General features: G+C 72.4%; 50 protein-coding genes, 1 rRNA gene and 3 pseudogenes (1 of these 54 only partly in view). 39 read left to right on the forward strand and 15 right to left on the reverse strand.

Annotation, left to right across the window (positions count from 1 at the left end; translation table 11 throughout):
- Window positions 1–56 precede the first annotated feature (56 nt).
- The 3 genes and pseudogenes from rrf (at window position 57) to ACFC09_RS35325 (ending at window position 2,531) form a co-directional block, all read left to right on the forward strand.
- Window positions 57–173, forward strand: a 5S ribosomal RNA gene (gene rrf, locus ACFC09_RS35315).
- A 126-nt stretch (window positions 174–299) separates the two neighbouring features.
- Window positions 300–1,616: pseudogene (locus tag ACFC09_RS35320) on the forward strand (hypothetical protein); the annotation flags it as partial.
- A 15-nt stretch (window positions 1,617–1,631) separates the two neighbouring features.
- On the forward strand, window positions 1,632–2,531 hold the full coding sequence (locus ACFC09_RS35325; RefSeq protein WP_376535312.1) for a hypothetical protein: 900 nt from the start codon (window positions 1,632–1,634) through the stop codon (window positions 2,529–2,531).
- 54 nt (window positions 2,532–2,585) lie between these two features.
- On the opposite strand, the gene ACFC09_RS35330 is transcribed toward ACFC09_RS35325, so the two are convergent.
- Window positions 2,586–3,869 (reverse strand): DUF1015 domain-containing protein, encoded by a 1,284-nt coding sequence (locus ACFC09_RS35330; protein ID WP_376535219.1) that lies wholly within the window; start codon window positions 3,867–3,869, stop codon window positions 2,586–2,588.
- A 71-nt stretch (window positions 3,870–3,940) separates the two neighbouring features.
- On the opposite strand from ACFC09_RS35330, the gene ACFC09_RS35335 reads away from it, so the two are divergent.
- From ACFC09_RS35335 to ACFC09_RS35350, 4 genes are read left to right on the forward strand one after another with little or no spacing between them, the layout of a single operon-like run.
- Window positions 3,941–4,969, forward strand: a complete 1,029-nt coding sequence (locus tag ACFC09_RS35335) for an HAD hydrolase-like protein (protein WP_376535220.1) — start codon at window positions 3,941–3,943, stop codon at window positions 4,967–4,969.
- 59 nt (window positions 4,970–5,028) lie between these two features.
- Entirely contained in the window at window positions 5,029–6,075 is a 1,047-nt protein-coding gene (locus ACFC09_RS35340; RefSeq protein WP_376535222.1) for a FecCD family ABC transporter permease, read from the forward strand.
- 11 nt (window positions 6,076–6,086) lie between these two features.
- Window positions 6,087–7,205: a FecCD family ABC transporter permease gene (locus ACFC09_RS35345; protein WP_376535224.1), complete on the forward strand. Its 1,119-nt coding sequence runs from the start codon at window positions 6,087–6,089 to the stop codon at window positions 7,203–7,205.
- Entirely contained in the window at window positions 7,202–8,074 is an 873-nt protein-coding gene (locus tag ACFC09_RS35350) for an ABC transporter ATP-binding protein (RefSeq protein ID WP_376535226.1), read from the forward strand. Before ACFC09_RS35345 ends, ACFC09_RS35350 begins: the two co-directional genes overlap by 4 nt.
- Window positions 8,075–8,147: 73 nt before the next feature.
- On the opposite strand, the gene ACFC09_RS35355 is transcribed toward ACFC09_RS35350, so the two are convergent.
- A complete protein-coding gene (locus ACFC09_RS35355) occupies window positions 8,148–8,495 on the reverse strand; it encodes a sterol-binding protein (protein WP_376535228.1) in 348 nt (115 codons plus the stop codon).
- A gap of 42 nt (window positions 8,496–8,537) precedes the next feature.
- Here ACFC09_RS35355 and ACFC09_RS35360 point away from each other — a divergent pair, with 42 nt between their 5' ends.
- The 5 genes from ACFC09_RS35360 (at window position 8,538) to ACFC09_RS35380 (ending at window position 13,559) form a co-directional block, all read left to right on the forward strand.
- Window positions 8,538–9,008 (forward strand): hypothetical protein, encoded by a 471-nt coding sequence (locus ACFC09_RS35360; RefSeq protein WP_376535230.1) that lies wholly within the window; start codon window positions 8,538–8,540, stop codon window positions 9,006–9,008.
- A 7-nt stretch (window positions 9,009–9,015) separates the two neighbouring features.
- Window positions 9,016–9,831: a TlyA family RNA methyltransferase gene (locus ACFC09_RS35365; protein WP_376535232.1), complete on the forward strand. Its 816-nt coding sequence runs from the start codon at window positions 9,016–9,018 to the stop codon at window positions 9,829–9,831.
- Window positions 9,828–10,733: an NAD kinase gene (locus ACFC09_RS35370; protein WP_376535234.1), complete on the forward strand. Its 906-nt coding sequence runs from the start codon at window positions 9,828–9,830 to the stop codon at window positions 10,731–10,733. Before ACFC09_RS35365 ends, ACFC09_RS35370 begins: the two co-directional genes overlap by 4 nt.
- 253 nt (window positions 10,734–10,986) lie before the next feature.
- On the forward strand, window positions 10,987–12,738 hold the full coding sequence (gene recN / locus ACFC09_RS35375; protein ID WP_376535236.1) for a DNA repair protein RecN: 1,752 nt from the start codon (window positions 10,987–10,989) through the stop codon (window positions 12,736–12,738).
- A gap of 41 nt (window positions 12,739–12,779) precedes the next feature.
- Entirely contained in the window at window positions 12,780–13,559 is a 780-nt protein-coding gene (locus ACFC09_RS35380; RefSeq protein ID WP_376535314.1) for a hypothetical protein, read from the forward strand.
- A gap of 104 nt (window positions 13,560–13,663) precedes the next feature.
- Here ACFC09_RS35380 and ACFC09_RS35385 read toward each other — a convergent pair whose 3' ends face one another.
- Window positions 13,664–14,029, reverse strand: a complete 366-nt coding sequence (locus tag ACFC09_RS35385) for a DoxX family protein (protein WP_376535238.1) — start codon at window positions 14,027–14,029, stop codon at window positions 13,664–13,666.
- Window positions 14,030–14,071: 42 nt separating this feature from the next.
- On the opposite strand from ACFC09_RS35385, the gene ACFC09_RS35390 reads away from it, so the two are divergent.
- Together ACFC09_RS35390 and ACFC09_RS35395 are read left to right on the forward strand one after the other, a co-directional pair.
- The gene (locus tag ACFC09_RS35390) at window positions 14,072–14,197 is read left to right on the forward strand and encodes a hypothetical protein (protein ID WP_376535240.1); all 126 of its coding nucleotides are present in this window, start codon (window positions 14,072–14,074) and stop codon (window positions 14,195–14,197) included.
- Between the two features lie 308 nt (window positions 14,198–14,505).
- Window positions 14,506–15,642, forward strand: coding sequence for a glycosyltransferase family 4 protein (locus ACFC09_RS35395; RefSeq protein WP_376535242.1), 1,137 nt, complete (start codon window positions 14,506–14,508; stop codon window positions 15,640–15,642).
- 6 nt (window positions 15,643–15,648) lie between these two features.
- Here ACFC09_RS35395 and ACFC09_RS35400 read toward each other — a convergent pair whose 3' ends face one another.
- The 3 genes from ACFC09_RS35400 to ACFC09_RS35410 form a co-directional block, all read right to left on the reverse strand.
- A complete protein-coding gene (locus ACFC09_RS35400; protein ID WP_376535244.1) occupies window positions 15,649–17,340 on the reverse strand; it encodes a PucR family transcriptional regulator in 1,692 nt (563 codons plus the stop codon).
- 114 nt (window positions 17,341–17,454) lie between these two features.
- Window positions 17,455–17,643 (reverse strand): hypothetical protein, encoded by a 189-nt coding sequence (locus ACFC09_RS35405; RefSeq protein WP_376535246.1) that lies wholly within the window; start codon window positions 17,641–17,643, stop codon window positions 17,455–17,457.
- 89 nt (window positions 17,644–17,732) lie between these two features.
- Window positions 17,733–19,559 (reverse strand): glycoside hydrolase family 15 protein, encoded by a 1,827-nt coding sequence (locus ACFC09_RS35410; RefSeq protein ID WP_376535248.1) that lies wholly within the window; start codon window positions 19,557–19,559, stop codon window positions 17,733–17,735.
- A 561-nt stretch (window positions 19,560–20,120) separates the two neighbouring features.
- On the opposite strand from ACFC09_RS35410, the gene ACFC09_RS35415 reads away from it, so the two are divergent.
- The 12 genes and pseudogenes from ACFC09_RS35415 to ACFC09_RS35470 form a co-directional block, all read left to right on the forward strand.
- The gene (locus tag ACFC09_RS35415; protein ID WP_376535250.1) at window positions 20,121–21,803 is read left to right on the forward strand and encodes a CTP synthase; all 1,683 of its coding nucleotides are present in this window, start codon (window positions 20,121–20,123) and stop codon (window positions 21,801–21,803) included.
- Between the two features lie 82 nt (window positions 21,804–21,885).
- Window positions 21,886–22,512 (forward strand): NUDIX domain-containing protein, encoded by a 627-nt coding sequence (locus ACFC09_RS35420; protein ID WP_376535252.1) that lies wholly within the window; start codon window positions 21,886–21,888, stop codon window positions 22,510–22,512.
- 181 nt (window positions 22,513–22,693) lie between these two features.
- Window positions 22,694–24,769, forward strand: a complete 2,076-nt coding sequence (locus ACFC09_RS35425) for a tetratricopeptide repeat protein (protein WP_376535254.1) — start codon at window positions 22,694–22,696, stop codon at window positions 24,767–24,769.
- A gap of 144 nt (window positions 24,770–24,913) precedes the next feature.
- Window positions 24,914–26,029: an alanine dehydrogenase gene (gene ald, locus ACFC09_RS35430; RefSeq protein ID WP_376535316.1), complete on the forward strand. Its 1,116-nt coding sequence runs from the start codon at window positions 24,914–24,916 to the stop codon at window positions 26,027–26,029.
- Between the two features lie 386 nt (window positions 26,030–26,415).
- Window positions 26,416–27,552, forward strand: coding sequence for a ParA family protein (locus ACFC09_RS35435; RefSeq protein WP_376535256.1), 1,137 nt, complete (start codon window positions 26,416–26,418; stop codon window positions 27,550–27,552).
- Window positions 27,537–28,139, forward strand: coding sequence for a hypothetical protein (locus ACFC09_RS35440; protein WP_376535257.1), 603 nt, complete (start codon window positions 27,537–27,539; stop codon window positions 28,137–28,139). The genes ACFC09_RS35435 and ACFC09_RS35440 overlap by 16 nt, the downstream gene beginning before the upstream one ends.
- A gap of 150 nt (window positions 28,140–28,289) precedes the next feature.
- Entirely contained in the window at window positions 28,290–29,510 is a 1,221-nt protein-coding gene (locus ACFC09_RS35445; RefSeq protein WP_376535258.1) for a segregation and condensation protein A, read from the forward strand.
- Window positions 29,507–30,157 (forward strand): SMC-Scp complex subunit ScpB, encoded by a 651-nt coding sequence (gene scpB / locus ACFC09_RS35450; protein ID WP_376535259.1) that lies wholly within the window; start codon window positions 29,507–29,509, stop codon window positions 30,155–30,157. Before ACFC09_RS35445 ends, scpB begins: the two co-directional genes overlap by 4 nt.
- 12 nt (window positions 30,158–30,169) lie before the next feature.
- A complete protein-coding gene (locus ACFC09_RS35455) occupies window positions 30,170–31,237 on the forward strand; it encodes a pseudouridine synthase (RefSeq protein WP_376535260.1) in 1,068 nt (355 codons plus the stop codon).
- 113 nt (window positions 31,238–31,350) lie between these two features.
- A complete protein-coding gene (locus tag ACFC09_RS35460; RefSeq protein WP_376535261.1) occupies window positions 31,351–32,070 on the forward strand; it encodes an NUDIX domain-containing protein in 720 nt (239 codons plus the stop codon).
- Window positions 32,067–33,086, forward strand: a complete 1,020-nt coding sequence (locus ACFC09_RS35465; RefSeq protein ID WP_376535262.1) for an ADP-ribosylglycohydrolase family protein — start codon at window positions 32,067–32,069, stop codon at window positions 33,084–33,086. The genes ACFC09_RS35460 and ACFC09_RS35465 overlap by 4 nt, the downstream gene beginning before the upstream one ends.
- Before the next feature lie 4 nt (window positions 33,087–33,090).
- Window positions 33,091–33,843: pseudogene (locus ACFC09_RS35470) on the forward strand (DNA polymerase beta superfamily protein); the annotation flags it as partial.
- Window positions 33,844–33,984: 141 nt separating this feature from the next.
- Here the strand turns inward: ACFC09_RS35470 and ACFC09_RS35475 are convergent.
- A pseudogene (locus ACFC09_RS35475) lies at window positions 33,985–34,665 on the reverse strand (DNA polymerase beta superfamily protein); the annotation flags it as partial.
- 22 nt (window positions 34,666–34,687) lie between these two features.
- Window positions 34,688–35,200: a Rieske (2Fe-2S) protein gene (locus tag ACFC09_RS35480; protein WP_376535264.1), complete on the reverse strand. Its 513-nt coding sequence runs from the start codon at window positions 35,198–35,200 to the stop codon at window positions 34,688–34,690.
- Window positions 35,201–35,502: 302 nt separating this feature from the next.
- Between ACFC09_RS35480 and ACFC09_RS35485 the strand changes: the two genes are divergently transcribed.
- From ACFC09_RS35485 to der, 6 genes are all read left to right on the forward strand, one after another.
- Complete coding sequence (locus ACFC09_RS35485) at window positions 35,503–35,790, forward strand: hypothetical protein (protein ID WP_376535266.1); 288 nt, start codon at window positions 35,503–35,505, stop codon at window positions 35,788–35,790.
- A 57-nt stretch (window positions 35,791–35,847) separates the two neighbouring features.
- A complete protein-coding gene (aroH, locus tag ACFC09_RS35490) occupies window positions 35,848–36,210 on the forward strand; it encodes a chorismate mutase (protein WP_376535268.1) in 363 nt (120 codons plus the stop codon).
- Complete coding sequence (locus tag ACFC09_RS35495; RefSeq protein ID WP_376535270.1) at window positions 36,207–37,301, forward strand: prephenate dehydrogenase; 1,095 nt, start codon at window positions 36,207–36,209, stop codon at window positions 37,299–37,301. The genes aroH and ACFC09_RS35495 overlap by 4 nt, the downstream gene beginning before the upstream one ends.
- A gap of 89 nt (window positions 37,302–37,390) precedes the next feature.
- Window positions 37,391–38,071: a (d)CMP kinase gene (cmk, locus tag ACFC09_RS35500; protein WP_376535318.1), complete on the forward strand. Its 681-nt coding sequence runs from the start codon at window positions 37,391–37,393 to the stop codon at window positions 38,069–38,071.
- Complete coding sequence (locus ACFC09_RS35505; RefSeq protein WP_376535272.1) at window positions 38,029–38,766, forward strand: lysophospholipid acyltransferase family protein; 738 nt, start codon at window positions 38,029–38,031, stop codon at window positions 38,764–38,766. Before cmk ends, ACFC09_RS35505 begins: the two co-directional genes overlap by 43 nt.
- Window positions 38,767–38,823: 57 nt before the next feature.
- Window positions 38,824–40,308, forward strand: a complete 1,485-nt coding sequence (der, locus tag ACFC09_RS35510) for a ribosome biogenesis GTPase Der (protein WP_376535274.1) — start codon at window positions 38,824–38,826, stop codon at window positions 40,306–40,308.
- A gap of 114 nt (window positions 40,309–40,422) precedes the next feature.
- On the opposite strand, the gene ACFC09_RS35515 is transcribed toward der, so the two are convergent.
- The 3 genes from ACFC09_RS35515 to ctaD all read right to left on the reverse strand — a co-directional run bounded on the left by ACFC09_RS35515 (window position 40,423) and on the right by ctaD (window position 43,924).
- On the reverse strand, window positions 40,423–40,899 hold the full coding sequence (locus ACFC09_RS35515) for a hypothetical protein (RefSeq protein ID WP_376535276.1): 477 nt from the start codon (window positions 40,897–40,899) through the stop codon (window positions 40,423–40,425).
- A gap of 158 nt (window positions 40,900–41,057) precedes the next feature.
- Entirely contained in the window at window positions 41,058–41,855 is a 798-nt protein-coding gene (locus ACFC09_RS35520) for a hypothetical protein (RefSeq protein ID WP_376535278.1), read from the reverse strand.
- A 389-nt stretch (window positions 41,856–42,244) separates the two neighbouring features.
- On the reverse strand, window positions 42,245–43,924 hold the full coding sequence (gene ctaD, locus ACFC09_RS35525) for a cytochrome c oxidase subunit I (RefSeq protein WP_376535280.1): 1,680 nt from the start codon (window positions 43,922–43,924) through the stop codon (window positions 42,245–42,247).
- A 409-nt stretch (window positions 43,925–44,333) separates the two neighbouring features.
- On the opposite strand from ctaD, the gene ACFC09_RS35530 reads away from it, so the two are divergent.
- On the forward strand, window positions 44,334–44,549 hold the full coding sequence (locus ACFC09_RS35530) for an I78 family peptidase inhibitor (protein ID WP_376535282.1): 216 nt from the start codon (window positions 44,334–44,336) through the stop codon (window positions 44,547–44,549).
- A 51-nt stretch (window positions 44,550–44,600) separates the two neighbouring features.
- On the opposite strand, the gene ACFC09_RS35535 is transcribed toward ACFC09_RS35530, so the two are convergent.
- Both ACFC09_RS35535 and ACFC09_RS35540 read right to left on the reverse strand, forming a co-directional pair.
- Window positions 44,601–45,614, reverse strand: a complete 1,014-nt coding sequence (locus ACFC09_RS35535) for a phosphatase PAP2 family protein (protein WP_376535284.1) — start codon at window positions 45,612–45,614, stop codon at window positions 44,601–44,603.
- 238 nt (window positions 45,615–45,852) lie between these two features.
- A complete protein-coding gene (locus tag ACFC09_RS35540) occupies window positions 45,853–47,130 on the reverse strand; it encodes a mannosyltransferase family protein (RefSeq protein WP_376535286.1) in 1,278 nt (425 codons plus the stop codon).
- A gap of 266 nt (window positions 47,131–47,396) precedes the next feature.
- Between ACFC09_RS35540 and ACFC09_RS35545 the strand changes: the two genes are divergently transcribed.
- Window positions 47,397–48,995 carry an MFS transporter gene (locus ACFC09_RS35545; protein WP_376535288.1) on the forward strand — a complete coding sequence of 533 codons (1,599 nt, stop codon included), beginning with the start codon at window positions 47,397–47,399 and terminating at the stop codon, window positions 48,993–48,995.
- 239 nt (window positions 48,996–49,234) lie between these two features.
- Window positions 49,235–50,425, forward strand: coding sequence for an acyl-CoA dehydrogenase family protein (locus ACFC09_RS35550; protein ID WP_376535290.1), 1,191 nt, complete (start codon window positions 49,235–49,237; stop codon window positions 50,423–50,425).
- 42 nt (window positions 50,426–50,467) lie between these two features.
- On the opposite strand, the gene ACFC09_RS35555 is transcribed toward ACFC09_RS35550, so the two are convergent.
- A complete protein-coding gene (locus ACFC09_RS35555) occupies window positions 50,468–50,905 on the reverse strand; it encodes a cell division protein SepF (protein ID WP_376535292.1) in 438 nt (145 codons plus the stop codon).
- 335 nt (window positions 50,906–51,240) lie between these two features.
- Here ACFC09_RS35555 and ACFC09_RS35560 point away from each other — a divergent pair, with 335 nt between their 5' ends.
- Window positions 51,241–52,509 carry a DUF5685 family protein gene (locus ACFC09_RS35560; protein ID WP_376535294.1) on the forward strand — a complete coding sequence of 423 codons (1,269 nt, stop codon included), beginning with the start codon at window positions 51,241–51,243 and terminating at the stop codon, window positions 52,507–52,509.
- Window positions 52,510–52,639: 130 nt separating this feature from the next.
- Here ACFC09_RS35560 and ACFC09_RS35565 read toward each other — a convergent pair whose 3' ends face one another.
- Entirely contained in the window at window positions 52,640–53,596 is a 957-nt protein-coding gene (locus ACFC09_RS35565) for an ABC transporter substrate-binding protein (protein WP_376535296.1), read from the reverse strand.
- A 518-nt stretch (window positions 53,597–54,114) separates the two neighbouring features.
- Between ACFC09_RS35565 and ACFC09_RS35570 the strand changes: the two genes are divergently transcribed.
- From ACFC09_RS35570 to ACFC09_RS35580, 3 genes are all read left to right on the forward strand, one after another.
- Window positions 54,115–54,972, forward strand: a complete 858-nt coding sequence (locus ACFC09_RS35570; protein ID WP_376535298.1) for an amino acid ABC transporter permease — start codon at window positions 54,115–54,117, stop codon at window positions 54,970–54,972.
- On the forward strand, window positions 54,969–56,762 hold the full coding sequence (locus ACFC09_RS35575) for an FAD/NAD(P)-binding protein (protein WP_376535300.1): 1,794 nt from the start codon (window positions 54,969–54,971) through the stop codon (window positions 56,760–56,762). Before ACFC09_RS35570 ends, ACFC09_RS35575 begins: the two co-directional genes overlap by 4 nt.
- A gap of 86 nt (window positions 56,763–56,848) precedes the next feature.
- Window positions 56,849–57,321: the 5' portion of an amino acid ABC transporter ATP-binding protein gene (locus tag ACFC09_RS35580; RefSeq protein WP_376535302.1), read on the forward strand. Its footprint extends 289 nt past the window's final position; 473 of the gene's 762 nt are visible here — the first part of the coding sequence; the start codon lies at window positions 56,849–56,851; the stop codon falls past the right edge of the window.

Consider the following 57,321-nt stretch of genomic DNA (forward strand, 5'->3'; position numbering starts at 1 on the left):
CTGAGAGCTGAACACACAATTGAAGAGTGTGCTTGTTCGCTCGAAACCATTAGGGTTTCGGTGGTTATAGCGTGAGGGAAACGCCCGGTTACATTTCGAACCCGGAAGCTAAGCCTTACAGCGCCGATGGTACTGCAGGGGGGACCCTGTGGGAGAGTAGGACGCCGCCGAACAATCTTTGGAGGACCCCTGGTCACCAGCGTTCAGCTGGGACCAGGGGTCCTTTTGTTTTTCCCAAGTGCGCCGGATACCCCCGACTGCGCGACAATGACTTGCGGTACCGAAGACAGGAGTCACCGATGTCCACCAACTCTCCCGACGATCGACCGGAGCGCGACCAGCGGCGACGGGACAGTGGTGACCGTGGCGAGCGTGGCGGCTTCCGAAGCGGCCAGCGGCACGGTAACGACCGCGGTGACCGTGGCAGTTATGCGCGTCGGGACGACGACCGCGGCGGTGAGCGGGACCGCGGCTTCCGGCGGGAGGGGAGCCGGCCGCCGTATCGCCGTGATGACCGTGACCAGCGGAGCGAACGGCGTGACGACGACCGCCGTGGCTCCCGCCGTGACGACGACCGTGGGGAGCGCGGAGGGTATCCACGCCGCGACGACCGCGGTGGCTATCGCAGCCGGGACGACAGCGGCCGGGGCTTCCGCCGCGACGATCGTGGTGAGCGGAGCGGTTTCCGGCGCGATGACCGCGGTGAAGGTGGTGGCTTCCGCCGCGAGGACCGTGGCGAGGGTAGTGGTTTCCGCCGCGATGACCGGCGTGACGACCGCGGCGACCGCGGTGGCTTCCGGCGTGACGACAGCCGGGGCGGCTATCGGGGCGATCAGCGCGGTGAGCGCGGTGACCGAGGCGGGTTCCGTGGACGGGACGAGCGTCCCGGTGATCGGCGGGGCGGCGAGCGTTCGGACTTCCGAGCCGGCGACCGCCGGGATGACCGAGGTGAGCGCGGTGGGTTCCGGCGTGACGACCGGCGTGATGACCGTGGTGATCGTGGTGGGTTCCGCCGGGACGACCGTCGCGACGGCGGCCGTAGTGAGGGTGGCGGTTTCCGCCGTGACGACCGCGGCGACCGTGGTGGGTTCCGCCGGGACGACCGGCGTGACGGCGGCCGTGGTGAAGGTGGCGGTTTCCGCCGTGACGACCGCGGCGACCGTGGTGGCTTCCGGCGTGACGATCGCCGGGATGACCGCGGTGAGCGTGGCGACCGCGGTGGTTTCCGCCGGGATGACCGCCGGGATGACCGAGGTGAGCGCGGCGGTTTCCGGCATGACGACCGGCGTGACGACCGGCGTGATGACCGTGGTGATCGTGGTGGGTTCCGCCGGGACGACCGGCGTGACGACCACGGGGACCGTGGTGGCTTCCGCCGGGACGACCGTCGCGACGGCGGCCGTGGTGAGGGTAGTGGATTCCGGCGTGACGACCGGCGTGACGACCGCGGGGACCGTGGTGGGTTCCGCCGGGACGACCGGCGTGACGACCGGGGGCGTGGCCCGCGGCGGGATGATCGTGGTGGGCGTCCCGGTGGTGGTTTCCGTGGGCGGCCGGACGACCGGCGTGGCGGCGGTGGGCGCTTCCGTGAGGAGCGGGAGCGTGAGCGGGACCGGGAGCCGATCAAGCGGCTGCCGATCCCGGAGGACGTCACGGGCGACGAGATCGACAAGGACGTACGGCAGGAGTTGCTGAGCCTGCCCAAGACGCTCGCGGAGGACGTCGCCAAGAACCTGGTGATGGTGGCCCGGCTCCTCGACGAGGACCCGGAGGGCGCGTACGGCTACTCCAAGGTGGCTCTGCGCCTGGCCTCGCGTGTCGCCGCCGTTCGGGAGGCGGCGGGGTTCGCGGCGTACGCCACTCAGAACTACGGTGAGGCACTCGCCGAGTTCCGGGCCGCGCGGCGGATGACGGGGAACACCGATCTGTGGCCCGTGATGGCCGACTGCGAGCGCGGCCTGGGCCGACCGGAGAAGGCGCTCGACATGGCCGGTGCGCCCGAGGTGCACAAGCTCGACAAGGCCGGGCAGGTCGAGATGCGGCTGGTCGCCGCCGGGGCCCGGCGCGACATGGGGCAGTTGGACGCGGCGATCGTGACGTTGCAGAGCCCGGAACTGGCGTCCAACTCCGTACAGCCGTGGACCGCGCGGCTGCGCTACGCCTACGCCGACGCGCTGCTCGCCGTCGGACGCGAGAGCGAGGCCCGCGAGTGGTTCGCCAAGGCCGTCGAGGCCGACCGGGACGGCAGCACGGACGCCTCCGACCGGCTGGCCGAACTGGACGGCGTCGAGTTCGTCGATGCGCTGGGCGACGACGAGGACGAGCAGCGGGAGCAGGACGAGCAGCGGGACGAAGACGAGGAGCGGGACGAAGACGAGGAGCAGGACGAAGACGAGGAGCAGGACGAAGACGAGGAACTGGACGCGGAACAGCAGCGACGGGACGAGGACGACCAGCGGGACGAGGATGCCGGCCAAGCGTCCGAGCAGGTGTCCGGTCAGGCGTCCGAGCAGAGGTCCGAGCAGGGCTGACGTCGCGTGTCGAAGGGGCGGGTCCGGTCCTGGGCCTGCCCCTTCGGGCTCCGGTCAGGTGGCCAGCACCCGCAGCACCAGCCCCGACGCCGGTTTCGGGCCGAACGATGTCGACTTGCGGGGCATGGTCACGCCCTGGCGGGCCAGATCGCGTACCACGTCCTCGTGGACCGGGTGCATCAGGACCGCCGTACCGCCGTCGCGCTCCGCCTTGGCGACGGTGGCCGCCGTGTCGTGGATGTAGGCGATGTGCGCGGGGGAGTCCTCGGGGATGTGCCAGACATGGTCGAGGAGCGTGGAGTGCAGCACCGTCGCGTCCAGGGTGCGCCAGGCGGCGGGGCGGTCGGCGGGGACCGTGCGAGCCAGCAGGCCGGGGTCCGGGCGGTCGACGAGGTGGAAGGCACCGTCGCCGGCCAGCAGAAAGGCGTTGCCGGTGTCCGCCGCCTCGGCCAGCGCCGCGAGGGCGTCCGAAAGCGGCGTCGACAGGTGCCGTACCCGGAAGAGGCCGTCCAGGGCCGTCAGCGCGTCCGCGACCGGCAGGCGGTGCAGCAGCCGGTGGATGGCGCGGACGCGCAGCGGATAGCGGGCCGTGTCCACCAGGAGGACCAGACCGTGGTCCCAGGGGCTGGGGGAAGGGTGCTCCGCGCGTAGACACAGATAGGTCGCCCAGCGGTGGTGGCCGTCGGCGATCAGGGCCTGGTGGTGGGCGAGATCGGTTTGGACGCGCGCCACGTCGTCCGGGTCGGTGACCGCCCAGAGCAGGTGACGGAAGCCGTCCTCGGTGGTCGCGGCGAGCAGCGGGGCTTCCTCGGCCGTGCGTTCGATGACGTCGGCCGCCGCGCCGTTGCCGTGGTAGGTCAGCAGCAGCGGTTCGAGGTTGGCGGAGGTGGCGCGCATCAGGGCGGCGCGGTCCGCGACGATGGGCGGCATGACCTCCTCGTGCGGCAGCACGATCCCCTCGGAGGGGTCCGAGACCCGCAGGGCGCCGATGATGCCGCGCTGGAGCATGCCGTCGCCGTCGCGCTGTTCGTAGACGTACAGGCATGGTTCGGGGTCCTCGGCCAGCACGCCCTCGGCCAGCCAGCGGTGCAGGGTCTCGGCCGCCTGTTTGTTGCTTTCGGTGGGCGTGTCGGCCTGCGGAAGAATCAGCCGAACGATGTTGTACGGATCGGCCGACTGGAGGTGTCGCACACCATCCGGACGGACCACTACGTCGTACGGCGGGGACGTCACGGCGGACAGACTTCCGACCCGTTCGGGGGCGTAGCGCAGGCCGCGGAACGGGGTGAGTTCCAGGCCGCGGCGCGTCTTTGCTCCCGGGTGACCTGCAGTGTTCATTTCGGCATCGTACGTGTGTCAGTGGCATGCGGGATGATCGGAGGAAACGGCGTGACAAGGAGCGATGCGGAATGAGCCAGGGCGTCAGGACCAGGCCCGAGGGCAGTGGACGGCTCCTGAGCGAGGCGTACGACACGGCGCTGCTCGACCTGGACGGGGTGGTGTACGCGGGTGGGAACGCCATCGTGCACGCGGTCGAGTCGCTGGCGGCGGCCCGCACCGACGGCATGCGGCTGGCGTACGTCACCAACAACGCGCTGCGGACACCGGACTCCGTCGCCGCGCACCTGACCGAGCTGGGGATCCCGACGCGGGCCGCGGAGGTCATCACCTCCGCGCAGGCGGTCGCGCGGCTGATCGGCGAGCAGGTGCCGCCGGGTGCGCGGGTGCTGGTGGTCGGCGGTGAGGGGCTGCGGGTGGCGCTGCGCGAGCGCGGGCTGCGGCCGGTGGAGTCGGCGGACGACGATCCGGCCGCGGTCGCGCAGGGGTACGGCGGCCCGGATCTGGCCTGGGGCCGTTTCGCGGAGGCGTGCTACGCCATCGCGCGCGGGGTGCCGTGGTTCGCCTCCAACACCGATCTGACGATTCCGAGCGGCCGGGGGATCGCCCCGGGCAACGGCGCGGCGGTGGAGGTGGTGCGGATCGCGACGGGGGCCGAGCCGCAGGTGGCGGGAAAGCCGCTGCCGCCCATGCACCGGGAGACGATCCTGCGGACCGCCGCCGTGCGTCCGCTGGTCGTCGGCGACCGCCTGGACACGGACATCGAGGGCGCCTTCAACGGCGGCGTCGACTCGTTGCTCGTACTGACGGGCGTCACCGACGCGGCCGGGCTGCTCGCCGCGCCGCCCCGGCACCGGCCCACCTATGTGGACGCCGACCTGCGGGGCCTGCTCACCGGACAGCCGGAGGTCGGCAGGGACGGTGCGGGCTTCCGCTGCGCGGGCTGGACGGCGACGGCTGCCGACGGCCGGCTGGAGCTGGCGGGCGACGGCGAGGCCCTGGACGGGCTGCGTGCGCTGTGCGCGGCGGCCTGGACGGCGGCCGGGGAGGGTTCCTGCGAGCTGGACGGGGGAAAGGCGCTGGCGCGGCTCGGACTCTGAGCGACGAAGCACGGACGCGGCATCGATCGATGATGGCAGGGTAGGCTAACCTAACCTCCGTGTTGGTCGACAGTCCTCCCGAACAGCGCGTGGAGCACGCCTGTGCCGCGCCCTCAACCCGCCGTGCGGTGCGGAGTCTTGGACTCCTCGTCGCCCTCGCGATCCTGCTGCTGGTCGTCCTGGTGAGCATCGCGGTCGGGGCGAAAGAGCTGTCCCTGGCGCAGGTCTGGCACGGGTTGTTCCACGACTCGGGCACGTACGGCGACGTCGTCGTCGACGAGCGGCTGTCGCGCACCGTCCTCGGGCTGCTCGTCGGCGCCGCGCTCGGTCTCTCCGGAGCCGTGCTGCAAGCGCTCACCCGCAACCCGCTGGCCGACCCCGGCCTGCTCGGCATCAACGCGGGCGCCTCGGCCGCGGTCGTCACGGCGATCTCCTTCTTCGGCGTCGGCAGCCTGAGCGGCTATGTGTGGTTCGCGTTCGCCGGTGCCGCCGCCGTCGGCGCGCTGGTCTGGTTCCTCGGCGGCAGCCGGGGCGCCACACCGGTGCGGCTCGCGCTCGCCGGTACGGCGATCAGCGCCGCGCTGTACGGCTATCTCCAGGCCGTGATGATCACGGATGGCGCGGCGCTGGACAAGATGCGCTTCTGGACGGTGGGTTCGCTGGCCTCGGCCACCTCCTCGACCATCGTGCAGGTGCTGCCGTTCCTCGCGGTCGGCATGGTGCTCGCGCTGCTGCTCGCCCGGCCGCTGAACGCCATGACGATGGGCGACGACACCGCTCGGGCCCTCGGCGCCGACCTCAACCGCACCCGCGCGCTGGCCATGCTCGCGGCGACCGTACTGTGCGGCGCCGCGACCGCGGCCTGCGGGCCCATCGTGTTCGTCGGCCTGATGGTGCCGCACGTCGTACGCTCCTTCACCGGCCCCGACCTGCGCTGGATCCTGCCGTACGCGGCCGTCCTGTCGCCCGTGCTGCTGCTCGGCTCCGACATCCTCGGGCGGGTCGTCGCGCGCCCCTCGGAACTCCAGGTCGGCATCGTCACCGCGATCATCGGCGGCCCGGTCTTCATCTATCTCGTACGACGGCGGAGGACTGCGCAGCTGTGAACACCCGTCCCATGAGCCGCACGAGCCGCCCCAGCCGCACGAGCCGCCCCAACCGCACGAGCCGCTCCGGCCTCGTCGTGCGCACCCCCGGCGGGCTCTCGGTGCGGCTGGACCCGCGGGCCCTGACCGTCGTCGTCGTGCTGCTCGTCGCCGCCGGCGTGGCGAGCGTGCTGCTGATCGGCACCGGCGACGCCGAGATCCCGCCCGCCGACGTGCTGAAGACCCTGGCCGGGAACGGCACCGCGTTCCAGGAGTTCATCGTCGACGAGCTGCGGCTGCCGCGCGTTCTGGTCGGGCTGCTCGTCGGCGCCTCGCTCGGCCTCGGCGGCGCCCTGTTCCAGTCCGTGTCGCGCAACCCGCTGGGCAGCCCGGACGTGCTGGGCCTCAGCCAGGGCTCCACGGCGGGCGCGCTCGTCGTGATCGTGCTGATGTCCGGGTCCGCCACCGCGGTCACCCTCGGGGCGCTCGTCGGTGGCCTGCTGACCGGAGTCGCCATCTATCTGCTCGCCTGGAAACGGGGCGTGCACGGATACCGGCTGGTCCTGGTCGGAATCGGCGTCTCCGCGATCGTCACCGCCGTCAACGGCTATCTGCTCACCAAGGCCGACCTGGTCGACGCCACCCGAGCGGTGGTGTGGATGACGGGGTCCCTCAACGGCCGTGACTGGACCCAGGTCTGGCCGCTGCTCGGGATGTGCGCCGTCCTCGTACCGCTCGTCCTCGCCGGCTCGCGGGGCCTGAGGATGATGGAGATGGGCGACGACGTCGCGTACGCCCTCGGGGTGCGCGTCGAACGGCTACGGATGCTGCTGCTGGTCGCGGCCGTGCTGCTGACCGCGGGCGCGACCGCCGCCGCGGGACCCGTCAGCTTCGTGGCGCTCACCGCGCCCCAACTCGCCCGGCGCCTGACCCTCCCCCGCCGCCTCAAGGGCGCGGGAAGCCGCCCCATGCCGGGCCCCAACCTGGTGCCCTCGCTGTGCATGGGCGCCACCCTGCTGGTCGCCGCCGACTGGGTCTCGCAGCGTCTGTTCGGGGCCGACCAACTGCCCGTCGGGGTGGTCACCGGCGTCCTCGGCGGTGTGTATCTGCTGTGGCTGCTGGTCGCCGAGCGCAGGGCGGGCCGGATATGAGCGGCGTTCGGCGCACCAGCGGCGCACCGCACAAGTACACCCGAAGGAGCACCGTGAACCGCCTCTCCGCCGAGAACGTCACCCTCGCCTACGACCAGCGCGTCATCGCCGAACACCTGTCGGTGGAGATCCCCGACAACTCGTTCACGGTGATCGTCGGCCCGAACGCGTGCGGCAAGTCGACCCTGCTGCGGGCGCTGTCGCGGATGCTGCGGCCGACCGCCGGCCGGGTGCTCCTGGACGGGCAGGTCATCCAGTCGATGCCCGCCAAGCAGGTCGCGCGGACGCTGGGCCTGCTGCCCCAGTCGTCCATCGCGCCCGACGGGATCACCGTGGGCGACCTGGTGGGCCGCGGCCGGTATCCGCACCAGGGGATCCTGCGGCAGTGGTCGGCCGAGGACGAGCGGGTGGTGCAGGAGTCCATGGCCCAGACCGGCGTCGCCGAACTCGCCGACCGCTATGTCGACGAACTGTCCGGCGGCCAGCGCCAGCGCGTGTGGATCGCCATGGCCCTCGCGCAGCAGACCCCCCTGCTGCTGCTCGACGAACCCACCACCTACCTCGACATCCAGCACCAGATCGACGTCCTCGACCTGTGCGCCGAACTGCACGAGCAGCAGGGCCGCACCCTGGTCGCGGTCCTGCACGACCTCAACCACGCCGCCCGGTACGCCACCCATCTCATCGCCCTGCGCTCCGGCCGGGTCGTCGCCGAGGGCCCGCCGAACGACGTGGTCACCGCCGAACTGGTCGAGGAGGTCTTCGGGCTGCGCTGCCAGGTGATCGACGACCCGGAGACGGGCACCCCGCTGGTGGTGCCGGCGGCCCGCAGGGCACGCGAGCGCGTCCCGGCCGGAGATGCGTCCTAGACGTCCCAGGTGTGCTGTCCGGCGAGGTGTCCGGGCGGCGGAAGGCCGACGGGGCGGCGTCCTGGCCAGGCCCCTAGAGGAGTTTCCGCAGCCGGAACAGGTCGAGCAGGGCGGCCTCCAGTTTCACCCGGCCCGAACCCCATGCCTTGGCGAAGTTCAGTCCGCCGTCGACCAGGGCCACCAGGTCGTCACCGGTCATGGCGAGCCCGATCTGCGCCTTCGTGGCCGGCGGCCCCTGGTGGGTGTCGTCGATCTCGATCCGGCCGCCGGTCATCCGCCCGGCGAAGGTGACGTCCAGGTCGGTGATGTGACAGCTCACCGAGCGGTCCAGGGCGGCGGCGGCGCGGACGTCGCCCTCGGCCGCCTGCATATTGTCCGAAAGCTTTTCGAGTGCGACGCGGCACTCCTCGATCGTGGCCATCGCGACCGACGGTACCGCAGGGCTTCGGGGTAGCGTCTGGGCATGAACGACTCTGCGCCCGAGACCGGGGCCCGGCCGGACGAGACGGTTCCGCAGCGGCAGCCGCAGTCGCAGTCCGTGGCCGAAACGCCGTACGCGCGCCCCGATGAGCACCGGGAGGGCGAGGACGGCGGTGGCGGCGGTGGCGGCGGTGGCGGCGCGGCCGGGACCGACGCCGGCCCATGCCTCGACCGGGACCCCGAGCCGGGCGCGCCGGCCGCGCTGGGCGTGCCGCGCACCCCCACCGGCAACGCCGAGGTCGACGGCCGGCTGGAGCGGCTGGCCGACGCCGACCACCTCACCACGGACGGACACGTCGAGGTGTACGAGGATGTACACGGCGGGCTGCGTGACGCGCTCACCGCGCTCGACGCCCGCCCGGGTCCGCAGGCTCCCGCCGACCACCCGAACGCCTCGGCGCAACGAGGCCCCGCGGGCCGTCCGTTCCGTCCGCCGTACGAAGTCAGGAGCTGAACCGAACGTGGCAGGAGTCGCACGCCGCCGTCTCGACGCGGAGCTGGTCCGCCGGAAGCTCGCGCGCTCGCGTGAGCACGCGGGCCAGTTGATCGCCGCCGGGCGGGTGTCCGTCGGCAAGACCGTCGCGACCAAGCCCGCCACCCAGGTGGAGACCGCCGTCGCGATCGTCGTGGCCGCCGACGACGGTGACCCGGAGTACGTCTCCCGGGGCGGTCACAAACTCGCCGGGGCGTTGGCCGCCTTCGTACCGCGCGGGCTCGCCGTCGAGGGCCGGCGGGCACTGGACGCGGGCGCGTCCACCGGCGGTTTCACCGACGTCCTGCTGCGCGCGGGCGCCGCGCACGTCGTCGCCGTCGACGTCGGATACGGACAACTCGCCTGGTCGCTGCGGAGCGACGCACGCGTCACCGTCAAGGACCGCACGAACGTACGGGAGTTGACGCTCGACGCGATCGGCGGACAGCCGGTGGACCTGGTCGTGGGAGATCTGTCCTTCATCTCGATCGGGCTGGTGCTGCCCGCCCTGAAGCGGTGCGTGACGCCGGACGCCGACCTGGTCATGATGGTCAAGCCGCAGTTCGAGGTGGGCAAGGAACGGCTGGGCAGCGGGGGCGTCGTGCGCAGCCCGCAGCTGCGGGCCGAGGCCGTGCGGGGCGTGGCCCGGCAGGCGTGGGAGCTGGGACTCGGGGCCTGCGGGGTCACCGCGAGTCCGCTGCCGGGGCCGGCCGGCAATGTCGAGTACTTTCTCTGGCTGCGGTCCGGGGCACCGGAACTGGACCCGGCCGACGTTGACCGTGCAGTGGCGGAGGGGCCGCGTTGACACAGAACCACGCTCGTACTGTTTTCCTGCTCGCCCACACCGGGCGGCCCGCGGCGATCCGCAGCGCCGAGCTGGTGGTCAAGGGACTGCTGCGGTCCGGCATCGGTGTGCGCGTCCTGGAGCAGGAGGCGATCGACCTGCCGCTGCCGGCGGAGGTGGGGCTGGTCAAGGAGGCGACCCCGCAGTGCCTCGACGGCTGTGAGCTGCTGATCGTCCTGGGCGGTGACGGCACGCTGCTGCGCGGTGCCGAGTTCGCGCGGGCCTCCGGGGTGCCGATGCTCGGCGTCAACCTCGGGAGCGTCGGCTTCCTCGCGGAGGCCGAGCGTGACGACCTCGACAAGGTCGTCGACCGGGTCGTGAGCAAGGCGTACGAGGTCGAGGAGCGGATGACCGTCGACGTCGTCGTGCTCCGCAACGGGGACGTCGTGCACACGGACTGGGCGCTGAACGAGGCCGCCGTGCAGAAGGTGTCGGCCGAGAAGCTGCTGGAGGTCGTGCTGGAGATCGACGGGCGGCCGGTGACGGGCTTCGGGTGCGACGGGATCGTGCTGTCGACGCCGACCGGGTCGACCGCGTACGCCTTCTCGGCGGGCGGGCCCGTGGTGTGGCCGGAGGTGGAGGCCCTGTTGATGGTGCCGATCTCCGCGCACGCGCTGTTCGCGAAGCCGTTGGTGACCTCGCCGGACTCGGTGCTCGCGGTGGAGGTCCTGCCGCACATCCAGCCCGGGGTGCTCTGGTGCGACGGGCGGCGGACCATCGAGCTGCCGCCCGGGGCGCGGGTCGAGGTCCGCCGGGGCGCCGTGCCGGTACGGCTGGCACGGCTGCACCACGCCTCGTTCACCGACCGGCTGGTGGCGAAGTTCGCGCTGCCGGTCTCCGGATGGCGGGGGGCGCCGCACTAGGCGCCCCGCCTGTGGAAATGCCGCCGATGTGCGGTGGTGCGCGTCCGCGGCGCCGTCGTGGCTGGTCGCTCCCCCCCAGGTTCTCGGCTTGGCTCGAACAGGGGGACTCCCGCTTGCCCTCGCCCCTCCAGACGCGGCCCGCCCGCGGTGCACGGCACTCACCCGGGTGACAGCCGACCGCGATGCACGGTCGTCACCTGCACCTTCACACGATGGGGGCGGGGGCCGTCGCGCTTCTCCGCCCGGACCTCGTATGGTCGTGTCCGTGTTGGAGGAGATGCGGATACGGTCGCTCGGAGTCATCGACGACGCTGTCGTCGAGCTGTCGCCCGGTTTCACCGCCGTGACCGGTGAGACGGGCGCCGGCAAGACCATGGTGGTCACGAGCCTGGGGCTGCTGCTGGGCGGGCGCGCGGATCCGGCGCTGGTACGGATCGGGGCCGAGAAGGCCGTCGTCGAGGGGCGGGTGACCGTCGCCTCGGACGCGTCCGCCGCCGTACGCGCCGAGGAGGCCGGAGCGGAACTGGACGACGGGGCGCTGCTCATCAGCCGTACCGTTTCCGCCGAGGGGCGCTCGCGAGCGCATCTCGGCGGACGCAGCGTGCCCGTCGGCGTGCTGGCCGAACTGGCCGACGAACTGGTGGCGGTGCACGGGCAGACCGACCAGCAGGGCCTGCTGAAACTGTCCCGGCAGCGGGAGGCGCTGGACCGGTACGCGGGTGCGGCGGTCGCCGGACCGCTCGCCAAGTACGCGGGGGCCTACCGGCGGTTGCGGACGGTCGCGGCCGAACTGGAGGAGATCGTCACGCGCGCGCGTGAACGCGCCCAGGAAGCCGGCATGCTGCGCTTCGGGCTCGACGAGATCGCCGGTGTCGAACCGCGGTCCGGCGAGGACGTGGAACTCGCGGAGGAGGCGGAGCGGCTCGGGCACGCCGAGGCGCTGTCCTCGGCCGCAACCGCCGCGCACGCCGCCCTCGCGGGCAATCCCGAGGACCCCGAGGGCATCGACGCGGCGACCCTGGTCGCGGGCGCGCACCGCGCCCTGGAAGCCGTCCGCTCCCACGACTCGGCGCTCGCCTCGCTGGCCGACCGGATCGGCGAGGTCGGGATCCTGCTGGGCGACGTGGCGGGAGAGCTGGCCGGATACGCGGACGATCTGGACGCCGATCCGCTGCGCCTGGCGGCCGTGGAGGAGCGCAGGGCAGCGCTGGGCGCCCTCACCCGCAAGTACGGCGAGTACGGTCAGAAGATCGACTCCGTGCTCGCCTGGGCCGAGCAGGGCGCCGCACGGCTGACCGAGCTCGACGGCGACGACGAGCGGATCGACGAACTGACCGCCGAACGGGACGCGCTGCGCGGTGAGCTGGGCGCGCTCGCCCAGGCGCTGACGGACGCGCGCACCCAGGCCGCGGAACGGTTCGCCGCGGCGGTCACCGCCGAACTGGCCTCGCTCGCCATGCCGCACGCGCGCGTGTCCTTCGCCATCCGGCAGACCGAGGACCCCGAGGGCGTCGAGGTCGGCGGGCGTCCGGTCGCCTACGGGCCGTCGGGCGCGGACGAGGTGGAACTGCTGCTCGCCCCGCACCCGGGCGCGCCGCCCCGGCCCATCGCCAAGGGGGCGTCCGGCGGTGAGCTGTCGCGCGTGATGCTCGCCGTGGAGGTCGTCTTCGCCGGCACGGATCCCGTACCGACGTACCTCTTCGACGAGGTCGACGCCGGTGTCGGCGGGAAGGCCGCGGTGGAGATCGGGCGGCGGCTGGCCCGGCTCGCCAAGACCGCGCAGGTCGTCGTCGTCACCCACCTGCCGCAGGTGGCCGCCTTCGCCGACCGGCAGTTGCTCGTCGAGAAGACCAACGACGGATCGGTGACCCGGTCCGGGGTGAAGGTGCTGGAGGGTGAGGACCGCGTCCGGGAGCTGTCCCGGATGCTGGCCGGCCAGGAGAACTCCGAGACGGCCCGCGCGCACGCGGAGGAACTGCTGGCCACGGCACGGGCCGACGGCTAGTGGCGGGTGGGGCTGTGCGAGGCGTACTGCGAGGCGTACCGCTGGTCGCCCGGGGCCGCGGCGGGTCCTTCGCCGTCCGTGCCGCCCGTGCCGCCGCGCTCACCCGCGCCGTGGGTGCCGCCTTGCGCGCGACGGCGCCGGGCGGCCGGGAGCGCTGGGAGCGCACCAACTACGCCGGGCGCACCGTCGGGTGGTATCCGGGGCCCGGCTGCGCGCTGGCGGCCGCGGTGGGAGCGGCCCGCGTCCATCCCGCGGCCGGACTCGCCGTGCTCGCCGCCGGGGCCTGCGGTGCCTACGACGACCTCGCCGGGGCCGGTGACCCCCGAAGCGGTTTCCGGGCGCATCTGACCGCTCTGCGGGACGGCGAAGTCACCAGCGGCGCGGTCAAGTTGTTCGGGATCTCCGCGGCCGGGCTGGTCGCCGGTGCGGCACTGCGGGAACGGTTCCTCGACCGGCTGCTCGCCGGGGTGGTGATCGCGGGCACCGCGCACTTCGTCAACCTCGTCGACGTACGGCCGGGCCGGGCCGCCTGCGCGGTGCTCGCCCTCGGGGCGCCGGGACTGCTGTGCGCGGGAGCCGGCACGGAGTCGGCCGCGGCGGCGACGGGAGCCGCGGCGGCCGTGCTCCCCGACGACCTGGGCGAGCGGACGATGATCGGGGACACCGGGGCGCACGCGCTCGGCGCGGCCCTGGGCGTGGCGATCGCCGCCCGGTACGGTCGCGTGGGCCTGGCGGCGCACGCCGCCGCCGTGGTGGTGGCGGCCCGTTACGGGGACCGGGTCACCGCCTGGGCGCGTGCCGCGGGCGGGGGCGGGCGCTGAGCCGGTGGCCGGTGCCGGCCGGGCGCTGTGGGTGCGGGGCCGGCCGGTGCGGCCGGGGTCGGCGGGTCCGGGCCGGCGAGGTCGGGCGGTGAGCGCCGCCGCGGTCAGAGCCAGGCGGTCGCCAGCCAGGCGGCCACGGCCGACAGCGCCAGGAAGACGACGTTGATGACGATCACCTGCGCCTCGCCGCGGGAGAGGTGCAGCGCCATGCCGCCGATCTGCACCAGGGCGAGGCCGACCGCCGCGGCGACGGCGAGCACGACCGCGATGCCGGTGAGGGGCGGCAACAGGAGGCCGAGCGCGCCGAGGATCTCCAGCGCCCCCAGGACCCGCACGCAGGGCATGGGTATCTGGTCGACCCAGCCCATCATGGGCCGTAGCCGTTCCTGGCTCTCAAGGAGCTTCTTGCCTCCCGCGAAGCCGTAGAACAGGGCCAGGAGCGCGGCGACGATCCAGTACGCGACGTGCATGGCGGGACCTTCCTGGGACGACGGATCGTGGGTCGCCCCATCATGAGCGACTGTCAGGGGTTCTTCGAACAGAACGCCGGGATCCGGCCGGACGAAGCCGCATCCGACACCCGGAGGCTGCCGCTGCCCAGCGGCACGGCGGACGCCGCGCCCGTCCCCGGCGCGTGATCCGCGGCGGCGCCGCTGCGGGGGCCGCGAGCCGGCCCGCCGGCCCTGCCCGGCCGTGCCACCCGGAAGGCCGTACGTGTGTTCGTCCGGCGCTCGGGATCCTCACTCGTGTGGGTGACGCGCTCTGGAGCATTGCCCCGTCCCGTCGAGTTCCGCGCCTCCCCGCGGCGCCCGCAACACCCGTATCTGCTGGCATCCTTGGCAGGGAACGCGGTGCGCGGGGCAGGCGCGCGGTGCTCCCCCTCCACCCGATACCTTCTGTACGTATCTTCGTGCCCTTCCCACGCCGAACCAGGAGTCCCGGACGCGTGAGCCCCGCGAGCAGCACCGCACCGCACGGACAGTCGCCGCTGCGCACCGTGCAGGTGCTGGGCGGGGGCGATGCCGGCAGCAGCGCGCATGTGCGGTCGCTGGCCGCGGGTCTCGTCGCGCGCGGTGTGCGGGTCACGGTGTGCGCCCCCGCGCAGGCCGACGACCGCTACGACTTCACCGGCGTCGGCGCCGACCACGTCCACGTCCCGCGCAGCAGCGCCCCGGCGTCCGTCGCCGCGTTGCGCGCGGCCTGCGCCGACGCCGACCTGGTGCACGCGCACGGGCTGCACGCCTCCTTCCGCACGGTGCTGGCGCTCAGCGGACGCCGTACCCCGTTCCTCGTCACCTGGCACGACCGCGCGCAGGCCGAAGGCGCCCGCGGCCATCTGCTCCGGCTGCTGGAGCGCCGGGTCGCCAAGGCCGCCGCCGTGGTCCTCGGCACCTCCTCCGACCTGGTGGACCAGGCCCGCGGGGCCGGCGCCCGGGACGCCCGGCTCGCCGGTGTCTCCCTGCCCCGCCCGCGTCGCACCGCGGCACCCGACGACCCCGACCCGCTGCGTTCCAAGGCGCGGGCCGAACTCGGCGCCATCGGCCGCCCGTTGCTGGTGGCCATCGGCTCCCTCGACCGGTACCGCGGGTACGAAGTCCTGCTGGACGCGGCGCGCGCCTGGCGGAATCTCGACCCCGTACCCCTGCTCGTCGTCGCGGGCGAGGGCCCGCTGCGCGCCGAGCTGACGCGCCGGATCGAGGACGAGGAACTGCCGGTACGGCTCCTCGGCCGCTGCGAGGACCCCGACGGGCTGCTCGCCGCCGCCGACCTCGCGCTGCTGTGCAGCAGCTGGGAGTCCCGCTCCGTGCTCGCCCAGGAGGCCCTGCACGCGCGCGTACCGCTCGTCGCGACCGCCGTCGGCGGCATCCCCGACCTGGTCGGCGAGGCCGCCGAACTCGTCCCGTACGGCGACGCGGACGCGCTCGCCGCCACTGTCGTACGGCTGCTCGGCGATGCCGGGCGCCGCGAGCAGCTGGCCGAGCGGGGGGCGCGGCAGGCCGCCGGCTGGCCCACCGAGGACGAGACGGTCGCCCAGGTCCTCAGCGTCTACGACGAGTTGACCCAGCCCGGCCCGATGGTCTGAGCGCCGTCAGGACACGTGCCGGCGGGCGCGCAGGGCCAGGCTCAGCGCCAGTACGGTCTGCGGGTCGTCGAGGTCGGTGCCCAGCAGCTCCCCGATGCGGGCGAGGCGGTTGTAGAGGGTCTGCCGGTTGAGGTGCAGCTCACGGGCGGTCTCGGCCTTGCGGCCCGCATGCGCCAGATAGGTCTCCAGCGTCGGCAGCAGCGGCGGCTTGGCCCGGCTGTCGTGCTCGCGCACCGGGCCGATCGCCCGGTCCACGAAGGCCGCGAGGTCCGGGTGGTCGCGCAGCCGCCACAGGAGGAGGTCGATGTCCAGCCGACGGGCGTCGTACCACGGACGGTCCGCGAGGCCCTGGGCCGCCGCCGCGGTCTCCGCGGCGTGCCGCAGCCCGTCCGACGCGGACGCCCAGCCCCCGGCCGCCCCGACCACCACCACGGGCGGCCGGTCTCCGGGCCGGTGCATCCCGGCCCGTTCCACCCCGGCCCGCAGCGCCGCCGCGACCCGGTCCGCGACCGCCGGCCGCTCCGCCGCCGAACGCAGCCCCAGCAGCAGCGGGACGCGGCCCTCGACCGGCCGCACGCCCAGCAGCACCGGCATGCCCAGCGAGGCCAGCTCCTCCGCGACGGCACGTGCCAGGACGGCCCAGCCACCGCCGCTCTCCACGCCGCCGGAGCGGGCGCTGCCGCCGCCCGGCGCGAGGGTGCCGGCCGGCCGCATCACCACCGGCAGCAGCGGGCTGTGGCCCGGTTTGAAGCCCAGCACCCGGGCCTGTGCGGGCGCGTCCTCGGCGCTGACGCGGCCCTCGGCGAGGTCGGTGAGGAAGTCGCCGCGGCCGCGCGCCGCCAGCTCCTCCTCCTGACGGGCCTGCATCAGCACGACCGCCAGGACGGCCGCGGCCCGCTCGGCGGCCATCCGGTGCACGGGCGCCAGCGGCGAGCGGACCGGGAGCAGCACGAGCCGGGCCCGTACCGAGCCCGGGCCCGGCCCGCTGCCCGGCACGTCCACCAGCACCGAACCGGCGGGCGGCGGGACGTCCTTGTGCTGACCGCGCAGTCCCTCCCACACCTGGAGCGGGTCCGCGCCCTCGGGTCCGGCCCCGGCCGCGTACAGGAGCCGGCCGTCCGGGGTCTCCAGGAAGACCGGATTCCCGCTGAAGCCGGCCAGGATCTCCAGCACCCGCGGCACTCCGCCACCGCCCAGCAGCGCCTGGGTGCAGCGCCGGTGCACTTCCTCGGCCCGCTGGAGCAGCGCGTAGTGGCCGTTGACGATCTCGGTGTGGATCTCCTCGGTGACCGTCACGAACGGCACCTCGCGGTGCAGCTGGACCAGTGGCAGCCCGGCGCCGCGGGCGCTGTCCACCACCGCCGTGGGCAGCCGGTCGAAGCGCGGGCCCAGTTCCACCACCAGGGCGGCGATGCCGCGGTCGGCGAGGGTGCGGACGAACGCCCGCTGCTCGGCGGGCCGGGTGCCCAGGCCGTATCCGGTGGTCAGCAGCAGTTCGCCGCCCTTGAGCAGGGAGGCGATGTTGGGCACCTCGCCCGCGTGCACCCAGCGGACCGTGCGCCCCAGTCCCTCGGCGCCGGCCAGGATCTCCGGGAGTCCGCCGCGCAGCCCGGGGAGTTCGAGCGCCCGCCGAACGGTGATCCCGGCGCCCTCGGTGTCGAAGGCGTTGCCCGTCGTGTTGTCCGTACGGCTGTCCATGGAGCGGACGCTACCTGCGCGGACGCCTCCGGGGCATCTCCTCGGCGGACGGGCTCGATCGCCGCCGCGGTGGCCGGATCCCCGCTCGCCCCGCGTGCCCGCGGCGCGGGCCGATCACCGGCGGGCCGCCGCCCGGGACGGTCCGGGCGACGCGGTGCCGCCGCCGCGCACCGCGATGCGCAGCCGGGGGTCCTGGGCGAGGCGTACGGCGCCCAGCACGTCGTTCTCGTCGGCGCACCGGCGATCACCGTCGGCCCGCGGTCGATCACGGCGCCGATCACGGTGCGGCCGAGGCCGCTCCACGGCTGCCCCCTTGCCGCACCGGGGCCGCGCCCGACCCGCCCCGGGCGGCCCCGGACACCGGGTCGTGCCGCGAGCCGCCCCTCGCCGGCTCAGCCGCCGTACGCCCCCGAGGCCGTCAGGCGCAGGGCCGTGTCGATCAGCGGGACGTGGCTGAAAGCCTGCGGGAAGTTGCCGACCTGCCGCTGGTTGACCGGATCCCACTCCTCGGCCAGCAGACCGAGGTCGTTGCGCAGGGCCAGCAGCTTCTCGAACAGCTTGCGGGCCTCGTCCACCCGTCCGATCATCGCGAGGTCGTCCGCCATCCAGAACGAGCAGGCGAGGAAGGCGCCCTCGTCGCCGGGGAGGCCGTCGACGCCCTCGTGCTCGCCCTCGGTGGGGTAGCGCAGGATGAAGCCGTCCGGAGTGGACAGCTCCCGCTGGATCGCCTCGATGGTGCCGATCACCCGCTTGTCGTCCGGCGGCAGGAAGCCCATCTGCGGGATCAGCAGCAGCGAGGCGTCCAGCTCCTTGGAGCCGTAGGACTGGGTGAAGGTGTTGCGCTCCTTGTCGTAGCCCCTCTCGCACACGTCCCGGTGGATGTCGTCGCGCAGTTCGCGCCACCGCTCCAGCGGGCCGTCCGCGTCCCCGGACTCGATCAGCTTGATGGTGCGGTCCACCGCGACCCAGGCCATCACCTTGGAGTGCACGAAGTGCCGGCGCGGGCCGCGCACCTCCCAGATGCCCTCGTCCGGCTCGTCCCAGTGGTCCTCCAGGTAGCGGATCAGCTTCAACTGGAGCAGCGAGGCGTAGTCGTTGCGGGCCAGGCCGGTCATGTGGGCCAGGTGCAGGGCCTCGGTGACCTCGCCGTACACGTCCAGCTGGAGCTGGTGCGCGGCGCCGTTGCCGACCCGGACCGGGGCGGACTTCTCGTAGCCGGGCAGCCAGTCCAGCTCCGCCTCGCCCAGCTCGCGCTCACCCGCGATGCCGTACATGATCTGGAGGTTCTCCGGGTCGCCCGCCACCGCCCGCAGCAGCCACTCCCGCCAGGCGCGGGCCTCCTCGCGGTAGCCGGTGCGCAGCAGCGAGGACAGGGTGATCGCCGCGTCCCGCAGCCAGGTGTAGCGGTAGTCCCAGTTGCGGACGCCGCCGATGTCCTCCGGCAGGGAGGTCGTGGGCGCGGCGACGATGCCGCCCGTCGGGGCGTAGGTGAGGGCCTTGAGCGTGATCAGGGAGCGGATCACCGGTTCGCGGTACGGCCCGTGGTAGGTGCAGTTCTCGACCCACTCGCGCCAGAACTCCTCGGTCGCCGCCAGCGACTGCTCCGGCTCCGGCAGCGCGGGCGGCTCCCGGTGAGAAGGCTGCCAGGAAATGGTGAAGGCCATGCGGTCGCCGGGGGCGACGGTGAAGTCGGCGTAGGTGGTGAGCGACTTGCCGTAGGTCTCCGCGGTGGTGTCGAACCACACCGAGTCCGGGCCGGCGACCGCGACCGTTCGCCCGTCGTACTTGTGCACCCAGGGCACGACCCGGCCGTAGGAGAAGCGCATCCGCAGGGCGGAGCGCATCGGCACCCGGCCGGTGACGCCTTCGACGATGCGGATCAGCTGCGGGGCGCCGTCACGCGGAGGCATGAAATCCGTCACACGAACGGTGCCGCGCGGGGTGTCCCACTCCGACTCCAGGATCAGCGAGTCGCCGCGGTAGGTGCGCCGGGCCGCCGTGGGCGGCTGCGCGTCGGCCGCGTGGGCCGGACCGAGCCGCCAGAATCCGTGTTCTTCGGTGCCCAGTAGACCGGCGAAGATGGCATGTGAGTCGAAGCGGGGCAGGCACAGCCAGTCGACTGTGCCGTCCCGGCAGACCAGCGCAGCTGTCTGCATGTCTCCGATGAGTGCGTAATCTTCGATGCGCCCGGCCACGTGCAACTCCAGTCGAACGGCCACGTCACCCCACGAAGGGGTTATCGCTCTGTGCGGTCAAGGGGATGGTTGTTATGCGTCGTTGTGCGTCGGGTCGTGAGTCGCGTCATGCTTGTTGAGATTTGAAGCAAAGCAGCCGCTCGGCCCCGAGGCAAAACGACGATCACAACTCGACGGACTGACGAGCACGCGTTGTTCCGGTGGAGACGGGCGGGGGTGTGCCCTGTTTTCCGGCGGGGCTCGGCAGTGAGTGTCCGAGCAGGATACGACGCACGTAGATGATCTGCGTGCCGCTCGGGGCAACCCGCATGAGCCGAACGAGTGACCAATGGGTGAGAACCGGGTAAGCAGTGCGCGCCCGTATCGACGCGTGCGCGGAGCGTGGCCGGAAGCCGACGCCCTCCCGGCGCTGATACCCTGGTAGCCCGTGGACCGGTGGGCGCCCCCGACGGAAACGCGACAAACGCGACAAACTCCGCAGACAACAGGGGTCCCCCGAGAACCGCAGCGACGGCACCCCGGAGACCTCCGGACCAGGAGCCGCACCGCACTCCAGACCGCGACCACGGGAGCCCCCTCTTGGCCATGCCGCCCGCTGCTTTCCGAAACAGCACAGCCACGACGACCAAGCACATCTTCGTCACCGGGGGTGTCGCCTCCTCGCTGGGCAAGGGCCTCACCGCCTCCAGCCTGGGCATGCTCCTCAAGGCGCGGGGACTGCGCGTCGTGATGCAGAAGCTCGACCCCTACCTGAACGTCGACCCGGGCACGATGAACCCGTTCCAGCACGGTGAGGTCTTCGTCACCAACGACGGCGCCGAGACCGACCTGGACATCGGGCACTACGAGCGCTTCCTCGACCGGGACCTGGACGGCACCGCCAACGTGACCACCGGCCAGGTGTACTCCACCGTCATCGCCAAGGAGCGGCGCGGCGAGTACCTGGGCGACACGGTGCAGGTCATCCCGCACATCACCAACGAGATCAAGCACCGCATCCGGCGCATGGCCACCGACGAGGTGGACGTCGTGATCACCGAGGTGGGCGGCACCGTCGGCGACATCGAGTCGCTGCCGTTCCTGGAGACCGTCCGCCAGGTGCGCCACGAGGTGGGCCGGGACAACGTCTTCGTGGTGCACATCTCACTGCTGCCGTACATCGGCCCGTCCGGCGAACTGAAGACCAAGCCGACCCAGCACTCCGTCGCCGCCCTGCGCAACATCGGCATCCAGCCCGACGCGATCGTGCTGCGCTGCGACCGCGAGGTGCCGACCGCGATCAAGCGCAAGATCTCGCTGATGTGCGACGTCGACGAGGCCGCCGTGGTCGCCTGCCCGGACGCCCGTTCGATCTACGACATCCCGAAGACCGTGCACGGCGAGGGCCTGGACGCCTACGTCGTGCGCCGGCTGGACCTGCCCTTCCGCGACGTGGACTGGACGACCTGGGACGACCTGCTCGACCGCGTCCACAACCCCGACCACGAGGTCACCCTCGCGCTGGTCGGCAAGTACATCGACCTGCCGGACGCCTACCTCTCGGTCACCGAGGCGCTGCGCGCGGGCGGCTTCGCCAACAAGGCCCGGGTGAAGATCAAGTGGGTCACCTCGGACGACTGCAAGACCCCGGCAGGCGCCCAGGCCCAGCTCGCCGGTGTCGACGGCATCTGCATCCCGGGCGGCTTCGGCGACCGCGGCGTGCTCGGCAAGGTCGGCGCGATCCGCTATGCCCGGGAGAACCGGATCCCGCTGCTCGGCCTCTGCCTGGGTCTCCAGTGCATCGTCATCGAGGCCGCGCGCAACCTGGCCGGCATCCCGGACGCCAACTCCACCGAGTTCGACTCCGCCACCGCCCACCCGGTCATCTCCACCATGGCCGAACAGCTCGACATCGTGGCGGGCGAGGGCGACATGGGCGGCACCATGCGGCTCGGCATGTACCCGGCGAAGCTGGCCGAGGGCTCCATCGTGCGCGAGGTCTACGGCGACAAGGAGTACGTCGAGGAGCGCCACCGGCACCGGTACGAGGTCAACAACGCCTACCGCGCCGAACTGGAGAAGAAGGCGGGCATCGTGTTCTCCGGGACGTCGCCCGACGGCAAGCTCGTCGAGTACGTCGAGTACCCGCGCGATGCGCACCCCTACCTGGTCGCCACCCAGGCGCACCCCGAGCTGCGCTCACGCCCGACCCGGCCGCACCCGCTGTTCGCGGGCCTCGTGAAGGCCGCGGTACTGCGGTCGGTCGCGGCGGAGCGGAACTCCGAGTAACACAGCGGCGGTACGGTGGCCGGGGTGCACCACCCGCAGCGGGGGCGCCCCGGTTTCTCGTGCGCACGTGGAAGGACAGGGCATGACGATCAAGGACACCCCTCAGGAGTGGGAGATCCGGGCGACCGGGACCCCCTTCGTGGGGAACAAGACCTCTGTCCGCACGGACGACGTGGTCATGCCCGACGGCACGGTGGCCCGCCGCGACTACCAGGTCCACCCCGGCTCGGTGGCCGTCCTCGCCCTCGACGACGAGGACCGGGTCCTGCTGATCCGCCAGTACCGCCACCCGGTCCGGCAGAAGCTGTGGGAGATCCCGGCGGGCCTGCTCGACGTGCCCGGCGAGAACCCGCTGCACGCCGCCCAGCGCGAGCTGTACGAGGAGGCGCACGTCAAGGCGGAGGACTGGCGGGTGCTGACCGACGTGTACACCACGCCGGGCGGCTGCGACGAGGCCGTACGGATCTTCCTGGCACGGAACCTGTCCGAGGCGGACGGCGAGCGCTTCGCCGCCGAGGACGAGGAGATCGATCTGGAGTACGCGCGGGTGTCCGTGGCCGAGCTGGTGCGCGGCGTGCTGGCCGGTGAACTGCACAACAACTGCCTCGCGGTGGGCGTCCTGTCGCTGACCGCCGCCCGGGCGGGCGATGGTCTCGACGCGCTGCGCCCGGCCGACGCTCCCTGGCCCGCGCGCCCCTTCGAGTCCTGAGGCGGGTGATCCGGCTCCGGTGTGACGATCGCCTGATCCGATCGGGCGACCCGTTCGCCGTGCTCCGCCCGGTACGTCGCTGAGCGTGAACTAGGCTCCTCGCGAATGAGCCGAAGAGAAGGCGCGGCGCCCGGAAACGACCCGGTGGGCCGGCGTGTGCGGTGGGACGGGAGCGTGGCCCGTGACGGATCAGGCGGTGGAGACAGACGGCGGGCAGGTGTCCGGACCCCCGGCCGCTGAGGGGCAGTTCCTGGGCCGCACAAGGGAGCTGAAGGAACTGCGCGCCGACATCGAGCGCGCGGGGCTCGACACCATCGCCGGCCGCAAGGCCCCCCGTGCCCGGGTGCTCCTCGTCGCCGGCCGGCCCGGCTCCGGCCGCAGCGAACTCGCCGCGGAGCTGGTCCGGCAGGTCGCCGACCGCTATCCCGACGGGGTGCTGCGCGCCCGGCTCGGGGAGCCCGACGGCACCCCCGTCCCGGTCGAGCGGACCGCGCGCGAACTGCTGACCGCACTCGGGCTGCCCACGGTGCCCGGAGCCGCCGAGGACGACCTGACCGCCGATCTGCGCGATGCCCTGGCCGGACGCCGGACGCTGCTCCTGCTGGACGACGCGGGCAGCGCCGAGCAGGTCGACGCGCTGCTCCCGGACAGCCCGGACTGCCTGGTCGTCGCCGTGTCGCAGGGCCCGCTCACCGGGATCGCGGACGTCCGCCCGTGCACCGTGGGCGGGCTCGACACCAAGTCGGCCCTGGAACTGCTGACCCGGTACACCGGCTCGGTGCGCGTCACGGTCGACCCGCGCGCCGCCGAGGACCTGGTCGAGGCGTGCCGGGCTCAGCCCGCCGCCCTGATCCTGGCCGGGGGCTGGCTCGCCGCCCGCCCCAAGGCGGCCGTCGCCGACCTGGTCAAGCGCCTGAACGCGAGGGACGACGAGGGGACCGGGCTCGGCCGCGTCTTCCGGTTCGTGTACGACACCCTGCCCGGCCCGGCTGCCCGGATACTGCGCCTGCTCTCCCTGGCCCCCGCGGGCCTGGTCGACCCGCACACCGCCTCCGCCCTGGCCGGCTGCTCGGTCGGCGCCGCCCACACCACCCTGGACGACTTCGTCGCCCTCGGCCTGCTGCGGACGGCCGCCGCCCCGCTGCCGCAGTACGAGGTCCCCGGCTGCCTCCACCCCATGCTCAAGGCCCTCGCCGAGTCCCAGGACCGGCCCGGCGAACTGCAACTGGCCCGGGCCCGGATGCTGGAGCGGACCGTACGGCTGCTCCACTCCTGCCGGGCGATCACCGAGACGGACCAGCCCGAGGTCCGCGCGAAACTCCAGGGCCTGCCCCGCACCCTGCGCTTCCCGACCCCCCGGGCCGCCGCCGACTGGCTGGGCGTGCGCAAGCCCGCGCTGCTGGCCTCCGCCCGCCTCGCGGTCGCCGACGGGGAACTGGACACCCTGGCCCGTCGGCTGATGTCCCAGCTGGTCAGGGCCATGGTGGCGCATGTCGGCACTCAGGAGGCGGCCGACGATCTGTACGGCATCCACGGCCTCGTCCTCGATGTCGCCGAGCGCCGGAACCTGCCCAGGGAGCGGGCCGCAGCGCTGCTGAACCTGGGCGACCTGGACGCCCGGACCGGCCGTACGGACGAGGCCCTGGTCCGCTACCGGGCCGCGCTGGACGCCGGACGCGAGGCGCACGACCCGTATGCCACCGGCCGCGCGATGGAATCCGTGGGCGGCACGCACCAGGAGCTGGGGGACCACGACCGGGCTGCCGACTGGTTCGGACGGGCCCTCGCCCAGCGCCTGGCCCGTGACGAGCGCACGGACGCCGCCCGGCTCTACGGCCGCATCGCCACCTCCCACACCTACGCGGGCCGCTACGGCGAGGCGCTTCGGAACTGGCGCGCGGCCGTGGCCGGATACCGCAAGGCGGGCGACGTCGCCGCACGGGCGCGGGCGCTCAGCGAACTGGCCCGGGTCCAGGAGTACGCGGGACGGCCCGAGGAGTCGCTGCGCACCTGCCAGGAGGCGGTGGAGTGGGCGCGCCGCGCCGAGGACGTGCGGTTGCAGGCCGCCCTGCAGATGCGGCTCGCCGACACCCTGGACCGTCTCGGCGACTGCGCCGCTGCGCGACTGCACCGCAGCGCGGCCGAGCGCATGCTGGGTGAGGAGGAGCCGGGCCTCCCGGAGAGCCGTGCGTATGGGACAGACTCGGAACACGGCGCTAACGCCTGCGAAATCCGTAGTACATCCGGCGAAGGTTGATGTAATAGAAGGCTAGACAGCCGGAATGCCTTCATTAAACTGGCTCTGCTGCACGTTCTCCTGCGGTGTCTCCTGGTGTGCCCCGTCATGCCCGGAATATTTCGCTATGCCCCCACACCCACTGAGCCAAGGACCGTGATCCATGTGAAGGTCGGCATCCCTCGCGAGGTCAAGAACAATGAGTTCCGGGTGGCCATCACCCCCGCCGGCGTGCACGAGCTGGTGCGCGGCGGCCACCAGGTCGTCGTCGAGCGTGCCGCCGGAGTCGGTTCGTCGATCCCGGACGCCGAGTACGTCGCCGCCGGTGCCGAGATCCTGCCGACCGCCGACGACGTGTGGGCCGCCGCCGACCTGCTGCTGAAGGTCAAGGAGCCGGTCGCGGAGGAGTACCACCGCCTGCGCAAGGACCAGACGCTTTTCACCTATCTGCACCTGGCCGCCTCCAAGGAGTGCACCGACGCCCTGCTGGAGTCCGGCACTACGGCGATCGCCTACGAGACCGTCGAGCTGCCGGGCCGCGCCCTGCCGCTGCTCGCTCCGATGTCCGAGGTCGCCGGCCGGCTGGCCCCGCAGGTCGGCGCCTACCACCTGATGCGCGCCCACGGCGGGCGCGGTGTGCTGCCCGGTGGCGTGCCGGGGGTGCTGGCCGCGAGGGCCGTCGTCATCGGCGGTGGCGTCTCCGGCTGGAACGCCGCGCAGATCGCCATCGGCATGGGCTTCCAGGTGACCCTCCTCGACACGGACATCAACAAGCTCAAGGAGGCCGACAAGATCTTCGGGACGAAGATCCGGACCGTCGTCTCCAACGCCTTCGAGCTGGAGAAGGCGTGTCTGGAGGCCGACCTCGTGATCGGCGCCGTCCTCATCCCGGGCGCCAAGGCCCCGAAGCTGGTCAGCAACGAGCTGGTCTCCCGGATGAAGGCGGGGAGTGTCCTTGTCGACATCGCGATCGACCAGGGCGGCTGCTTCGAGGACTCCCGCCCGACCACGCACGCCGAGCCGGCCTTCCGCGTCCACGACTCGGTCTTCTACTGCGTCGCCAACATGCCGGGCGCGGTGCCCAACACCTCCACGTACGCGCTGACCAACGCCACCCTGCCGTACATCGTGTCGCTCGCGAACAACGGCTGGGCCGAGGCGCTGCGCCGGGACCCCGCGCTGGCCAAGGGGCTGAACACCCATGACGGCAAGGTGGTTTATCGGCAGGTCGCCGAGGCGCACGGCCTGGAGCACGTGGCGCTGGAGACCCTGATCGGCTAAGTCACCTTTTCGTAAAGGCGATACGTCAACTCGGCGGGTCAACCGCACACATCCGGCCGGACCTTGTCCACAGGGTCCGGCCGGATGTGTGTATGGTCACTTTGCGGCTCTCGGTCAACTCGCCTCGAACGTAACCCTTGGACCGATTCGTACACCGGTGAAACCTGCTGTGCGACGGCCGTACGCCCTTGACAGAGGGATGTTCCATTGCCGACACATCCTGCCGGGTCCGGCGGATTGTGTTGCTGCGGACCGCCGACACGCCATAGAGTCGCCAACCGTCGGCATGGTGCCACGCTGACCTGTCTAGAAGTTCCCTGGTCACCAAGGAGGTAAGACGACTTGTGAATGAGTCGACATTTTCTCCCGGGGGTGGTCAACCAGGAATGCCCGTACCGGGCCAGGGTGCCGCGGGGTTCGAGGCTGTCGGCTCCGTCGCTGTGCGCACCTTCGCAGCCCACCAGAGTCACCGGATTCCTGGGGTGACTCAGCCAGCACACCAGAGCATGGATGGCCATCACGTGAACGCCATGGCCGGCGACGGAAGTGGCGCGCCCCACAACCATTTCGCCGACTACGACGAACTGCCCGAGGGGCACTTCTACGACCCCGACGCCGAATACGAGCCCGACCCCGAGTACGCGGCCACGCTCGCGCCCGACGCTGCCCGCCAGCGCCGCGAGCGCATCGGCCCGACCGGGCGTCCGCTGCCGTACTTCCCGATCCCGGGTCCGCTGACCGACCACGGACCCGCGAAGATCATCGCGATGTGCAACCAGAAGGGCGGCGTCGGCAAGACGACGTCGACCATCAATCTGGGTGCCGCGCTCGCGGAGTACGGCCGGCGGGTGCTGCTCGTGGACTTCGACCCGCAGGGCGCGCTGTCGGTCGGCCTCGGCGTCAACCCGATGGAGCTGGACCTCACCGTCTACAACCTGCTCATGGAGCGGGGCATGTCCGCGGACGAGGTCCTGCTGAAGACGGCGGTCCCCAACATGGACCTGCTCCCGAGCAACATCGACCTGTCGGCCGCCGAGGTCCAGCTGGTCTCCGAGGTCGCCCGCGAGTCGACGCTGCAACGCGCCCTGAAGCCGCTGCTGCCCGACTACGACTACATCGTGATCGACTGCCAGCCCTCGCTCGGCCTGCTCACCGTCAACGCCCTGACGGCCGCGCACAAGGTCATCGTGCCGCTGGAGTGCGAGTTCTTCGCCCTGCGCGGTGTGGCCCTGCTGACCGAGACCATCGAGAAGGTCCAGGAGCGGCTCAACCCGGAGCTGGAGCTCGACGGGATCCTGGCCACGATGTACGACTCGCGCACCGTGCACAGCCGTGAGGTGCTCGCGCGTGTCGTCGAGGCGTTCGACGACCACGTCTACCACACGGTGATCGGCCGCACGGTCCGCTTCCCGGAGACCACGGTCGCCGGTGAGCCGATCACCACGTACGCCTCCAACTCCGTCGGTGCCGCCGCCTACCGCCAGCTCGCCAGGGAGGTGCTCGCCCGGTGTCACGCCGAGTGAGTCTGCCCGGTGCCGACGAACTGTTCCGAACGACAGGGGGGATGGCGCTCCAGCCGTCCACCCCCCGGCGCCAGGCCAACGGCGAGGCCAGGGTGCCGGCCCCCGCGGGGGAGAGCGACGCGGCTGCCGCCGCCGAGGACGCGCCGCACTCCGTGCCCGCGCAGGGCGGCGACGGCGACGGCGCGGAGCACGTGGCGGCGGAGGCGGAGCCCGCCGACGCGGGCGAGTCCCGCAGCCGGTCCGCCGTCGCGGAACGCCCGGCGCGGCGCCAGGCGGCGGCACCGGAAGGCTCCGCCGCCGGTGCGCCTTCCCCCGCGGCGCCTTCCGCGGGCGCGCAGTCCCGCAAGCGCGGACGCGCCGCGGCGCGCCGGCCCAGCGGGCGCGAGCGGCACGACGAGAAGATCACCGTGTACGTGTCCGCCGAGGAGCTGATGGACCTGGAGCACGCGCGACTGGTCCTGCGGGGCGAGCACGGGCTGGCCGTCGACCGCGGGCGCATCGTGCGTGAAGCGGTCGCCGTGGTACTGGCCGACCTGGAGTCCCGCGGGGACGCGAGTATTCTCGTGCGTCGCCTCAGGGGGCGCTGAGCGCTGAGCTGAGACCGTTGGCGGGGGTGTTGTTGTCCTTCGTCTGCGGGTCGGTCGTGGTGTGTTGCGCGGTTCCCCGCGCCCCTTTGGGGGTGCTGTCGGTCCGTGGCTGACCTGGTTCGGGGGGTTTGGCGATAGCCTGCGGAGGCCATGACCTCGAATGCCCCCTCCTCCCCCGGCGCATCCGCCGGTCGTCGGCGTTCGCTGGGCCGGGGGCCGGGCGCCGCGCCGTCGGCTCCACCGGCCGAGCCGCCCGTGGCGAGCGGGCCGGCTCCCGAGCCGGAGAACTCCGAGCCGACCGCCCCTGGCCGGACCGCCGTCACCGCCACCGAGCCGGACGTTGCCACCGCCGAGCCGGATGACGTCGTCGCCGAGCCTGACGGCGTCACGGAGGCCGCGAGGGCCGCCGTCGTACCGGAGACCGGCGCGGCGGGCCCGGAGGCCGTCGTGCCCGAGGACGGCACGGCGGGGGCGGAGGCCCTCGTGTCCGGGGACGTGGCCGTCGTGGCGGACGCCGGCGCCGGCGCCGGGGTGGCGGACGCCGAGGGGGACGAGCCGCCGGACGGCGTCTTCAAGGTCCGGCTCGCCAACTTCGAGGGCCCCTTCGATCTGCTGCTCCAGCTGATCTCGAAGCACAAGATGGACGTCACCGAGGTGGCGCTCTCCAAGGTCACCGACGAGTTCATGGCGCACATCAGGGCGATGGGGCCGGACTGGGACCTGGACCAGACGACCGAGTTCCTGGTCGTGGCCGCCACCCTGCTCGACCTGAAGGCGGCCCGGCTGCTGCCCGCCGCCGAGGTCGAGGACGAGGCCGACCTCGCCCTCCTGGAGGCCCGCGACCTGCTGTTCGCCCGGCTGCTCCAGTACCGCGCCTACAAACAGATCGCCGACATCTTCAACCGCCGCCTCGACGCGGAGGCCCTGCGCCACCCCCGTACCGTTGGCCTCGAACCGCACCACGCCGAGCTGCTGCCCGAGGTCGTCATCAGCATCGGACCCGAGGGTTTCGCCCGGCTCGCGGTCAAGGCGATGCAGCCCAGGCCGAAGCCCCAGGTGTACGTCGACCACATTCACGCACCGCTGGTCAGCGTGCAGGAACAGGCCGGGATCGTGGTCGCCCGGCTCCGGGACCTGGGCGAGGCCAGTTTCCGGACGCTGGTCGAGGACACCGACGACACACTGACCGTCGTCGCCCGCTTCCTCGCGCTGCTGGAGCTGTACCGCGAGAAGGCCGTCGCACTCGACCAGGAGACCGCTCTCGGCGAACTGGTCGTGCGCTGGACCGGCGGCGACGGCGACGACGCACCGACGGTGACGGACGAGTTCGACCGGCCGCCCGAGGAGCCCAAGGAGGAGAAGAAGGCGTGAGCGAGGACACCACCGGGCTCCCGGCGGGCGCGCCCACCGTCGCGGAGCTCGACCTCAGGCCCGCCCTGGAGGCGGTCCTCATGGTCGTGGACGAGCCCGCGACCGAGGAGCACCTGGCCAAGATCCTGCAGCGGCCCAAGCGGCAGATCGGGGACGCGCTGCGGGCGCTGGCCGACGAGTACACCGTGCAGGGCCGCGGCTTCGAACTGCGGCTCGTCGCCGGCGGCTGGCGCTTCTACACCCGCCCCGAGTACGCGGCCGCCGTCGAGGGCTTCGTCCTGGACGGCCAGCAGGCCCGGCTCACCCAGGCCGCGCTGGAGACCCTGGCGGTGGTCGCCTACCGCCAGCCGGTCAGCCGCAGCCGCGTCTCGGCCGTACGCGGTGTCAACTGCGACGGCGTGATGCGCACCCTCCTGCAGCGCGGGCTGATCGAGGAGGCGGGCGCGGAACCCGAAACAGGTGCGATCCTGTACAGGACGACGAACTACTTCCTGGAGCGGATGGGCCTGCGCGGCCTGGACGAGCTACCGGAACTCGCGCCCTTCCTCCCGGAGGCTGAGGCGATCGAGGCCGAGACCCAGGAGGGCGTACCGTCGTTCGACCCGGACGCTCCCGATGCGCCCGGCGGTCAGGACGCAGACGACTAAGACGGAATTTTGATGCGAAGCAGCGGCAGCGGCAGGAACGGCGGGCGCGGCAACTACCGTGGTGCCGGCAACGACAGGGACGACCGGCAGGGGCAGGGCCGTCCCCGCAAGCCCCGCCCCGAGGAGCGCCGCTACGACGTCGGCCCCGGCGCGACGAAGGACGGCCCCAAGTCCGGGCGCGGCGGTGCCGCGCGCGGTGGCGCCAAGGGCGGGCCCCGGCAGGCCCAGCAGGGCGGTGGCGGGCGTACGGCTCCGGGGCGCTCCCGTGAGTACGAGGCACAGGCCGAGGAGCGCAACCGGGACCGGTACGCGGGCAAGAAGGACGTCAAGCCGCCCAAGACCTTCCCGGGCGCGGAGCAGGAGGGCGAGCGGCTCCAGAAGGTCCTCGCACGCGCGGGCTACGGCTCCCGGCGGGCCTGCGAGGAGCTGATCGACCAGGCCCGCGTCGAGGTCAACGGGGAGATCGTCACCGAGCAGGGCAAACGGGTCGACCCGGACAAGGACGAGGTCAGGGTCGACGGGCTGACCGTCGCCACGCAGTCGTACCAGTTCTTCTCGCTCAACAAGCCCGCCGGTGTCGTGGCCACCATGGAGGACCCCGAGGGCCGCCAGTGCCTCGGCGACTACGTCACCAACCGGGAGACCAGGCTCTTTCACGTGGGCCGGCTCGACACCGAGACCGAGGGCGTCATCCTGCTCACCAACCACGGCGAGCTGGCGCACCGGCTGACCCATCCCAAGTACGGCGTGAAGAAGACCTACCTCGCGCACATCGTGGGTCCGATCCCGCGCGACCTGGGCAAGCGGCTCAAGGACGGCATCCAGCTGGAGGACGGGTACGCGCGCGCGGACCACTTCCGGGTCGTCGAGCAGACCGGCAAGAACTACCTGGTCGAGGTCACCCTGCACGAGGGCCGCAAGCACATCGTGCGGCGCATGCTCGCCGAGGCGGGCTTCCCGGTCGACAAACTGGTGCGGGTCGCCTTCGGGCCGATCACCCTGGGCGACCAGAAGTCGGGGTGGCTGCGCCGCCTGTCGAACACCGAGGTCGGGATGCTGATGCAGGAGGTCGACCTCTGAGGACCACCGCACACTGAGGGCCGAGGACCTCCGCACGCTGAGGGCCGCCGAAGGCTTGTGTGCCGGACACCCCCTCTTTATAGTCTCTGTGACTATAAAGAGGGGGTGTTCCCGTGCGGGGCTACGACAAGCACGCGTACGAACCCTTCGCCGTCACCGTCGACCTGGCCGTGCTGACGGTCCGCGAGGGCGTCCTGCGGGTGCTGCTCGTCGAGCGCGGGCAGCAGCCGTACGCCGGCCACTGGGCGCTGCCCGGCGGCTTCCTGCTGCCCGACGAGTCGGCGGAGACCGCCGCCCGGCGCGAACTGGCCGAGGAGACCGGGCTCGACGACGTCACCGGGCCGCACCTGGAACAACTGCGCGCCTACAGCGAGCCCGGACGGGATCCGCGGATGCGGGTCGTCTCGGTCGCCTTCACCGCGCTGCTGCCCGACGCGCCCGAACCACGCGGCGGCGGCGACGCCGCCCAGGCGCGCTGGCTGCCGTACGACACGGTCCCGCCGCTCGCCTTCGACCACGGCCGGATCCTGGCCGACGCCCGGGACCGGGTCGGCGCCCGGCTCGAACACACCTGTGCCGCCACCGCCTTCTGCCCGGCCGCCTTCACCCTCGGCGAACTGCACCAGGTCTACGAGGCGGTCTGGGGCGTCCCGCTCGACCGGCCCAACTTCCGCCGCAAGGTGCTCGCCGTGCCCGGTTTCGTCGAACCGGCCCCCGGCGCCACCCGGCTGACCGGCGGCCGCGGCAAACCGGCCGCCCTCTACCGCGCGGGCGGCGCCACCGCCCTGCACCCACCGCTGCTGCGACCGTCCAGGGAAGGACACCCCGCATGACCGACACCGTCTCCAAACAGGCCGCCACCGGATCCCTGCTGGGCCTCGCCCTCGGGGACGCGCTCGGCTTCCCCACCGAGTTCAACGACGTCCCGTCGATCCTCGCCAAGTGCGGGCCCTGGCGGGAGATGGAACTGCCGCGGCGGGCCATCGTCTCGGACGACACCCAGATGACGCTCGCCCTGGGACGCGGGCTGCGCACGGCCATGGACCGCGGGGTGCTCGCGCCGAAGCGCCTGGAGCGGCCGCTGCGCGAGGAGTTCGTCGACTGGTACCAGTCACCGGAGAACAACCGGGCCCCGGGCCGCACCTGCCTGACCGCGTGCAACCTGCTGAAGGAGCAGGGGCGGGCCTGGCAGGAGGCCAGCCAGACCGGCTCCAAGGGCTGCGGCGCCAACATGCGGGTGGCACCCGTCGGCCTCGCCCCGGGCCTGAGCGACGAACAGCGCGCAGGCGCCGCCCAGTTGCAGGCCGCGCTCACCCACGGGCACCCGACCGCCCTGGCCGCCTCCGACCTCACCGCCCACGCCGTACGGCTGCTCGCCCAGGACACCGGGCCCGCCGCACTGCTCGACCACCTGCGCGCGTACGCCCACGACAACCGCACCCGCTACCACCACAGCTGGCTCGGCGACCTGTGGACCCGCACCGGGGACCCCACGCCCGAGGACTTCGCCGCGCGCGGCTGGGACGAGTGCCTGGCGGTCCTCGACCGCCTCCGGGACGCCCTGCGCACACCCGCACCGGAGGACGACCCGTGCCTGGCCACCGGGGCCGGCTGGATCGCCGAGGAGGCCCTGGCCACCGGCCTGCTGTGCTTCCTGATCTTCCCCGAGGAGCCGGTGACCGCGCTGCGCCGCGCGGCCTGCTCCAGCGGCGACTCCGACTCCATCGCCTGCCTCACCGGGGCCTTCGCGGGCGCCTGGCTGGGGACGGACGCCTGGCCGGCCGAGTGGGCGGACCGGATCGAGTACCACAGCGACCTGCTGACGCTGGGCGCCCTCTGGGACGATTAGGCCCGTGATCGACATACTCGGCATGGACCTGACCGCCGTGGTCGCCGAACAGCCCGACCCCGTGCTGTTCGCCACGGTCTCCGGCGCACACCTCTACGGCTTCCCGTCCGAGGACTCCGACCTGGACCTGCGCGGGGTGCATCTGCTGCCGGCCGCCGCGCTGGTGGGGCTGCGCGAGCCCGCGGAGACCCGGTCGAGGACCTGGGTCCGGTACGGCGTCGAGCTGGACCTCGTCACCCACGACCTGCGCAAGTTCGTCCGGCTGATGCTGCGCCGCAACGGCTATGTGCTGGAGCAACTGCTCTCGCCGCTCGTCGTGCACACCGGTGACGCGCACCGGGAGCTGATCGCGCTCGCCCCCGGCGTCCTGACCAGCCGTCACGCCCACCACTACCGGGGGTTCGCGGTGACCCAGTGGCGGCTGTTCGAGAGGACCGGCGAACTCAAGCCGCTGCTGTACACCTTCCGGGTGCTGCTCACCGGCATCCATCTGATGCGCAGCGGCGAGGTGCAGGCCCATCTGCCCACGCTCCTCGCTGACCTGGGCGCCGAGGCCCCCGGGTGCCTGCCCGACCTGATCGCCGCCAAGGCGCGGTACGAGCACGGGGCCGCCGACGTCGAGCACGCGCGCGTGGCGGCCGACGTGGTGCGGTTGCACGCCGTGCTCGACGAGGCGCAGGCCGCCTCAGCGCTGCCCGCTGTGCCCAGCGCTCACGACGCCCTGCACGACTTCGTGGTGCGCGCCCGACTGGACGGGGCCGGCCCCGTCGGCTCCGGTCCCGACGGCTCCGCTCCCGCCGGTTCGCGTTCCATCGGCTCCGGCCTCGACGGCGCGGGTCCTGTCGACTCCGGTTCTGTCGCGTCCGGCCCCGTCGGCTCCGGTCCCGACGGCGTCCGCGCGCAGGGCTGAGGCGCGGCGCGCGCGGAAGAGGAAGTCCGCGACACGGCGGCGGTCCGGCTCCGGCGGCAGCGGGGTGCCGGGCGCCGCCCGCTCGGTCTCCGCGGCCAGCCGGGCCATCCGCGCCTCGACCTCCGGCCACGGGACCTCGCCGCGCTTCACCGCCAGCAGGGACGCGCGCTCGTCACCGACCTCGACCGTCAGCACTCCGGTACGCAGCAGATCGCGCGCGGTGGTGAGCAGCCGCAGCAGGTGCATGGCGTGCTTCCAGCGCGGGGCGCCGTACCGGTGCAGATCGGCTTCGAGCTTCTTGCGCTGGCTCACCGCGTACCGGGTGAACGAGTCGTACACCCGGCGGGAGAGGAACGCCCCGCGCAGCGCCAGCAGTTCACGGCCCGTGTCGTCCGCGTGTTCCACCAGCGGCGAGTGCAGGCACTCCAGGACGTTCGGGTTCGCGCGCAGGGCCAGCTCGCAGAAGCGCTCCAGCTCCCAGCCGAACTGCTCCGGCGCCGGGCCCGACACATGGGTCGGGGGCTTGTCGAAGTGCCAGAACAGGGGAGTGGGCGCGAGGAACACACCGCGCCGGTCGGTGTCACTGGTGTCCGTCGCCAGTCCGAAGGCGCGCGAACCCATGACGCAGGCGTAGATCGTGTGGTCGCGTACCAGGTCCAGGGGCTGCATGCCGGGGAGGGTACGCGTCCGCTCACGCCAGGCGGATCGAATTTCCCTCCACCTTGATCTGCTCGGTGGGCAGCGGCCGGGTCGCCGGGCCGTGCGCCACCGAGCCGTCGGCGATGTCGAACCGGCTGCCGTGGCAGGGGCAGTCGATGGTCCCGTCGGCCACCCTGTCGACCGTGCAGCCCTGGTGGGTGCAGATCGCCGAGAACGCCTTGAAGTCGCTCCGCGTCGGCTGGGTGACCACGACCTTCTGTTCGGCGAAGACCTTGCCGCCGCCGACCGGGATGTCGCTGGTCCGCGCCAGCTCCTGCGCCGCGGCGCCGCTCGGGGAAGCGCTTGGGGAAGCGCTCGGGGAAGCGCTCGGGGACGCGGAGCCGCCCGTGGGACTTCCGGATTCCTTGGGGGGAGTCGTGCTGAAGGCGGCGGAGGTGGAGGCGGCCGAGGACGATCCGCTGTCACTGCCGCAGCCGACCGCGGTCGCGGCGAGCGCGGCCGCGCCCGTCGTCAGAACCGTGCGCCGCGTCGAGTCGTGGGTCATGTCGTCGCTCCGTGCGTCATGTCGTCACTCCGAACGTGCGGAAGGACCGGGCAGCAGCCGGGTCGTGGGGGAGTCGCTCCGAGCGGAGCACAGCACCAGCATCTTGGCACCGAAGGCACACCCGAAGCCGTAAATCAGGGTGAAGCACAGCAAAAACCGCATTTCATGCACCCGATAGCCCAACCCGCACGGAGCGCACCCGTCTCGGCACCCCGAGTAGCGCGGGTGGGCGATCCACGTGACATTGGCGGTCTGGAGGTCGGGTACGCACCGGCACCCGGCCGCGCGCGAAAGGCGGGACCATGGCGGCTCACGATCCCGGCAGCCTGCTCGGCGGACTCCTCGGCCAGGAGGGCGACGACGATCCCACGCCCGGGGGCGCCCTCGGCGCCCTGCTCTCCGCCGCCGGCCGGGCCCAGCGCGACGACGCGGCCAATCCGCTGTGCGACCTGATCGACGTACTCGCCAGGTCCGATCCGCCCGATCCGTCCGCGCCGCCCGCGCCGCCCGCGCCGACCCTGGACCGGGCCGCCGAAGCGACGGATCCGTCTCAGCGAGCGGGCGCCCGGCCCCCGGCGGACGGCGGCTGACTACGCTGGACGGACCAAGGGCCCGACAGGCACCTCATCACAGCAAGGAGCAGCGCCGTGGCGGTACGAGCGGTCCGGGGGGCCGTCCAACTGGAACGGGACGAGGCCGGTCACATGGGCGAGCAGGTCCGGGCCCTGCTCACCGCCCTCCTCGAACGGAACGGACTGACCGCCGACGACCTGATCAGCGTCTGGTTCACCGCCACCCCCGACCTGCACAGCGACTTCCCGGCCGCTGCCGCGCGGGGGCTCGGCATCGTCGACGTACCGCTGGTCTGCGCCCAGGAACTGGACATCACGGGCGCCATGCCCCGGGTGGTCCGGGTCCTCGCGCACATCGAGACCGACCGGCCCCGCGCCGGTCTCGCCCATGTCTACCTCGGTGCCGCCGCCGCCCTGCGCAAGGACATCGCCCAGTGAGGACCGCACTCGTCATCGGCACCGGACTCATCGGCACCTCCGCCGCGCTCGCCCTGACCCGGCGGGGCGTCGTCGTCCATCTCAGCGACCACGACCCGGGGCAGGCGCGGACCGCCGCCGCCCTCGGCGCCGGCACCGACGAGGCCCCGGACGGCCCCGTCGACCTGGCGATCGTCGCCGCCCCGCCCGCCCACGTGGCCACCGTCCTCGCGGACGTCATGCGCCGTGGCGCCGCCCGCGGCTACCTCGACGTGGCCAGCATCAAGGGCGGCCCGCGCCGCGAACTGGAGGCGCAGGGCCTCGACGAGGCCGTCCTCGCCCGGTACATCGGCACCCACCCCATGTCGGGCCGCGAGAAGTCCGGCCCGCTGGCGGCGACGGAAGACCTCTTCGAGGGCCGGCCGTGGGTGCTGACACCCACCCGCGACACCGACACCGAGGTGCTGAACCTCGCCCTGGAGCTGGTCTCGCACTGCCGGGCGGTGCCGGTCGTGATGGACGCGGACGCGCACGACCGGGCCGTGGCCCTGGTCTCGCACATGCCCCAGCTGCTGTCCAGCATGGTCGCCGCCCGCCTGGAGCACGCCGAGGAGGCCGCCGTGCGCCTGTGCGGGCAGGGCATCAGAGACGTGACCCGGATCGCCGCCTCCGAACCGGGGATGTGGATCGACATCCTGTCCGCGAACCCGGGGCCGGTCGCCGACCTGCTCGCCGACGTCTCCACCGACCTCGACGAGACCGTCCGCGCCCTGCGCGCCCTGGAGTCCTCGGACGAGACGAAGCGGCGCGCGGGCAGCGCGGGCGTCGAGGACGTGCTGCGGCGCGGCAACGCGGGCCAGGTCCGGGTGCCCGGCAAGCACGGCAGCGCGCCGCGCGTGTACGAGACGGTCGCGGTCCTCATCGACGACCAGCCGGGCCAGCTGGCCCGCATCTTCGCCGACGCGGGCCGGGCGGGCGTCAACATCGAGGACGTACGGATCGAGCACGCGACCGGTCAGCAGGCCGGTCTGGTGCAGCTGATGGTGGAGCCCAAGGCGGCGCCCCTGCTGACGGCGGCGCTGCGGGAGCGGGGCTGGGCGATCCGGCAGTAGGCGGCCGGACGAGTGACATTCACCCAGTAACCTTGTCCAGGGCGGTATCACGCCCGTCCCGCACCCTGGACCAGGAAGGCGTCCTCACCGTGGAAAGCGCTCAGCCCGTCGTCGTCGCGATCGACGGCCCCTCCGGCACGGGCAAGTCGAGCACCTCGAAGGCCGTGGCCGCCCAGCTCGGCATGAGCTATCTGGACACCGGCGCCCAGTACCGCGCCATCACCTGGTGGATGGTGCACCACGGGATCGACGTGACGGACCCGTCCGCGATCGCCGCCGTGGCCGGCAAGCCGGAGATCGTCTCGGGCACCGACCCGGCCGGCCCCACGATCACCGTGGACGGTGTCGACGTGGCCGGACCGATCCGCACCGACGAGGTCACCGCCAGGGTGAGCGCCGTCAGCGCGGTGCCCGAGGTGCGCGCCCGGATCACCGAACTACAGCGTTCGCTGGCCGGCTCGGCGGCGCGCGGCATCGTGGTCGAGGGCCGCGACATCGGTACGACCGTGCTGCCCGACGCCGACGTGAAGGTGTTCCTGACCGCCTCGGCCGAGGCGCGCGCCGCCCGGCGCAGCGGTGAGTTGCAGGGCGTCGACGTGCACTCCACCCGGGACGCGCTGCTGAAGCGGGACGCCGCGGACGCCGGCCGGAAGACCTCGCCGTTCGTGAAGGCGGGCGACGCGCTGGAGGTGGACACCACGGACCTCACGCTGGCGCAGGTCATCGAGTGCGTCGTCACGCTCGTCGAGGAGAAGCGGGCCGGGAAGTGAGCACGGCACCCGCGGACGGAGCACCCTCACTCCGGGGCGCCGAGGCCGGACGGCGCATCGGCGTCGGGCTGATGCACGGACTGTGGCGGCCCCGGGTGCTCGGTGCCTGGAAGATGCCCGCGAGCGGTCCGGTGATCCTCGCCGTCAACCACTCCCACAACATCGACGGGCCGATGGTCATGGGCGTGGCACCCCGGCCGACGCACTTCCTGATCAAGAAGGAGGCGTTCGCCGGCCCGCTCGGCACCTTCCTGACCGGCATCGGCCAGCTCCAGGTGGACCGTGCCGCCATCGACCGTACGGCGATCACCCGGGCGCTCGGCGTGCTGACGGACGGCGGCGTGCTGGGCATCTTCCCGGAAGGCACCCGGGGCGAGGGCGACTTCGGCTCGCTGCGCGCCGGGCTCGCCTACTTCGCCGTCCGCAGCGGGGCGCCGATCGTGCCGGTCGCCGTCCTGGGCAGCACGGACCGGCGGGGACGGCTGATCGGCGCGCTGCCCCCGCTGCGCTCCCGGGTCGACGTCGTCTTCGGCGACCCCTTCGAGGCGTTCGACGCGGCGGCGGGTCCGGACGTGGCCGGCGGGCGGCGCACCCGCAAGGCGCTCGACGCGGCCACCGAGCACATCCGCAAGCAGCTCACCACACACCTGGAGAACGCCAGGCGTCTCACCGGGCGCCGGGCGACACCTGAGTAGTGGATCTCCGCCGGCGCGGGTTCCACCGATCACCACGATGAACGAGGTACGGACTTCATGAACGACCAGATCCAGCCCGGCAGCTCGGCCGAGCACGAGTACGAGCACGGGGCGCTCGGCGACGCCGAGTACACGGAGTTCATGGAGCTCGCCGCGGAAGAGGGCTTCGACGTCGAGGACGTCGAGGGCGCCATCGAGGAGGCGGGCCACGGTCCGCTGCCCGTGCTCGCCGTCGTCGGCCGTCCCAACGTCGGCAAGTCGACTCTGGTGAACCGGATCATCGGCCGCCGCGAGGCAGTCGTCGAGGACCGGCCCGGCGTCACCCGGGACCGCGTCACCTACGAGGCCGAGTGGGCGGGCCGCCGCTTCAAGGTCGTCGACACCGGCGGCTGGGAGCAGGACGTCCTCGGCATCGACGCCTCCGTCGCCGCGCAGGCCGAGTACGCGATCGAGGCGGCCGACGCGGTCGTCTTCGTCGTCGACGCCAAGGTCGGCGCGACCGACACCGACGAGGCGGTGGTGCGGCTGCTGCGCAAGGCGGGCAAGCCGGTCGTGCTGTGCGCCAACAAGGTCGACGGTCCGAGCGGTGAGGCCGATGCCGCCTACCTGTGGTCGCTCGGCCTCGGCGAGCCGCACCCGGTCTCGGCGCTGCACGGCCGCGGCACCGGCGACATGCTGGACGCCGTCCTCGAAGCGCTGCCGGAGGCGCCGCGCGAGGGCTTCGGCGGCAGCGGCGTCGGGGGCCCGCGCCGGGTCGCCCTGATCGGCCGCCCGAATGTCGGCAAGTCGTCACTGCTGAACCAGGTGGCCGGTGAGGAGCGGGTCGTCGTCGACGAACTCGCGGGCACCACCCGTGACCCGGTCGACGAGCTGATCGAACTCGGCGGCACGACTTGGCGGTTTGTCGACACGGCCGGTATCCGCAAGCGGGTCCACCTCCAGCAGGGCGCCGACTACTACGCCTCGCTGCGCACCGCGGCGGCGGTGGAGAAGGCGGAGGTCGCCATCGTCCTGATCGACGCCGCCGAGAGCATCTCCGTACAGGACCAGCGCATCGTCACCATGGCCGTCGAGGCGGGCCGGGCGATGGTCGTCGCCTACAACAAGTGGGACACCCTCGACGAGGAGCGCCGCTACTACCTGGAACGGGAGATCGAGACCGAGCTGGGCCAGGTCGCCTGGGCGCCCCGGGTGAACGTCTCGGCGCGCACCGGCCGGCACATGGAGAAGCTGGTCCCGGCGATCGAGACGGCCCTGGCGGGCTGGGAGACCCGCGTGCCGACCGGCCGCCTCAACGCTTTCCTCGGCGAACTGGTCGCGGCCCATCCGCATCCGATCCGCGGCGGAAAGCAGCCGCGCATCCTGTTCGGCACCCAGGCCGGTACCAAGCCCCCGCGGTTCGTGCTGTTCGCGTCCGGTTTCATCGAGGCGGGCTACCGGCGCTTCATCGAGCGCAGGCTGCGCGAGGAGTTCGGCTTCGAGGGGACGCCGATCCATATCTCGGTGCGGGTCCGCGAGAAGCGCGGCACGAAGAAGAAGTAGCGCGGAGCCGGCCGGTCCGCGCGGCCACGCGCGGTGGAGCCGACCGGCCGGAAGCGGCGGACGAAACGGCGGAAGGGCGGCTCCCGTGGGGGCCGCCCTTCCGCCGTCCTGCCGTCATGCTCCCCGGCGCGGACCGGGCGGCAGCGCCGCCGGCACATGGTGCATCCCGGTGTCGTGCCGCCCCAGCGACCCGACCCGCTGCCACTGCGTCTGCTGCTGCCCGGTGCCGTGCCGGGCGCTGTGGGCCCCCGCACTGTAGGCGGTGTACGCGTTCGAGCCGTACGACCCAGTGCCGTACGAGCCCGTGCCGTAGGGCCCCGTGCCGTAGGAGCCCGTGCCGTACGACCCCGTGCTGTACGAGCCCGTCTCGTGCGCGCCGGTGCCGTGCGGGGTGAACCCGAAGGCGACGAACTTCATCTCCTCCTCGCCGCTGCGGTCACCCGGCAGCGCCCGGAAGGTCTTGAGCCACTCCGCGATCAGCGAGTCGTAGATGGGGGTGGCCGAGGGGCTGCCGGGGGAGTCCTGGCTCGTCCTGGCGGACGGCACGGGGGTGAAGGACGGGCGGCGGGGATGAACGTCGTATGCGTGCACGTATGTCCAAACGACCCGGAGCCGCTCGGGATGCGGCCCGGTGGTGCGGCATTGGGGGCACGCGGAACCGCGCGACGAGCCGCGCACCACCTGCGGTCGCGAGGGAAACCGGGTACTTCGGGGGGAGTGCGGGGGAGCGTGGGGGGAGTGCGGCGCGGTCAGGTCCCGGCCAGCGGCAGCGTGGCCGCGACCAGCTTGCCGCCCGCGGCGGCCCGGTCCAGCGCGTCGCGCAGCAGGTCCTCGCGGGGCTGCCGGCCGATGGAGCCCACGGGCGCGGCGAACAGCAGCACCTGCTGGTGCTTGTTGGCCGCGGCCCGCCAGCTGTCGGTCACCTGCAGCGGCTGGTGCGCCTGCCACCAGGCGACCGGCTGCCCGCCGTTCGGGCCCGGCTGGAGGACGGCGTGCAACTGGCCGACCGCGAGCAGCACGGACCAGCCGTGCAGCACCGGCGGTACGGCGGCCAGCTCGACCAGCGGCATGAACCCCTGCTCGATGAGGAGCGGCAGGAAGTCGTCCCCCACCCCGGTCGTGCCCGGGCGCACGATCGGCGCGGTCGGCTCCACGACGAGCGCCGGGTGCAGTTCCCCGGTGATCAGCACGAGACCGCTGGTCACTCCGAGCACCGCCTGCTCCGGCACCGTCCTCTGCGGCTCGCCGGCGAAGGCGCCGCCACCGACGGAGTCGCCGCTGATGGAGCGGACCGCGCCGCGCAACTGCTCCTCGGTGACCTGGACGACCTGCGAGGGCAGGCAACTGGCGTGGGCGAAGGCGAGGACGGCGGTCTCGTCGCCGATGAACAGGACGGTGCTGGTGCGCTCCTGCTCGGAGTCGCCCGGCGTGCGGCAGGACGTGCAGTCGTAACTGCCCGGGGCGTTCTCTCCGGCGAGCAGCCGGTCGGCTTCTTCGTCGCCGATCTCGGCGCGGACGGCGTCGCTGACGTCGAGCATGCGCGGCACGGTGGCTCCCTCGGGATGCGGTCGGTGCGACCGGGTGGCGCCCGGCCCGTGAGCCCCGGGGTTGTGGGCTCATGAAGAAGACAACGGGCGACCTGCGGCGGGAGTCACGCTCCGGGGAGAACGGAATCGAACCATCTGCCGCACGTGGTGACGCTCCGTGCGGAATGGCATGCTCCAGGCCAACTCTCTGTGAAGCAGCGGGACTTGGGCCGCTGAACTGAATCACAGGTCTACTGAGCGACTGGTCGACAAATCATGAAATCTGCGAATGAAATGGGTGTCCGAAAATCGCCGATGCCTGGGGTGACGGTCAACTGAACGGGCACCGCCGTACCCGCCCCGCCCGGTCCACCGCCGGGCGGGGCATGCGCGTGCGACGCCGGCGTCGCTCACGGCTCCCCGGGCGCCGGTGCCGGACGGGCGGACTCCAGGGCCGCGTACTCGGGATGGTGCAGATCGAACGCCGGGGACTCGGAGCGGATCCGCGGCAGGGTGATGAAGTTGTGCCGCGGCGGTGGGCACGAGGTCGCCCACTCCAGGGAGCGCCCGTAGCCCCAGGGGTCGTCGACGTGGACCTTCTCGCCGTACCGGGCGGTCAGCCAGACGTTGTAGAGGAACGGCAGCGTCGACATGCCGAGCAGGAAGGCGCCGATCGAGGAGACCGTGTTCAGCGCCGTGAAGCCGTCGGCGGCGAGGTAGTCGGCGTAGCGGCGCGGCATGCCCTCCGCGCCGAGCCAGTGCTGCACCAGGAAGGTGGTGTGGAAACCGATGAACAGCGTCCAGAAATGGATCTTCCCCAGCCGTTCGTCGAGCATCTTCCCGGTGAACTTCGGCCACCAGAAGTAGAAACCCGCGAAGATCGCGAAGACGACGGTGCCGAACACGACGTAGTGGAAGTGCGCGACCACGAAGTACGAGTCCGTGACATGGAAGTCCATCGGCGGGGACGCCAGGATCACCCCGGTCAGCCCGCCGAACAGAAAAGTCGCAAGGAAGCCGCACGACCACAGCATCGGCGTCTCGAAGGACAGCGACCCCTTCAGCATGGTCCCGGTCCAGTTGAAGAACTTCACGCCCGTCGGCACCGCGATCAGGAACGACATGAAGGAGAAGTAGGGCAGCAGCACCGCGCCCGTGGCGAACATGTGGTGCGCCCACACCATGATGGACAGCGCGGTGATCGCCATCGTCGCGCCGACCAGGGTCAGGTACCCGAAGATCGGCTTGCGGCTGAAGACCGGGATGATCTCCGTGATGATCCCGAAGAACGGCAGCGCGATGATGTACACCTCGGGATGGCCGAAGAACCAGAACAGGTGCTGCCACAGCAGCGCCCCGCCGTTCGCCGCCTCGAACACCCGGGAGCCGAACTGCCGGTCCGCCTCCAGGACCAGCAGCGCCGCCGCCAGGATCGGGAACGCCATCAGGATCAGGATCGACGTGAAGAGCGTGTTCCAGGTGAAGATCGGCAACCGGAACATGGTCATCCCCGGGGCGCGCATCCCGACGATCGTGGTGATGAAGTTGACCGCACCGAGGATCGTCCCGAAACCGGCCAGCGCGAGCCCCATGATCCACAGGTCTCCGCCGACACCCGGTGAGTGCGTGGCGCTGTTGAGCGGGGCGTAGGCGAACCAGCCGAAGGAGGCCGGGCCGTCCGGCACGGCCAGCGAACCGAGCACGATGAGGCCGCCGAACAGGAAGAACCAGTACGACAGCATGTTCAGCCGCGGGAAGGCGACGTCCGGGGCGCCGATCTGCAACGGCATCAGCTCATTGGCGAAGCCCGCGAAGCTCGGTGTCGCGAACAGCAGCAGCATGATCGTGCCGTGCAGCGTGAACAACTGGTTGAACTGCTCCTTGGAGACGACCTGCAGCCCGGGGCGGGCGAGTTCGGCCCGCATGATCATGGCCATCAGCCCGCCGGCGAGGAAGAACCCGAACGACGTGATCAGATAGAGGTGGCCGATCTTCTTGTGGTCGGTGGTGGTGAGCCAGTCCACGACCACCCGGCCGGGCCGTGCTTCCGGTCCCGGGCGCACCGGCGCCGTCGCGGTCTCGGTCCCCATGGCAGCTTCGCCCCTTCGCTCGTCGCGCCGGGTCCGCCGCGGCGGTGCCGTCCGCCCCGGCGACGGGCCGGCCGGCGGGCAGACGGAGGTCCTGTGTCGGCGCGGTGAAATTCCTATGCGGTGTCAGTTCTTGTGAAAGCGCTCGGATTCACCTGGGAAAGCGATCCCGTGGCCGACCCGAGCGGCACTCCGGGGAACTTTCCTTGGTGCATTTCGAAGGGGCATCCCAACACGCGGGAATTCCGTTCGAATGTGCCGGTGAGGCGTAAGGAACCGCCCGTACGTGTGACGGAGTTCGACCGGAACGCGTGTCGTGACCCTGTGACAAAAGTGTGACCGGAGAGGGATGCGGAAGTATCCGTCGCCGTTCCGGCTTCCCCGCTCGCCGGGCAGGGCCTAGCGTGGCCGTATGGCACCGATTCCCACTCCGCCGGCCGAGCCCGCGGACAGTCCGGAAGGGTACGTCGGCCTCGACGCGGCCGGCGCGGAGCGGCTGGCGCGGCGGCGCGGCTGGTCGACCGTGCGTTCGCTGCCGCCGGGCGCGATCATCACCATGGAGTACCGCGCGGGACGGCTGAACTTCGAGGTGCGGGACGGCAGGGTCGCGCGCGCCTGGAAGGGCTGAGACGGCGCGGCGGCGGGCGGTTGTGCGTACCGGACCCGCCGCCGCGCCGCGTCAGCCGCCGGTCATGGGGCGGGCCGCCTGGGCGCCGCCGCGCGGGACGCGGTCGGCGTGCGGCGGGCGGCGGCTGCCCACCGGGGTGACCGGGGTGCGTTCGGAGCGCGTGGTGTGCGGGCCCGGTGCCAGGTGGATCGGTGTCCGCGCGGTGCGGACCCCAGGCGCGGGTTCGCGGGCCGCGGGTGTCTCCTCGGCGGGTGTGGCGCGCGGCTTGAGCACGACGGGCACCGGGACGGCCGGCGCGGGCGGCGTGCGGCGGGCGCGCCAGCGGTCGCGCAGGTCGAAGATCGCGACCTCGGCCTTGGCGATCAGCGGCTCGCACCAGGGCAGCGCCAGCAGGATCAGCAGTCCCGCGGCCCAGCCGAGCAGCACGTCGCTCAGCCAGTGCGTACCGAGGTAGACGGTGGTGAGGCCGACGCCGAGCGAGGTCACCGCCGACACGGCGGACAGCCAGCGGCGCGCTCTCGGGGTGGAGGCCAGATATGCCAGGATTCCCCAGGTCACCACCGCGTTGGCGGTGTGGCCGCTGGGGAATATATCGCCGCCGAGGCCCATCTCGTTCGAGCCGATCACGGTGGCGTAGTGCGGTCCGAGCCGGCCCATGCCGAGCTTGGCGGCGCCGACCGTGATGTTCAGCAGCAGCAGCGAGGCGCCGAGGGTCAGCAGCGGGCGGAGCGTGTGCTGCCGCCAGGAGCGCCAGCCCAGCCAGGCCGCGACCATCACGGCGGTGGGGCCGCGCTGGCCGAGCACCACGTAGTAGTCGAGGAAGGCGTGGATCCCCGGCCATTGCTGGTAGGGCCGGAAGAACATGACCTGCCAGTCGAGCCGGACCAGCCACGAGGTGGTCACTACGGCCCATACGATCGCCAGATAGAAAGCCAGGGTCGCGGAGAACAGAACGACCCGGTGCCGGCTCATCTTCGGCACATCGATGTGGGCCGGTCGTTCCGGCTCACGGTCCAGCCTGGCGAACACCCGGTCCAGACGGGTGAGGTTTCGTTCGGTACGCACCCAATCGACGTTACAGCGAGTGAGCTGTGTGCCCGGGCGAAGCAGCGGCTTTGTGATGACGATGTGATGTGGGAAACCTCTCAACTGGCGGCCAATTCCCGAAGTTTCCGCAATCCCCGGCCGTTGGCTCGTGCAATTCCTTTGATCATGCCGGGCGTTCGTTTTATGCCGCTTATGAATTCGTTCACCGGGAGATCGGGTGGAATTTTCCTGCCGCTCATCGGACGGCCGGGAGTGATCACGGAGGTCCCGAGCCGTTCAGCCAGAACGCGCCGTAGACCGCCGATGCCGCCGCAATACCCGCTGTGACCAGCATCGAAGGCGATGTGCGCAGCCGGGCCAGGGCTCGGGCGAGGGGCAGCAGCAGCGGGAAGGCGGGCAGCAGCAGCCGCGGCTTGGAACCGAAGTAACTTGACGCGCACAGGGCGAGCGCGGTGACGACGCCCGTGTACACCAGCAGCGCGAGCGGCTGCCCCTGCCGTACGCCCGCCACGTACAGCCGGACCAGCAGGACCACCCCGATGATCAGCGCGAGACCGGCGAGGGCCGACGGGAACGACGTGAACTTGTCGGCCACGAAGCGGGCGAAGGCGTATCCGCCGTCGAAGCCGTTGCGCCAGCCCGCCTGCACGTCCAGATAGCCGAGCGGGCCCTTGCCGGTGTGCAGGCCGACCCACAGGACATAGCCGGCCGCGCCGAGGGGAGCGATCAGCATGCCGAGGGCGCGTCGGGTCAGGGACGCGCCGTCAGTGACAGATGGGGCGTGAGTTGCGTACCCCGCGCCCTCCTCGGCCGGAACACGCCGGGCGCGGGCGGCGCTTTCGGCCTCAGGGGCGCGTCCGGCCTTCCGCGCGCCGTCCGATGCCCTGTCGCGCCAGTGCCGCACGAACGGCGCAACGCCCGCCGCCCACACCGCCGCGACCACGGCGAGCCCCACCGGCCTGGTCAGCCCGGCCAGTGCGGCGAGCACCCCGGCACTCACCCAGCGTCCGGTCAGCACGGCGTACAACGACCAGGCGGCGAGCGCCGTGAACAGCGACTCGCTGTACGCCATCGACTGCACGATCCCGACGGGCAGCACGGCCCACAGCAGGACGGCGCAGACCCCGGCCCGGACGCCGTACACATGGTCCGCCACCGCGAAGATCCCCCAGGCCGCGGCGAGCGAGGCCACCAGGGAGACGACGAAACCCGCGTCCGCGTACGACACCGGCAGAAGCGCGTGCAGCAGCCGCTCCAGCCAGGGCAGCAGCGGGAAGAAGGCGAGGTTGGAGTGGACGTCGCCGTTCGGCAGCCGCACCTCGTAGCCGTAGCCGAGGTCGGCGACCCGCGTGTACCACAGCGCGTCCCAGCGGGCGGTGAGCAGCGTGTACGCGTTCTTGCCGCGCGCCGCGCTCCACACCGCCAGCACGATCAGACCCAGGGCGCGGACGGCGGCGTACCCGAGGAGGGCGGGGGCCGCCCGGCGCAGCGGCGTGGCGCGAGCAGCTGCCACGCGCGTCTCAAGATCGGTCACGGGCTCGATTATCGACCGGCCGCTGAACCGCATGGACGGTCGGTATGTGGTCAAGCGCATGAGAAGTGGCGTACGTCACGTGAGTGGGTGTGGGCTGTGAGAGTTCCGCCACGTACCGGCGCAACGGACTCGCGTACGCTGACGTGTCACTCGCGTCCGTACCGCCGCGCGCCGCCGGAGACCCCGCTCCTCTCCGGCCGCACGACGGGGCCCGGTCCCCCCACCGCTGTCCGCCGCACGCGAGGGAACTTCTTGGAGGTACGTACATGTCCCAGACGACCCCGGCCGCCGCAGGGCTGTGCCGCCGGGCGCCCGGGACCGGTGCCAACCGCTGGGTCGTCCTCGTCGTCCTCTGCGTCAGCCTGCTGCTCGTCGCCCTCGACGCGACCGTGCTGCACGTGGCGGTGCCAGCCGTCACCGAGGACCTCCGGCCCGGTGCCACGGAACTGCTCTGGATCGTCGACGTCTATCCGCTGGTCTGCGCCTCGCTGCTGATCCTCTTCGGCACGCTGGGCGACCGGGTGGGCCGCCGGCGGGTCCTGCTGCTCGGCTACGCACTCTTCGGCGCCGCCTCCGCGCTGGCCGCCGTCGCACCGAGCGCCGGGCTGCTGATCGTCGCGCGGGCCCTGCTCGGCGTCGGCGGCGCGATGATCATGCCGGCGACCCTGTCGATCCTGCGCCAGGTCTTCCCCGACCGGCGCGAGCGCGCACTGGCCATCGGCGTCTGGAGCGCGGTGGCCGCGGTGGGCGCCGCGGTCGGCCCGCTGCTCGGCGGCTTCCTGCTGGAGCACTTCTGGTGGGGCTCGGTCTTCCTCGTCAACATTCCGCTGATGCTGGTCAGCCTGCCGGTCGGGCGGCTGCTGCTGCCCGAGTCGAAGGGGGAGCGCGACGGACCCTGGGACGTGGCCGGCGCGCTGACGGCCGCGGCCGGCCTGTTCGGGCTGGTCTTCGGCGTGAAGCGGCTCGGCGGCGGGCAGCCGGCGAGCGCGGTCACGCTGGTGCCCCTGGTGGTGGGCGCGCTGCTGGTGGTGTGGTTCGTGCGCCGGCAGCGGCGCCGCCGCTGCCCGCTGGTGGACCTCAGCATGTTCGCGCGGCCGGCCTTCAGTACGGCGGTGGGGTGCATCGTGCTGGCGATGCTCGCGCTGGTCGGTCTCGAACTGATCGCCGCGCAGTACCTGCAACTGGTGCTCGGCCTGTCGCCCCTCCAGACGGGCCTGCGGCTGCTGCCGCTGACCGTCGCGGCGATGGCCGCGGGGCTGGCCGGGGCCAGGATGCTGCGCCGCTTCGGGCCACGGCGCATGGTGTGCTCCGGCTTCTGCCTGACCGCGCTCGCCGTGCTGACGCTGACGGCGATGGGCGGGCGCGACAACCCCGGGCTGCTGCTGTTCGGCTTCGTCCTGCTGGGTTTCGGCCTGGAGACCACCCTCTTCGGCGCGTACGAGTCGATGCTGAGCGAGGCTCCGCTCCGGCAGGCGGGCGGGGCCGCGGCGATCGGGGAGACCTCCTACCAGCTGGGGGCCGGGATGGGCATCGCGCTGCTCGGCAGCGTCATGAACGCGGCGTACGCGCCCGGCCTCGCCTCCGTGCCCGGGGTGCCGGTGCGGGCCACCGCAGCGGCCGGGCATTCGCTGGGGGAGGCGTACGACGTGGCCGGGCGGATCGGCGGCCCGGCCGGAGCCGCGCTGCGCCGCGCGGCCAGGGACTCCTTCGTGCACGGCCTGCACGTGACCTTGCTGGTGAGCGCGTGCCTGCTGCTGCTCGGAGCGGTGATGGCGCTCCGGCTGCCGCGGGTCATGCACTGCGAGCCGGATCCGGTGGAACTCCCCGCGCCCAGAGAGGCCGAGCGGACCCGCGTCTCGGCGTGACAGGGCGACGCCCGGGGACTCGTTCCGGCAGTGGACCGCCGGACCGGCCAGGGGCGGTCCCGCCCCGTGGGGACGGCCCGGCCGGTCGCTGCGCGGTGGGTGAAGGCGCGCGGTGCCGCCTGTCGGCCGGGTGCTCCGCCGGGCCGGTGGGAGAGTGGGCTGGACGCCGCACGCGCCGCGTCGTAGCGTCACGGCGAAGTGCAACCAGCGGTGCTGGTTGCGTCTCCCGGAGGGTGTCCATGTCCGCGTCCGCGAAGTTGCCCCCGTTCGACCCGGCCGACCCGCTCGGCATCGACGACCTGCTGGACCCGGAGGACCTGGCCGTCCGCGACACCGTGCGGACCTGGGCCGCGGACCGCGTCCTGCCGTACGTGGCCGACTGGTACGAGAGCGGCGAACTTCCCGGCATCCGGGAACTCGCCCGCGAACTCGGTTCCCTCGGCGCCCTCGGCATGTCCCTGACCGGGTACGGCTGCGCCGGTGCCTCCGCCGTGCAGTACGGCCTCGCCTGTCTCGAACTGGAAGCCGCCGACTCCGGCATCCGCTCGCTCGTCTCCGTGCAGGGCTCCCTGGCCATGTACGCCGTCCACCGGTTCGGCAGCGAGGAGCAGAAGCGGCACTGGCTGCCCAGGATGGCGGCCGGCGAGGTCATCGGCTGCTTCGGGCTCACCGAACCCGACCACGGCTCCGACCCCGCCTCGATGCGCACGTACGCCAAGCGCGACGGCGGGGACTGGGTGCTCAGCGGCCGCAAGATGTGGATCACCAACGGCTCCGTCGCCGGCGTCGCGGTCGTCTGGGCGCAGACCGACAACGGCATCCGCGGCTTCCTCGTGCCGGCCGGCACCCCCGGCTTCGCCGCCCCGGAGATCAAGCACAAGTGGTCGCTGCGCGCCAGCGTCACCGGCGAACTGGTCCTGGACGACGTACGGCTGCCCGCCGACGCCGTGCTCCCCGAGGTCACCGGACTGCGCGGCCCGCTGAGCTGTCTTACGCATGCGCGCTACGGCATCGTCTGGGGCGCCATGGGTGCGGCCCGCACCTGCTTCGAGACCGCCGTCGACTACGCGAAGTCCCGTGAGCAGTTCGGGCGGCCGATCGGGGGCTTCCAGCTCACCCAGGCCAAACTCGCCGACATGGCGGTGGAACTGCACAAGGGGATCCTGCTCGCCCATCACCTGGGGCGGCGCATGGACGCCGGCCGGCTGCGCCCCGAGCAGATCAGCTTCGGCAAGCTCAACAACGTACGGGAGGCGATCGAGATCTGCCGCACGGCCCGGACGATCCTCGGGGCCAACGGGATCTCGCTGGAATACCCCGTGATGCGGCACGCGACCAACCTCGAATCGGTGCTCACCTACGAGGGCACCGTCGAGATGCACCAGCTCGTGCTGGGCAAGGCGCTCACCGGACTCGACGCCTTCCGCTGATCCGGCCCGGGGGCCGGGGCGGGGCCGGCGAGCGGCCCTGCCTCAGCTCTGGTTGAAGAAGCCGTCCGAACGGCGCGCGGCCGGCTCACCGCTGACGATCTCGGTGTGCGCGGGCGTCAGCAGGAAGACCCGGGTGGCGACCCGCTCGATCGAACCGCGCAGGCCGAAGATCAGACCGGCCGCGAAGTCGACCACGCGCTTGGCGTCGGTGGGTTCCATGGCGGTGAGGTTCACGATGACCGGAACCCCGTCCCGGAACAGCTCGCCGATCGCGCGGGCGTCCCGGAAGCTGTCCGGAGTGACCGTGCCGATGCGGCGGCCCGTCTCCTCGGCGCTGTCCGAGGTCACCTTGACCCGCGGGTCGGTGACCCAGGCTTCCCCGGGCTCGGCCCCTTCGGAGTAGTCGTCGTCGTAGTAGCGCTCGTCATCGTTGTCGTCGACGAGGCCAAGCCAGGCACTCGCCTTGCGTACCGATCCCATGGACGCCTCCTCTCACAGCGGTCCCTCTTGCTTTCCGCACCCCTATGGTCGTCCATGATGCGGATGGCGCGCCAAGTGGACAGACGCCGCGCGGGGGGTTTGTGACGCTACTGGTGCACAGCGCTGACGTCGAGAGCCCGGACGCCCCAAGGGTCCCACCACGTACGGCTGCTGACTGTGAGTGAAATATGATTCTTCGCGGCGTATGGGTGAGAAGCGGTGCGTCCGGGTGAGCACGGAGGCCGGTCCGGGATGACGGTAGGTCGATACGATGCCGCGGCTGAATGTCGTATCGCGGCACGGTCGAATGCCGTAGGACAGCGCGGGGGGAAGTCGTGTTCGGGATCGTACGGCCCTGTCCGCACCGGCTCGGTGCGGGTCTTCGGGCGCAGTGGACGGCGCACTTGTGCGGGCTGTGCCTCGCGCTGCGCGGGGACCACGGGCAGTTCGCGCGGATCGTGACGAACTACGACGGGCTGCTCCTCTCAGTTCTGACGGAGGCTCAGACCGACCGGGCGGGGGACGCGCGGCGCACGGCCGGGCCCTGTCCGCTGCGCGGCATGCGCACCGCGTCCGTCGCGCGGGGCGAGGGCGCGCGGCTCGCGGCGGCCGTCTCGCTGGTGCTCGCCTCGGCCAAGGTGCGCGACCATGTCGCCGACGGGGACGGGCTGCTGGCACGCCGTCCGGTGGCGCTCGCCGCGCGCCGGGTCGCCGCGAACTGGGGACGGGCGGGAGCGCGCAGCGGCTCGCTGGTCGGATTCGACACCGCGCTCCTCGTCGACGCCGTCGACCGGCAGACCGGCGTCGAGGCGCTCGCCGGACCGGGCACACCGGTGCTCACGGTCACCGAGCCGACCGAGACCGCGACGGCCGCCGCCTTCGCACACACGGCCCTGCTGGCCGGTCGGCCGGGCAACGCGGCGCCGCTCGCCGAGGCAGGCCGCCTCTTCGGCCGGCTCGCGCATCTGCTGGACGCCGTGGAGGACCAGGCGGCCGACGCCGCGTCAGATGCCTGGAACCCGCTGACCGTCACCGGCACCCCGCGCACCGAGGCCCGCCGGCTGGCCGACGACGCGCTGCACGGCATCCGGCTCGCGCTGCGCGAGGTGGAGTTCACCGACGGCAGGCTGGCGCACCGGTTGCTCGCGCACGAACTGCGCCGCTCGGTGGACCGGGCGTTCGGGACGACCTCCTGCGGGCATGCGCCCGCAGCCGCCTACGGACCGCCCGGGACCCCGCGCGCTCCTCAGGCGCCGGACGACCCCCGGATACCTGACGGTCCGTACGGTCCGGACGGCGACCCGTCCGCGGACGACCCGTCGGAAGGCGATGCGTCGGGCGGCGACCCGTCCGGTGGCGAGCCGACGCGCCGGGGCCGGCGGGGCATGTGGGCGGGGTGCGCGGCGGCCCTCGGCCTGTTCTGCACCTGCCGTGCCTGCTGCGCCGACGAGTTCGAGGGGCCCTGGTCCCGGCAGCGGCGCGAGGGGTGCTGCGCCAAGTGCGACTGCGGGGACTGTAGCGGCTGCGGTGACTGCTGTGAGTGCTGCGGAAACTGCGACGGGTGCGACGGCTGTGACGGCTGCGACTGCGGTTGCAACTGTTAGGGCCGGTCCGGCGGATCACGTGACTGTTCGGGCGGGGGCGACCTCACCCGCGCGCTCAAGCGCTGAGCCCCTTTCGGGGCCAGGGCCGGTCCGGCGGGATCCGCCGGACCGGCCCCGACCCCGCGGCCGGCTACTCCTTCGATTCCGGCGGTGAGATCTGCGACCTGGTGATCGCCGAGCCCGTCGTGCCCCACTTCTTGAGGATCTTGTCGTACGTGCCGTCCGCGATGAGCCGGTTCACCGCCGCCTGGAACGCCGGAGCGAGCTTCGAGCCCTTCTTGAAGGCGAAGCCGACGTCGAGGCGGTGGTACTCGTTGAGGAACCTCACCCCGCTCTGGTGGGCCACGGCGTACCGCAGACCGTTGATCGTGGACATCACGATGTCGCTGCGGCCCTGCTGGAGGGAGGACCAGATCGCGCCGGGCTCGCTGTAGGTCTGCACGGCGTACGCCTTCTTCCCGGCGTCGGTGCACACGTGCTTGTTCTCCTCCAGCGTGGCCTCGAAGGTGGTGCCCGCGCCGGTGGCGACGTTCAGTCCGCACAACTGGCGCAGATCGGTGACCTTGGACAGCTTGCTGTCGTCGCGGACGGCGAAGCCCTGGCCGTCGTTGATGTAGGTGACGAAGTCGATCGTCCTGCGGCGTTCGTCGGTCACGCCGAAGTTGCTCGCGCCGAAGTCGTACTTGCCGCTGTCGAGGGCGGGCAGGATCGCCTCGAAGGACGCCTGCTCCACCGACAGCTCGATGCCGAGCACCTTCCCGACGGCCTTGGTCAGGTCGACGTCCTGGCCGGTCAGGGTCTTGCCGTCGGCCAGGTAGGTGGTGCTGGGCGGGGTGCCGCCGACGCTGACCGCGACGGTCAGCCGTCCGGTGCCCGCGGGCAGCAGCGCGGCGGCGGCCTCGTCCTTGCGGATGCCGGAGACGACGTCCGTGGTGGGCACCGCGTCGGACCCGGCGGCCACGCCCGCGGCACCGGATCCGGCCGCGCCGTCGGACCCCGAACCGCAGCCGGTGAGCAGCAGAGCGGCCGAGACGACGGTCAGGAACGGTGCAAAAAGGGTATGGCGGGCATTTCTGGATGTGCGCATCGGACAGCGGTCTCCTGTGAGCCGAAGAGTGCGGAGCGCGAGGGGAGGGGGGTGCGCGTGTGAAGACGAGGGCGGAGGTGCGAAGGGCGGAGGCGAACCCGAAGGGAACGGGGAGGTGAACCCGGAAGGGAACCCGGAGGCGAACCCGGAAGGGGACGCGGGAAGCACGCGGAGCAGCGGGAAGTGCGCCGGTCGGCGGGGAGAACGCGCGAGCGCCTGCCGAACGGCGGGCGCGCAGTGGGTCAGCTCAACAGGAAGAGGACCACACGCGACCGAAGTCGATGTGGGAGCGGGTGACCAGCCACTGCTGTGGATGCATGGGCCAAGTGGAACAGGTCCCCGGTTCCGCGTCAACCGACCTGAGACGTACCGCTCACAGTATGGACACCCTTGACAACGGGCGGAAACGCCCACGTACTCTCGACGGGCGGCCCTGCTGAGGGGCTCGGCCGCAGCCGCCGCGAGGCGAAGCGTGTGAAGACGCCCACCGTGTTCCAGCTATGTCACGGAGCCTTCGCATGTCATCCGACACCCTCGCCAAAGTCCCCGCGGCACCGGAGACTCCCGAGCACGCGGACACCCTGCGGATCGTCCCGCAACGCCGGCTCGGGCAGTGGACCGCCGCCGTCGCCCTCCTCGTCCTGCTCGCCCTGGCCCTCACCTCCGTCCTGCGCAACCAGGCGTTCCAGTGGGGCGTCGTCGCCGACTACTTCACCTCGGACTCGGTACTGCGCGGGCTGTGGCTCACGCTCTGGCTGACCGTGGTGGTGATGGCCCTCGGCTTCGCCCTGGGCACCCTGCTCGCCGCGCTCCGGCTCTCCGCCAACCCCGTCCTGCGGGCGGTGAGCTGGGGCTACGTCTGGCTGTTCCGGTCGATCCCGATCCTGGTGCAGTTGCTGCTGTGGTTCAACATCGGCGCCCTGTACCCGCAGATCCTCGGAGTGAAGACGGTCAACCTGCTCACCCCGATCGCCGTCGCGATCATCGGCCTGACCCTGCACGAGGCCGCCTACGCCGCCGAGGTGGTGCGCGGCGGGATCCTCTCCGTCGACCGCGGCCAGATCGAGGCCGCCCAGGCACTCGGCCTGAGCCGGGCACGCCGCTGGCGGCGGATCGTGCTGCCCCAGGCCATGCGCGCCATCGTGCCGCCCGCCGGGAACATGCTGATCGGCACCCTCAAGGGCACCTCCATCGTGAGCGTCATCGCGGTGAGCGACCTGCTGTTCTCGGCGCAACTGATCTACCACCGCACCTACCAGGTCATCCCGCTGCTGATGGTCGCCACCCTCTGGTACACCGTGGTCACCTCGGTCCTCGGCATCGGCCAGCACTACGTGGAGCGGTACTACGCCCGCGGCTCGGAGGCCCGCCGATGAGACCGCAACTGGTGATCGTCGGGGCCGGTCCGCGGGGGACCGGTCTGCTGGAGCGCATCGCCGCCAACGCGCCCGAGCTGTACGCCGGCGGCGGCCTCGACATCCACCTCGTCGACCCCTGCCCGCCGGGCGCCGGACGCATCTGGCGCGCGGCACAGTCCCCGCTGCTGTGGATGAACTCGCACGCCGAGGACGTCACCATGTTCACCGACGAGACGGTGCGGATGGCCGGCCCGGTCCGGGAGGGGCCCACCCTGCACGAGTGGGCGGGCCTCGACGGCCGTACCTTCGCGGACCGGCAGACCCAGGGCGGATACCTGCGCATGGTGTACGACCGGGCCGTCGCCGACCTGCCCGCGGACATCGCCGTCCACCACCACCCCCGGCGCGCCCTGCGGATCGGCGGCCCGCGTGACGGACGCCAGCAGGTGTGGCTGGAGGGCCGCCCGCGTCCGCTGCTCGCCGATGCCGTGGTCCTCGCCCTCGGCCACCTCGACGCCGAACTCGACCACCAGCAGGCCGAGTTGGCGGCGTACGCGCGCACCCACGGACTGCTCCACCGGCCGCCCGACTTCACCGCCGACAGCGACCTGTCCCCGCTCAGGGCCGGTGAACCCGTCCTGGTACGGGGCTTCGGGCTGGCCTTCGTCGACCTGATGGTGCTGCTCACCGAGGGCCGCGGCGGACGGTACGAGGGCGAGGTGTACATACCGTCGGGGCGTGAACCGGTGCTGTACGTGGGCTCCCGCCGCGGAGTGCCGTACCACTCGAAGATCGGCTACGACTGGAGCGGCGAACGCCTCCCGCTGCCCCGTTTCTTCGGGCCCGCCGAGGTCGACGCGCTGCTCGCCCGGCGGCAGGGGTCCCTCCGGCCGGACGGGACCGGGCGCGGGGCGGGCGTGGACTTCCGGCGGGACGTGTGGCCGCTGGTGGCGAAGGAACTGGGCTTCGCCCACTACCACCGGCTGTTCACCGCCCACCCCGAGCGCACGGCCGTCGCCCGCGCCGACTTCGAGGAGAAGTACGCGGCCGCCGAGACCGCCGACGAGATCCAGGCGCTGGTCGCCGCCGCCGTGCCCGACCCCGCCGACCGGCTCGACCTCGACGCCCTCGACCACCCCCTGGACGGGGTGCGCCTCGCCTCGCACGAGGAGTTCCAGGACTGGCTGCGCGACCACGTCGAAGCGGACCTCGGCCGTCGGCACGACCCGCGGCACAGCCCCGACCTCGCGGTGTTCCTCGCCCTGCTGTCGGTCTACGGGCAACTGGTCCGGCTCGGCGACATCGGCCCCTGGTGGCACGGTTTCTTCAGCTACCTCGCCTCCGGACCGCCCGGACCCCGGCTGCGGCAGTTGCTCGCCCTGTCCCGGGCGGGCGTCGTCCGGTTCATGGGCGCCGACATGACCGTGACCGCCGCGGACGGGGTGTTCCGGGCGGCCTCGCCCACCGTGCCCGGCTTCCACGTCGAGGCGCGCGCCCTGGTCGAGGCGCGGCTGCCCGAGCCCACCGTAGGGCGCGCCCGCGACGGACTGCTGCGCGAACTGCACGCCGACGGCGCCGCCGAGAGCCCCGACGGGCTGCTGCGGGTGGACCCCGCCGACGGGCGGATCCTCGACGGGGCCGGCCGGCCGCATCCCCGCCGGTTCGCGCTCGGGCCCTACACCGACAGCCGTACCCCCGGCGCCTTCACCCGGCCGCGCGCCGGTGGCCCGGCGTTCCGGCAGAACGACGCCACCGCCCGCGCGGCCCTGGTCCTGCTGCGCGAGAAGACCTGGCGTGCCGCGGCGTGAACCACCCCGTCCATTGCCCCGTCCACTGCCCCGTCCACCCCCCATCCACCCCCCATCCACCCCCCATCCACCAAGGGATCCACCCGATGAGCGTCATGGTCGACATCAGGTCCGTGCACAAGAGCTTCGGACAGCTCGACGTCCTCAAGGGCATCGACCTCACCGTGCGCACCGGTGAGGTCACCGTCGTCCTCGGCCCGTCCGGCTCCGGCAAGTCGACGCTGCTGCGCACCATCAACCACCTGGAGAAGATCGACCGCGGCACGATCAGCGTGGACGGCTCGCTGATCGGGTACCGGCGCTCGGGCGACACACTGTACGAGCTGTCCGAACGCGAGGTGCTGCGGCAGCGCACCCAGATCGGGTTCGTCTTCCAGAACTTCAACCTCTTCCCGCACCTGACCGTGCTGGAGAACGTCGTCGAGGCACCCGTGGCCGCACTGAAGCGGCCCCGCGCGCGGGCCGAGGCCACCGCCCGCGCCCTGCTGGAGCGAGTGGGACTCGGCGACCGCGCCGACACCTATCCGAAGCGGCTCTCCGGCGGGCAGCAGCAGCGGGT

Source organism: Streptomyces sp. NPDC056161, from assembly GCF_042268025.1.
Lineage (GTDB): Bacteria > Actinomycetota > Actinomycetes > Streptomycetales > Streptomycetaceae > Streptomyces.

Coding starts and splice junctions, on each gene's coding strand:
- ACFC09_RS35435 (WP_376535256.1), top strand. CDS start 26,416: ATGCCCGTACCGGGCCAGGGTGCCGCGGGGTTCGAGGCTGTCGGCTCC.
- ACFC09_RS35570 (WP_376535298.1), top strand. CDS start 54,115: ATGTCATCCGACACCCTCGCCAAAGTCCCCGCGGCACCGGAGACTCCC.
- ACFC09_RS35330 (WP_376535219.1), bottom strand. CDS start 3,869: ATGAACACTGCAGGTCACCCGGGAGCAAAGACGCGCCGCGGCCTGGAA.
- ACFC09_RS35390 (WP_376535240.1), top strand. CDS start 14,072: ATGAGCGACTGTCAGGGGTTCTTCGAACAGAACGCCGGGATCCGGCCG.
- ACFC09_RS35360 (WP_376535230.1), top strand. CDS start 8,538: ATGAACGACTCTGCGCCCGAGACCGGGGCCCGGCCGGACGAGACGGTT.
- ACFC09_RS35400 (WP_376535244.1), bottom strand. CDS start 17,340: ATGGACAGCCGTACGGACAACACGACGGGCAACGCCTTCGACACCGAG.
- ACFC09_RS35485 (WP_376535266.1), top strand. CDS start 35,503: ATGGCGGCTCACGATCCCGGCAGCCTGCTCGGCGGACTCCTCGGCCAG.
- ACFC09_RS35345 (WP_376535224.1), top strand. CDS start 6,087: ATGAGCCGCACGAGCCGCCCCAGCCGCACGAGCCGCCCCAACCGCACG.
- ACFC09_RS35415 (WP_376535250.1), top strand. CDS start 20,121: ATGCCGCCCGCTGCTTTCCGAAACAGCACAGCCACGACGACCAAGCAC.
- ACFC09_RS35480 (WP_376535264.1), bottom strand. CDS start 35,200: ATGACCCACGACTCGACGCGGCGCACGGTTCTGACGACGGGCGCGGCC.
- ACFC09_RS35555 (WP_376535292.1), bottom strand. CDS start 50,905: ATGGGATCGGTACGCAAGGCGAGTGCCTGGCTTGGCCTCGTCGACGAC.
- ctaD (WP_376535280.1), bottom strand. CDS start 43,924: ATGGGGACCGAGACCGCGACGGCGCCGGTGCGCCCGGGACCGGAAGCA.
- ACFC09_RS35335 (WP_376535220.1), top strand. CDS start 3,941: ATGAGCCAGGGCGTCAGGACCAGGCCCGAGGGCAGTGGACGGCTCCTG.
- ACFC09_RS35575 (WP_376535300.1), top strand. CDS start 54,969: ATGAGACCGCAACTGGTGATCGTCGGGGCCGGTCCGCGGGGGACCGGT.
- ACFC09_RS35565 (WP_376535296.1), bottom strand. CDS start 53,596: ATGCGCACATCCAGAAATGCCCGCCATACCCTTTTTGCACCGTTCCTG.
- ACFC09_RS35350 (WP_376535226.1), top strand. CDS start 7,202: ATGAGCGGCGTTCGGCGCACCAGCGGCGCACCGCACAAGTACACCCGA.
- der (WP_376535274.1), top strand. CDS start 38,824: ATGAACGACCAGATCCAGCCCGGCAGCTCGGCCGAGCACGAGTACGAG.
- ACFC09_RS35530 (WP_376535282.1), top strand. CDS start 44,334: ATGGCACCGATTCCCACTCCGCCGGCCGAGCCCGCGGACAGTCCGGAA.
- ACFC09_RS35445 (WP_376535258.1), top strand. CDS start 28,290: ATGACCTCGAATGCCCCCTCCTCCCCCGGCGCATCCGCCGGTCGTCGG.
- recN (WP_376535236.1), top strand. CDS start 10,987: ATGGTCGTGTCCGTGTTGGAGGAGATGCGGATACGGTCGCTCGGAGTC.
- ACFC09_RS35385 (WP_376535238.1), bottom strand. CDS start 14,029: ATGCACGTCGCGTACTGGATCGTCGCCGCGCTCCTGGCCCTGTTCTAC.
- ACFC09_RS35420 (WP_376535252.1), top strand. CDS start 21,886: ATGACGATCAAGGACACCCCTCAGGAGTGGGAGATCCGGGCGACCGGG.
- ACFC09_RS35355 (WP_376535228.1), bottom strand. CDS start 8,495: ATGGCCACGATCGAGGAGTGCCGCGTCGCACTCGAAAAGCTTTCGGAC.
- ACFC09_RS35455 (WP_376535260.1), top strand. CDS start 30,170: ATGCGAAGCAGCGGCAGCGGCAGGAACGGCGGGCGCGGCAACTACCGT.
- ACFC09_RS35465 (WP_376535262.1), top strand. CDS start 32,067: ATGACCGACACCGTCTCCAAACAGGCCGCCACCGGATCCCTGCTGGGC.
- ACFC09_RS35550 (WP_376535290.1), top strand. CDS start 49,235: ATGTCCGCGTCCGCGAAGTTGCCCCCGTTCGACCCGGCCGACCCGCTC.
- ACFC09_RS35545 (WP_376535288.1), top strand. CDS start 47,397: ATGTCCCAGACGACCCCGGCCGCCGCAGGGCTGTGCCGCCGGGCGCCC.